At 70.3% G+C, this 57,671-nt stretch carries 36 protein-coding genes and 2 pseudogenes (2 of these 38 cut by a window edge); 27 read left to right on the top strand and 11 right to left on the bottom strand.

Translation table 11 applies throughout. From position 1 onward, the window contains the following. A pseudogene (locus DL991_RS04830) lies at nucleotides 1-800 on the top strand (endo-1,4-beta-xylanase) (it extends 205 nt beyond the left edge of the window). 36 nt (nucleotides 801-836) lie between these two features. Here DL991_RS04830 and bluB read toward each other — a convergent pair. Continuing rightward, nucleotides 837-1,490, bottom strand: a complete 654-nt coding sequence (gene bluB / locus DL991_RS04825) for a 5,6-dimethylbenzimidazole synthase (RefSeq protein WP_125781348.1) — start codon at nucleotides 1,488-1,490, stop codon at nucleotides 837-839. 104 nt (nucleotides 1,491-1,594) lie between these two features. Here bluB and DL991_RS04820 point away from each other — a divergent pair, with 104 nt between their 5' ends. The 11 genes from DL991_RS04820 (at nucleotide 1,595) to DL991_RS04770 (ending at nucleotide 13,180) form a co-directional block, all read left to right on the top strand. After that, nucleotides 1,595-4,600, top strand: a complete 3,006-nt coding sequence (locus DL991_RS04820; protein ID WP_158634387.1) for a tetratricopeptide repeat protein — start codon at nucleotides 1,595-1,597, stop codon at nucleotides 4,598-4,600. 127 nt (nucleotides 4,601-4,727) lie between these two features. Beyond that, complete coding sequence (locus DL991_RS04815; RefSeq protein ID WP_125781345.1) at nucleotides 4,728-5,174, top strand: hypothetical protein; 447 nt, start codon at nucleotides 4,728-4,730, stop codon at nucleotides 5,172-5,174. Between the two features lie 236 nt (nucleotides 5,175-5,410). After that, on the top strand, nucleotides 5,411-5,797 hold the full coding sequence (locus DL991_RS04810) for a hypothetical protein (protein ID WP_125781343.1): 387 nt from the start codon (nucleotides 5,411-5,413) through the stop codon (nucleotides 5,795-5,797). A 51-nt stretch (nucleotides 5,798-5,848) separates the two neighbouring features. Next, the gene (locus DL991_RS04805) at nucleotides 5,849-7,324 is read left to right on the top strand and encodes a putative T7SS-secreted protein (RefSeq protein WP_125781341.1); all 1,476 of its coding nucleotides are present in this window, start codon (nucleotides 5,849-5,851) and stop codon (nucleotides 7,322-7,324) included. Between the two features lie 45 nt (nucleotides 7,325-7,369). After that, entirely contained in the window at nucleotides 7,370-7,870 is a 501-nt protein-coding gene (locus DL991_RS04800) for a hypothetical protein (protein WP_125781339.1), read from the top strand. Then, nucleotides 7,867-8,349, top strand: coding sequence for a YbaB/EbfC family nucleoid-associated protein (locus DL991_RS04795; RefSeq protein WP_125781337.1), 483 nt, complete (start codon nucleotides 7,867-7,869; stop codon nucleotides 8,347-8,349). Before DL991_RS04800 ends, DL991_RS04795 begins: the two co-directional genes overlap by 4 nt. Nucleotides 8,350-8,412: 63 nt before the next feature. Further along, nucleotides 8,413-9,507: a sensor histidine kinase gene (locus tag DL991_RS04790; RefSeq protein ID WP_125781335.1), complete on the top strand. Its 1,095-nt coding sequence runs from the start codon at nucleotides 8,413-8,415 to the stop codon at nucleotides 9,505-9,507. Continuing rightward, the gene (locus DL991_RS04785) at nucleotides 9,495-10,610 is read left to right on the top strand and encodes a hypothetical protein (protein WP_125781333.1); all 1,116 of its coding nucleotides are present in this window, start codon (nucleotides 9,495-9,497) and stop codon (nucleotides 10,608-10,610) included. The genes DL991_RS04790 and DL991_RS04785 overlap by 13 nt, the downstream gene beginning before the upstream one ends. After that, complete coding sequence (locus tag DL991_RS04780; protein WP_125781331.1) at nucleotides 10,589-11,263, top strand: response regulator transcription factor; 675 nt, start codon at nucleotides 10,589-10,591, stop codon at nucleotides 11,261-11,263. Before DL991_RS04785 ends, DL991_RS04780 begins: the two co-directional genes overlap by 22 nt. A 153-nt stretch (nucleotides 11,264-11,416) precedes the next feature. Next, nucleotides 11,417-12,127: a hypothetical protein gene (locus DL991_RS04775; RefSeq protein ID WP_125781329.1), complete on the top strand. Its 711-nt coding sequence runs from the start codon at nucleotides 11,417-11,419 to the stop codon at nucleotides 12,125-12,127. Between the two features lie 279 nt (nucleotides 12,128-12,406). Continuing rightward, nucleotides 12,407-13,180, top strand: coding sequence for a trypsin-like serine protease (locus DL991_RS04770; protein WP_125781327.1), 774 nt, complete (start codon nucleotides 12,407-12,409; stop codon nucleotides 13,178-13,180). Nucleotides 13,181-13,386: 206 nt separating this feature from the next. On the opposite strand, the gene DL991_RS04765 is transcribed toward DL991_RS04770, so the two are convergent. Continuing rightward, nucleotides 13,387-14,364, bottom strand: coding sequence for a hypothetical protein (locus DL991_RS04765; protein ID WP_125781325.1), 978 nt, complete (start codon nucleotides 14,362-14,364; stop codon nucleotides 13,387-13,389). 1,071 nt (nucleotides 14,365-15,435) lie between these two features. Here DL991_RS04765 and DL991_RS04760 point away from each other — a divergent pair. The 9 genes from DL991_RS04760 to DL991_RS04715 all read left to right on the top strand — a co-directional run bounded on the left by DL991_RS04760 (nucleotide 15,436) and on the right by DL991_RS04715 (nucleotide 41,719). After that, nucleotides 15,436-18,864 (top strand): amino acid adenylation domain-containing protein, encoded by a 3,429-nt coding sequence (locus tag DL991_RS04760; protein WP_125781323.1) that lies wholly within the window; start codon nucleotides 15,436-15,438, stop codon nucleotides 18,862-18,864. Continuing rightward, nucleotides 18,861-22,316, top strand: a complete 3,456-nt coding sequence (locus tag DL991_RS04755; protein ID WP_125781321.1) for a non-ribosomal peptide synthetase — start codon at nucleotides 18,861-18,863, stop codon at nucleotides 22,314-22,316. Before DL991_RS04760 ends, DL991_RS04755 begins: the two co-directional genes overlap by 4 nt. Before the next feature lie 13 nt (nucleotides 22,317-22,329). Further along, on the top strand, nucleotides 22,330-27,654 hold the full coding sequence (locus DL991_RS04750) for a type I polyketide synthase (protein ID WP_125781319.1): 5,325 nt from the start codon (nucleotides 22,330-22,332) through the stop codon (nucleotides 27,652-27,654). A 110-nt stretch (nucleotides 27,655-27,764) separates the two neighbouring features. After that, nucleotides 27,765-30,797 (top strand): non-ribosomal peptide synthetase, encoded by a 3,033-nt coding sequence (locus tag DL991_RS04745; RefSeq protein WP_125781317.1) that lies wholly within the window; start codon nucleotides 27,765-27,767, stop codon nucleotides 30,795-30,797. Then, on the top strand, nucleotides 30,794-36,226 hold the full coding sequence (locus DL991_RS04740; protein ID WP_125781315.1) for a non-ribosomal peptide synthetase/MFS transporter: 5,433 nt from the start codon (nucleotides 30,794-30,796) through the stop codon (nucleotides 36,224-36,226). Before DL991_RS04745 ends, DL991_RS04740 begins: the two co-directional genes overlap by 4 nt. Next, nucleotides 36,223-37,494 (top strand): ATP-grasp domain-containing protein, encoded by a 1,272-nt coding sequence (locus tag DL991_RS04735; protein ID WP_125781314.1) that lies wholly within the window; start codon nucleotides 36,223-36,225, stop codon nucleotides 37,492-37,494. The genes DL991_RS04740 and DL991_RS04735 overlap by 4 nt, the downstream gene beginning before the upstream one ends. Beyond that, nucleotides 37,491-38,756 (top strand): ATP-grasp domain-containing protein, encoded by a 1,266-nt coding sequence (locus tag DL991_RS04730; RefSeq protein WP_125781312.1) that lies wholly within the window; start codon nucleotides 37,491-37,493, stop codon nucleotides 38,754-38,756. Before DL991_RS04735 ends, DL991_RS04730 begins: the two co-directional genes overlap by 4 nt. Continuing rightward, a complete protein-coding gene (locus DL991_RS04725) occupies nucleotides 38,753-39,688 on the top strand; it encodes a TauD/TfdA family dioxygenase (RefSeq protein WP_125781310.1) in 936 nt (311 codons plus the stop codon). Before DL991_RS04730 ends, DL991_RS04725 begins: the two co-directional genes overlap by 4 nt. Nucleotides 39,689-40,417: 729 nt before the next feature. Further along, on the top strand, nucleotides 40,418-41,719 hold the full coding sequence (locus tag DL991_RS04715) for a hypothetical protein (protein ID WP_125781306.1): 1,302 nt from the start codon (nucleotides 40,418-40,420) through the stop codon (nucleotides 41,717-41,719). A 354-nt stretch (nucleotides 41,720-42,073) separates the two neighbouring features. On the opposite strand, the pseudogene DL991_RS43210 reads toward DL991_RS04715, so the two are convergent. After that, a pseudogene (locus DL991_RS43210) lies at nucleotides 42,074-42,196 on the bottom strand (transcriptional regulator); the annotation flags it as partial. A gap of 333 nt (nucleotides 42,197-42,529) precedes the next feature. Here DL991_RS43210 and DL991_RS43205 point away from each other — a divergent pair. Beyond that, complete coding sequence (locus DL991_RS43205) at nucleotides 42,530-42,772, top strand: hypothetical protein (protein ID WP_233598666.1); 243 nt, start codon at nucleotides 42,530-42,532, stop codon at nucleotides 42,770-42,772. 114 nt (nucleotides 42,773-42,886) lie between these two features. After that, nucleotides 42,887-43,474 carry a suppressor of fused domain protein gene (locus DL991_RS04700; RefSeq protein ID WP_125781304.1) on the top strand — a complete coding sequence of 196 codons (588 nt, stop codon included), beginning with the start codon at nucleotides 42,887-42,889 and terminating at the stop codon, nucleotides 43,472-43,474. 158 nt (nucleotides 43,475-43,632) lie between these two features. Here the strand turns inward: DL991_RS04700 and DL991_RS04695 are convergent, their stop codons facing one another. After that, nucleotides 43,633-44,874, bottom strand: coding sequence for a GNAT family N-acetyltransferase (locus tag DL991_RS04695; RefSeq protein ID WP_199753831.1), 1,242 nt, complete (start codon nucleotides 44,872-44,874; stop codon nucleotides 43,633-43,635). A gap of 296 nt (nucleotides 44,875-45,170) precedes the next feature. On the opposite strand from DL991_RS04695, the gene DL991_RS04690 reads away from it, so the two are divergent. The 3 genes from DL991_RS04690 to DL991_RS04680 are packed head-to-tail and all read left to right on the top strand — an operon-like array spanning nucleotide 45,171 to nucleotide 46,379. Then, nucleotides 45,171-45,707 (top strand): hypothetical protein, encoded by a 537-nt coding sequence (locus DL991_RS04690; protein WP_125781302.1) that lies wholly within the window; start codon nucleotides 45,171-45,173, stop codon nucleotides 45,705-45,707. 5 nt (nucleotides 45,708-45,712) lie between these two features. Continuing rightward, nucleotides 45,713-46,018: a hypothetical protein gene (locus DL991_RS04685; protein ID WP_125781300.1), complete on the top strand. Its 306-nt coding sequence runs from the start codon at nucleotides 45,713-45,715 to the stop codon at nucleotides 46,016-46,018. A 55-nt stretch (nucleotides 46,019-46,073) separates the two neighbouring features. After that, nucleotides 46,074-46,379, top strand: coding sequence for a hypothetical protein (locus DL991_RS04680; protein ID WP_125781298.1), 306 nt, complete (start codon nucleotides 46,074-46,076; stop codon nucleotides 46,377-46,379). Between the two features lie 22 nt (nucleotides 46,380-46,401). On the opposite strand, the gene DL991_RS04675 is transcribed toward DL991_RS04680, so the two are convergent. Next, on the bottom strand, nucleotides 46,402-48,936 hold the full coding sequence (locus tag DL991_RS04675) for a tetratricopeptide repeat protein (RefSeq protein ID WP_125781296.1): 2,535 nt from the start codon (nucleotides 48,934-48,936) through the stop codon (nucleotides 46,402-46,404). 332 nt (nucleotides 48,937-49,268) lie between these two features. Here DL991_RS04675 and DL991_RS04670 point away from each other — a divergent pair, with 332 nt between their 5' ends. Beyond that, a complete protein-coding gene (locus DL991_RS04670) occupies nucleotides 49,269-51,755 on the top strand; it encodes a tetratricopeptide repeat protein (protein ID WP_158634386.1) in 2,487 nt (828 codons plus the stop codon). A gap of 91 nt (nucleotides 51,756-51,846) precedes the next feature. Here the strand turns inward: DL991_RS04670 and DL991_RS04665 are convergent, their stop codons facing one another. From DL991_RS04665 to DL991_RS04640, 6 genes are all read right to left on the bottom strand, one after another. Continuing rightward, entirely contained in the window at nucleotides 51,847-52,368 is a 522-nt protein-coding gene (locus DL991_RS04665) for a hypothetical protein (RefSeq protein ID WP_125781293.1), read from the bottom strand. A 250-nt stretch (nucleotides 52,369-52,618) separates the two neighbouring features. Next, complete coding sequence (locus tag DL991_RS04660) at nucleotides 52,619-53,665, bottom strand: ornithine cyclodeaminase family protein (RefSeq protein WP_125781291.1); 1,047 nt, start codon at nucleotides 53,663-53,665, stop codon at nucleotides 52,619-52,621. Continuing rightward, nucleotides 53,662-54,585 (bottom strand): ornithine carbamoyltransferase, encoded by a 924-nt coding sequence (locus tag DL991_RS04655; RefSeq protein WP_125781289.1) that lies wholly within the window; start codon nucleotides 54,583-54,585, stop codon nucleotides 53,662-53,664. Before DL991_RS04655 ends, DL991_RS04660 begins: the two co-directional genes overlap by 4 nt. Nucleotides 54,586-54,594: 9 nt before the next feature. Continuing rightward, entirely contained in the window at nucleotides 54,595-55,599 is a 1,005-nt protein-coding gene (gene sbnA, locus DL991_RS04650; RefSeq protein ID WP_233598665.1) for a 2,3-diaminopropionate biosynthesis protein SbnA, read from the bottom strand. Further along, entirely contained in the window at nucleotides 55,586-56,524 is a 939-nt protein-coding gene (locus DL991_RS04645; RefSeq protein WP_125781287.1) for a threonine/serine dehydratase, read from the bottom strand. Before DL991_RS04645 ends, sbnA begins: the two co-directional genes overlap by 14 nt. 5 nt (nucleotides 56,525-56,529) lie before the next feature. After that, nucleotides 56,530-57,671: the 3' end of a non-ribosomal peptide synthetase/MFS transporter gene (locus DL991_RS04640; protein WP_125781285.1), read on the bottom strand. Its footprint extends 5,773 nt past the window's final position; 1,142 of the gene's 6,915 nt are visible here — the last part of the coding sequence; the start codon falls outside the window, past its right edge; its stop codon occupies nucleotides 56,530-56,532.

Below are 57,671 nucleotides of genomic sequence, written 5' to 3'. Positions count from 1 at the left end.
AGATGAAATGGGGTGTGGTCGAGGCGAACCGCGGTCAGTACAACTGGTCGGGCGCGGACGCGATCGTCGACTACGCCTAGCGGAACGGCAAATCCGTCCGCGGGCACACGCTCGTCTGGCACAGCCAGCTGCCCGGCTGGGTGAACAACCTCGCCGCCGGCGAGCTGCGGTCGGTGACGCAACGGCACATAGCCGCGGAAATGGGCCGCTACCGGGGAAAGATCCGCGCTTGGGACGTCGTGAACGAGATGTTCAACGACGACGGTACCCGCCGTTCCTCGGTGTTCCAGCAGAAACTGGGCGACGGCTACGTCGCGGACGCGTTCCGGTGGGCACGGGCGGCGGATCCCTCGGCCAAGCTGTACATCAACGACTACAACACCGAAGGCCTCAACGCGAAGAGCGATGCCCTGTACAACCTGGTCCGGACGCTGAAGCAGCAAGGCGTGCCGATCGACGGCGTCGGTTTCCAGGCGCACCTCGCGACGCAGTACGGCTTCCCCGGCGGCTATCAGGCGAACCTCGCCCGCTTCGCCGCGCTGGGCGTCGACGTCGCCATCACCGAGGCCGACGTCCGCATCCCGATGCCCGCCGACACCACGAAGCTGAACACCCAGGCGAGCTACTTCAAGCAGCTCTGGGACGGTTGCCACGCCGTCGCGCGCTGCGTGGAGTTCACGACCTGGGGCTTCACCGATCGCCACTCGTGGGTGCCGGACACGTTCCCCGGACAGGGCGCGGCCTGCCTGTTCGACTCGAACCTGCGGCCGAAGCCGGCGTACGGCCGGATCAACCCCTGAGCCGGGTTTCGTGACCATGACCAGGGGACCACCTGCTCAGGCGAGCTCGGCGTTCGCGTACCGCTCGTAGTGGAGCACGGCACTGAGCGGGAGACGTTCCCGCCAGCCGTGCCGCTCCAGATCGGGAATCGACGGCAGGTCGCGCACCGGGCCGACGCACAACCACGCCACCGGGCGGATGTTCTCCGGCAGGCCGACGAGTTCGCCCAGGAACTCTTCCCGGTAGAAGCTGACCCAGCCGAGTCCGAGCCCTTCGGCGGTCGCGGCCAGCCAGAGGTTTTGGATGGCCAGGCACACCGAGTACAGGCCGGCGTCGGCGATGGCGTGCCTGCCCAGCACCGCGGGTGCCCCGCGTGACGGGTCGTACCCGACCACGATGCCGACGGCAGCCTCCACGATGCCCTCGATCTTGATCCGCGCGAAGGTACGGGCACGCTCGGCGTCCAGCTGGCCCGCGAACACCTCCCGTTCGGTTCGCACGTGCTCCCGGAACTTCTCTCGAACGTCCATATCGGACACGACGATGAAGTCCCACGGTTGTGACAGGCCGACACTCGGCGCCGCGTGAGCCGCGCTCAACACGCGATGCAGTACGTCGTCCGGAATCGGGGCTCCGGTGAACTCGGCCCTGGTGTCCCGCCGTTGGAAGATCGTCTCGTACAGCAAGTGCTCGCCCGTGTCCCGCGTCATGGGCTAGATCGTGCCTCGCCGGATCGGTGCCCCGTCGGCCAGGGCGCCAGGACAGGCCAAGGTGGACAAACCGCCCTCGGGCGGGTGCGACAGACTGGTGCCCGTTGGCTGACAGAGGGGCGGACGCGGTGGAGTTCCAGGTGCTGGGGCCGGTACGGGTTCGAGGGGCCGGGCGTGCGCACGCGTTGTCGGGACGGTTGCAGAGCATCCTGCTCGGCGTGCTGCTCGTGCGGGCCAACCAGCCGGTGCCGGTGGACACCCTGACCGGTGCGTTGTGGGGAGACAAGCCGGACCCGCGCTCCGAACAGCGGTTGCAGCTGCACGTCCACCGGTTGCGGGGTGTGCTCGCGGAGCCGGACCGGTTGTCGTTCGGCGCGGCGGGCTACCGGCTGCGGGTGCTGCCGGGAGAGCTGGATTCGGAGCGGTTCGCGTCGCTGTTCGAGGAGGCACGAACGATCGCGGACGAGGAGCCGCAGCGGGCGGTCGAGTTGCTGCGCGAGGCGCTGGGTCTGTGGCACGCCGATCCGTTCCGCGACGTGGAGGTCCCCCTCCTCGCCGACTGGGCACAGGGGCTCGTCGAGCTCCGGTCGGTCGCACTGGAGACGCTCTACCAGGCGGAGCTCGCCTGCGGGTTGAACGCGGCGATCATCGGCGAACTGACCGAGCTGGTGCGCCGGTATCCGGTGCGGGAGCGGCTGCACGGGCTGCTCATGAGCGCCCTGTATCGCGCGGGGCGGCGGGCCGACGCGCTGGATGCCTACCGCGCGGCACGGGACACCCTCGTCGAGGAACTCGGCGTGGAACCGGGGCCCGAGTTGCGTGAGCTGCATCGGCGGCTGCTCGCGGGGGAGAGGCTGGGGCCTGCCGAGAAGACGTCCTCCGCTCCCGCTCAGTTGCCGATGGACGTGCGCGAGTTCGTGGGCCGCGACGCCGAGCTCGCGGAGCTCGACGGCCTTCTTCTCGCCGGGGAGGCCGCGGTGATCTCGGTCGTCGCCGGAACCGCCGGGGTGGGGAAGACGGCGCTGGCCGTGCGGTGGGGGCACCGGACGCGGGAGCGGTTCCCCGACGGTCAGCTGTATGTCGACTTGCGCGGTTACGGCTCCGACCAGCCCGTCTCGCCGGAAGACGCGTTGGGAGGCTTCCTGCGCGCGCTGGATTTGGACGGCGCGGCGATTCCGCAGGACCTCGCCGAACGCGCCGCGCGGTTTCGCACCCTGGTCGCCCGGCGGCGGATGTTGATCGTGCTGGACAACGCCCGGACGGTGGAGCAGCTGCGGCCCTTGTTGCCCGGTAGCCCGTCGTGCTTCGTGGTGGTCACCAGCCGCGACGCGTTGGCGGGCCTCGTCGCTCGCGAGGGGGCCCGGCGGCTCGATCTCGACAGGCTGTCGAGCGAGGACGCGCGCGGGCTGCTGCGCGAGCTGCTCGGCGACCGGGTGGCCGCCGAACCTGCCGCCGCGAGGGAACTGGTGGAGCGGTGCGCCCGGCTGCCACTGGCGCTGCGGATCACCGCCGAGCTGATCCGGTCGCGGCCCGCCCGTGGTCTCGGCGAGTTCGTCGACGAGCTCGCTGGGCGGCAGAGCCCGCTCGATCTGCTGGACGTGGACGGTGATCCGCAGACCGCCGTCCGCGCGGTCTTCTCGTGGTCGTATCGGCGACTGGACGCGTCGGTGGCCCGGATGTTCCGGCTTCTCGGCCTGCACCCCGGGCACGACACGGACGACCGGGCGGCGGCGGCCCTCGCCGGGACCGGCGTGTGGGAGACGCGCCGGATGCTGGACGTGCTGCGGCGGGCACACCTCGTGGACCAACCTTCCGACGGCCGCTACCAGCCCCACGACCTGCTGCGGGCGTATGCCGCCGAACTCGCGGAAGCCACCGACAGTGCCGACGAACGCGAAGCCGCGTTGAGCAGGCTGCTCGACCATTACGTGTCCACGGCTTCGGCCGCGATGGACGTCGTCGCGCCGGACGACTACGCCCAGCGGCCGAAGGCGTCGGAGTTCCCCGGCGAAGCGCCGCTGTTCTCGACCTACGACCACGCCTGGCGCTGGCTCGACGCCGAGCGGGCCAACCTGCTCGAAGCCGGACGGCACGGCGGACCGGCGAGCGTGATCCATGTGTCGGAGACCGTGTGGCGTTACCTCGACACCGGCGGCTACTACGACGACGCCGCGGCTCTGCACGGTCGCGCGCTCGACGCCGCCCGCGACCTGGGGAGCGAACGCGCGGAAGCGAACGCGCGGCGCGTGCTCGGCGTCACGATGTCCCGCCTTGGCCGGGACCGCGAAGCGATCGACCATCTCGAGTGGGCGCTGGCCGCGTTCCAGCGCGTCGGGGATCAGGAGTTCCAGGCCGCGACACTGAGCTTTCTCGGCTGCGTGTACGGGAAGAGGGGCGAGCTGGAGGAGGCCCGGCGCAGATTCGAGCGGGCGCTCGTGCTGACCGAACGCGGCGGCAGCGGCTACCTGCACTGCGCGGTCCGGATCAATCACTCCCGGAACCTGTTGAGCCTCGGCCGGGCCGAGGAGGCCAGGCACCATCTCGACGCGGTGTTCGCCTTGCGTGAGGACGACCGCGACAAGTACATCGAATGCAACGCGGTCAACCTGCTGGCCAGGGTGTTCGTCCACCTCGGACAGAACGAGGCTGCCTTCGAGCACGCTCGCCGTTGCCTTGCCCTCGCCAGGGAAGCGGGTTTCCGCACGCAAGAAGCGGATTCCCTGGGGTTCCTCGGCGTGGTGTACCGGCGAAGGGGCGACCTCGAGCGGGCCTTGCGCCACCACGAAGAAGCGGTGGCGCTCGCTCGTGCCGTCGGCGACACGGAACTGATCGCCGAGGCACTCAACGCGCTGGGCACCACCCACGCGGCCGCCGGCCGCTCCGCCGAGGCCCTCCATCGGCACGGCGAAGCACTGGCCGTGGCCACCGAAGCGGGCCACGGCGAACAGTTGGCTCACGCCAACGCGGGCATCGGCGATGTCCACGCCGAACTGGGCGAACACGACCATGCCCGGCGGCACTGGCTTCAGGTGCTCGCCTTCTACCGCGACCTCGACGTCCCCCAAGCCGCCGAAACGAGGACGAAGCTCGGCAAACTCGGCCTCGGCTGACTTTCTTCGCCATGAAAGCGGGATGAAAGTCCTGCCCGCATCCTTCGAAGCACGCGAGTGGCCGACCCGGCACCACGGTCGACGAAGGGGAACATCGATGCAGCTAACGCGAAGAGGTCTCACGGGGTTGACAGCGACGATCGCTGTCGTTCTCGGGCTCGGCCTGGCGACCGCAGGGCCCGCCGCGGCCGCGGACGGCACTTGGAAGGCCTACGGGAACACGAATCCGATCACCGCCAGCGCCAGCGACTGGACGTGCGGAACCACGGTGACCGTCTCCACCTCCGTGCTCGCGCAGACCTGCATGGTGGTGTCGCCGAGCAGGGCCTCCATGCAGGGCGCGGTGATAGTGCGCAACAACCGATCCGGCGTCTTCGACACGAACGCGTCAGTGGCTCTGTTCAGGCCGTCCGGGCATCAGGTGATGGACACCTGGAAGTGCCGGGAGTCCGGAGTGGGACCGAAGTCGTGGTCGGTGTGCTTCGGGCAGACCATCACCAATCCCGGCCCGACCCGCGCCGAAGGGACCGTGGACTATCGGGAGATCCCGGGTTCGCCGATGAGCGGAAGCTGAAGTGACGCGTTTCCGAGTCACCACCGGTGTCCCGGCCTCAACGGCCGGGGCACCGGTTTCTCGGCGTAATCGCCGCACGCAGGTGGCCTTGTCGGGTGTTCACCTGACATTCCGAGGATTCTTTTCATTGTAAGGTCTCCGGTCGATCGGCCGAATAAAACAGATCACTTTCGAGGGAACCGGTCAGCGAATTCCGACATCGGAGTCGGTGAAATCATGAATATGGTGACGGGGGCGTGAACATGACTTACGGGTTCGGTGCGGTATTCGATGATCTGCACCAGACGGCAAGCAGGATCTCCGACGTCGTCACGGTCGTCGACGGCCTGCCGTGGAACGGTCCGAGCGGGGACTACGGGAATTCCGGCGTGCAGGCAGGCTGGGATCGATTCATCGAAAACGCGAAGGTGTATGTCGATGGACTGCGGGGCAAGGCAACCGAGCATGGCGACCTGGTGCGCACCGCGGCCGGCCGGTACCAGGTGTCGGAGCAGGAATCGGAACAGGCGTTGTCCCGGCTGGGCGGCCTGCTCGACGGTTTCGCCGGTGATCCGGCCGCGGCCATCGGACCGGGGATCGGTGGCGTGGCCGGTGGCGGAATCGCGGCGCGGCTCAACCCCTGAAGTATCCGGTGACAACGCGCGGTAAAAGAACTTCGAAGGGATGTACTGCTGATGGCGGTTCAGCTGGGGGAGACCACCGATCCGAGGGAACTGATTCCCGGTCAGCCGGAATCGATCGCCGATGACCTTCGCCGGTTGGTCGGCAATATCGAACTGGTCGGCGGGGCAGGGGACGGTCTACAGGGTATCGATCCAAGGGAGTGGACCGGTGAGGGTGCCAACTCCTTTCGTGACGCGTTCGGCGCCGCGATACCCGAATGGTTCCGGGCCGTGGATTTCCTCGGCCGGAATGGTGAGACACTCGCCGACTTCGGCGACACACTGACCTGGGCACAAGGTGAGGCGCAGCGCGCGATCGAAATGTTCACCGAGGCGCAGGCCGCGAGCAGGACTGCGCTGGAGCAGTTCACCGGGCTGGCGCGGCAGGCGGTGGAAGCGGGGCAGTCGATCGGGCTGTTCCAGGATCCGGGGGCGGGGCTCGCGCAGGAGGCCCGGTCGATCCTGGACGCCGCGCGGGAGGCGGTGGCCTCGACCGGCGGCTCGGTCGCGCAGGCGTTCGGGATGGGCGGCGACGGTGTCTCGCTCGCGACCACGGTGGGCAACTTCGCCGCGATGGCGTTCGGGATGGACTCCGACGGCGAGGGCGGCTATTCGACGGACCTCCCCGGAGGCGGCCCGTTCGGTGCCGACGACCGGCAGACGGAGCGGGTCTTCAACCCCGAGACCGGCGAGTACGAGGACGTGGACCCCGGCGGGTGGCAGCGGAACGGCCTCAACAGCAGCTACGCCAACGAATACGGCGACGCGGACGCCGATCTCGTGGATCTCCAGGCCATCGCCGAGGCCGCCGGCATCGATGTGACCGAGGTGGGCTGGGAACGTGAGGCGGCCGCGGCGCTGCGCGAGGGCAGCATCGATGGTGAATTCGACAACGGCTCGGTCTCCGGGAGCGGCACGCTTTCGGGGTCGGTGCTCAGCGCCAGTGCCGGTGCGAGCGGGACCGCGAGCTGGCTCGGAGCGAGCGGTGCCGCCCACGCGGAGGCCTATCTGGCCCAGGGTCATGCCGAAGGCGAGCTGAACTTCGGTGAGCACGCCGGCGTTTCGGGCAGTGCGGACGTCATGGTCGGCGCCGAGGCATCGGCCGAGGGGAACATCAGCTGGACGGGGGCGGAGGGCAGCGCCGAAGCCTTCGCCGGGATCAAGGCGGGCGGTGACGTCAGCGCCGAGGCGGCAGGCCTGGGAGCCGGTGCGAACGGCGAGGTATGGGTCGGTGTCGGCGCGGAGGCCAGCGGGCAGTTCGGCATGGGGGAGGACGGCAAGTTCCATGTCGGCGCGTCGCTCGGCGCCGCGCTCGGCGTCGGTGGCAGTGTCGGTTTCGACGTGTCCGTCGATCCCGCTGAGGTCGCCGACACCGTCGCCGACGTGTCCGATGACGTCGCCGATGTCGCGTCGGACGTCGCCGACGGGCTCTCCGACGCCGCCGGCGCCGCCGGCGACGCATGGGGCTCGGTCAATGACTGGCTCTAGGATCGAACGAATACCCGTCCGGGAAAACACAGAGACGGAGACAACATGGTAGCCACCCTTCCCGTGCCGATCGAGTTCTCGCTTCCCGCGGGCTGGCTGTCGGCGCCGCCGGACGAGGTCGGCGCGGGCGGCAGCGCCTTCGTCGCGCTGCATCCGCCTGCCAGCGCGGGATTCACCGCCAACATCACGATCGCCGGCGAGATCCGGGAGTCGTACATCCCGCTCGCGCACGTCGCCGACGAGGCGGTGGAAACGCTGCGGCGGACCGACCCCGATGTGCGGCTGGGCAAGCGAAAGGAGTCCGGATCGCCGGAGAACCCGGGGCTGACCCAGTCCGTCCGGCTGTCGACGGTGCTCGACGGCCGCCGCCTGGATGTCGTGCAACTGCAGGTCTTCCTCGGCATGTGGGACAAGCGCGACCCGCGTCGGCGGGCCGTTCTGCACGTCGTGCTCAGCGCGCTCCCGGAGCAGTTCGACCAGGTCGCCGAGGACTTCCAGAAGTTCGTGTCGACCATCCGCCCCGAGGAAGGCGAGCACACACGATGAGCGAATACGCCAGGCGATTGCTCAGCCGGATAGAAGCTATCGACAACGCGAACGCCGACAACCGCCGGCGCGCCGAGGCCTACCAGCGGATGGAAGGCGAGCTGCAGACCGTCGAGGGCACCGCCACTTCACCGGACGGACTGGTCACCGTGGTCGCGAGCGCGGCGGGGGAGGTCACCGGCCTCACCTTCGGCGATCGTGCGCGCACCATCGAGCCGCTGGCGCTGTCGGCCACGGTCATGCACACGATCGCCGCGGCGCGAGCGGACGCCGCGCGACGGCAGGCCGAGGTGGTCCGTCGTGGTCTCGGTGACACCAGCCTGCTGGACAAAGTGCTCGACGAGGACCGGAAGTTGTTCGGCGATCAGCGGCCACCCGAACCGGGAAAGCCGCCGCGAAGGCGGGACGACGACGAGTTCTTCGGGGAATTCCAGCTGTACCGGGGTGGCAGGCGTCATTCGAGAACCGGCACTGCCTGACCTTGGGGCCGGTAAGGTCACCCGGGCGAGGGATGTCGGGTTCGACGGTGGGCGAGGTAGCGGGTGACGGGGGAGGCCGGGCGGCTGCTGAACGGTTTCGGGCACCGTTACGCCGTCGCCGTACGTGTCGCGACTTTGCCGCCCATCGCGGCGATCGGTCTGCTGAGAAGCTCGTCCGCGGAGTTCGCGGGCACGGTGGCGGTGGTCGCCGCCGCGGTGGTCTGGACCTGTGCGCGGGGATGGTGGCTGCGGCGGGCCCCGATCGGCGTGGACGTGGCGGTCCTGCTGGGTCTGTGTCTCACCGTGTTCTGTACCGGCGCCGAGGCGGACGGCAACACCGGCTGGCTTCGGCTCCTGGTCATTTTCGCGTGTGTGACCTGGCAGTGGCACACCACGCCGCTGACCGGTGCCCTCGCGGCGCTGATCACCGGCGGCGGGATGCTCGTCATCTTCGCCGCCGCCGGGCTCAACCTGAGTGCGTCGCAGTTGTGGGTGCCGGTGATGGCCGCGATGTCCAGGGTGGCCTGGGTGCTGGTCACCCGCGCCGCCGAACGTGCCGATCGGATGGCGGCCGAGGCCGAACGGGCGCGGCGGGAGGCCGCCGTGGCGGCGGCCGTCCGCGCCGAGGAACGTGAACTCGCGAACTCACTGCACGACACCGCGGCCACCACCTTGTTGATGGTCGGCCTCGGTCAGGTTCCCCCGGACGCGAAGTGGCTGGCCCCACAGGCACACCGCGACCTGGCCCGGCTGAGTTTCGTCCACGACGGGCGGACAGCGCCGGAGACCGACCTCGTCGAGACGCTCGGCGCGGATCTCGGCACCGGCCACCTCACCGTCGAGCTGGACGTACCGCCGCGGCTGCCGCTGCCGTCCGACGTCGCCGGTGCGATCGCCGGAGCGGTCCGGGAGGCGCTCAACAATGTGCGCCGTCATGCGGGGACCGACCGGGCAAGGGTCAGGCTGCGCGGCGACACCCGGTCGGTACTCGCCGAAATCTCCGACGAGGGAAAGGGATTCGACGCCGGCGACAGCGTGCCGTCGCGGCGCGGCCTGCGGGAATCCGTGCACGGCCGGATGGACAGGGTCGGCGGCACGGCGACGATCACGTCGGCCGAAGGGGCGGGCACGATGGTTCGGCTGGAGTGGTCGTCATAAGCGACGACGAAGCGACCCAGGAACAGCTGAGGCACGGACTGCGGATCGCCGTGCTGGTCGTCGCGGTGCTGACGGTCGACGTGCTCGGGCTGACCAATCTGGTGCGGGGACTGAGATCCCACGACCTGCCGGCGGCCCAGTTCACCGCACTCGCCGCGCTGACCGCGGTGCTGGCCGTCGAGCTGGTGCTGGTCGTGCGGCGGCGGCCATGGGGAGTGTCGAGGTGGCCCGCCGTCGCCGTCGTGCTGGCCACGTCCACGCTGGCGTACCTGACGTTGCCTGACGGGAAGACGGCGACCACTGTGGACTGGTTGTTCGGAGCGGCCAACTGGGTCGGCATCGTCGTCCTGCTCGATCGTCCTTTCCGGACGATGCTGGCCTTCCTGCTGACGCACGAGTCGCTCGCGCTGGCGAACCTGCTGTTGTTCCACGACGTGAGCCGGTCGGTGCTGGCGCGGTTCGCCACGGGTTCCGTGACGGTGTTCGGCCTTCCGCTGTGCGTCGCCGTGGTCGCGGCCGTGCTGGGCCGGATCGGTGCACAGGCGGCCAAGGCAACCCGGGAACTGGAACGGGTGCGCACCGCGGAAGCCGTCGCGGCGGGCGCGCACAGTCGTCGCACACAGCGATTCGCCGAGCTCGCCGACACGACCATGCCGTTGCTCGCAGGACTGGCGGACGGCTCGTTCGCGCCTTCGGATCCCATGGTGCGGCGGGGATGCGCGATCGAAGCGGCCCGGATGCGCCGGCTGTTCGCCGAAACCGACACGGTGGAGAACCCGCTGCTGCATGAGCTGCGGCATTGCGCGGACATCGCCGATCGCAAAGGTGTCGAGGTCGAGTTGGACGTGCGCGGCCACTGGCCCGTGCCGCCGGTGGCCGTCCGGCGAGACCTCACCGACGCCGCTTTGACCGCACTGGCGACGGCAGGCTCCTGGGCGCGGGTCACCGTGGTCGGAAGCGCGGATCTGGTGTCGGTCAACGTGGTCGCGGACTGTGCCGAGCCGATCGTGTCCACAGCGAGAACCCCGGACGTGCGGATCGAGATCTTCGACGGTGACGGAACAGTGTGGATGGAGGCCCAATGGCAGCCGACGGAGAGCTGATCACGGCGGTGATCGTGGACGATCACGCGGCGATCGCGGCGGGCGTACGGTACTGGTGTGAGCAGGCGGATCCGCCGATCGGGCTCGTCGACGCCGGCGACCGGCTCGGCGATGTGTGGACCGGCCCCGGCGCCGCCGCCGACGTGGTGATCTTCGACCTCGAACTGGTGCCCCGCAAACCGGACTTCGGCGAACTCCGCCGTCTGGTCGAGAGCGGACGCCGCGTGGTCGTGTACTCGCAGCACGCGGACAACGCCACCGCGATCAAATGCATCGACCTCGGCGCGCTCGCGTACTTGACCAAACGTGAGGGCCCGGAGCATCTCGTGCCCGCTATCCGGGCGGTCGCCGACGGACAGGCCTACACGGGGCCGTCGCTCTCGGGCGCGCTCGCCGCGGACGACGCCCCGGGCAGGCCACGCCTGTCCCCACGGGAAGTCGAGGTACTGCGGGCATGGTTCGCCGCCTCCTCCAAGGAACTCGTCGCCGCGAAACTCCACATCACCGTCAAAACCGTCGACACGCACATCACCCGGGTGCGGGTGAAATACGCGGGCGTCGGACGCGACGCCCGCACCAAGAGCGAACTCGTCACCCGGGCACTCGACGACGGTGTCATCACGCTAGCCGAACTCAACGAGGCGTCGGTGTAAGGCGTTCACCCGACAGCACCGGGGCCGCGACCGGACTAACGTCGCCGGAGCAGGGGACGCCGCGGGCATTCGGTGTTGAGGGGCACTGAATGCCCGCGGCCCTTCGCCGCGACCAGGAGCGCGTCGCTCCGAGGAAGACGTTCGAGGAGTTCGATGAGTCAGCCCGGTCCGCCAGGGTCGTATCCGGGGCAGCAGTACCACCAGCCCTATCTTCAGCAGGGTGGGGGCTGGGGCCGGCAACCGCCGCCACGCAAGAAGAAGACCGGGCTGCTGATCACGATGCTGGCACTGGGCACCGTCATGGTGCTCGGGCTGGCTTTCGGCGGATACTGGTTCTTCATCAGGAAAAGCGACTCGGACGGGCCACCGCCGGTGGACGCCTCACAGGACCTGGCGAAGGCGCCGATCGGTTGTGCGCTCTTCGACAAGGGCGAGGTGGCTCCCTACATCCCCGGACGGACCGAGTTCAAGGCGCTTTCGGGCGACACCACGTCGGACTCCGTGGCGCAGGGGCAATGCCTCTGGGGGAACACCGACACCTTCCTCAAGGACAAGGTCCGGGCGGCGCACGTGATCGTCACCAGCTACGTCTATCGCGCCACCCGCACGAAGTCGGGCGTGGACGCCGCGACGGAACACCTGAAGCGCCGGGTCCGGAACGGGGCTTCGGTGAACGTGAAGGACGCCGATGAGGCCTTGGTCGTCGAGCAGGGAAAACGCGGCCACTCGGTGGCGGTCACGGCGCGGTACCGCAATGTCGTCTACCACGTCGACTACACCAACCAGACCGATGGCGCGCCGGTCAAGGACGGGGTGACCGCCTTGGCCACCGCCGCCATCGGGAAGGTGGCACCGAAGGGCTGAGGCCGGTGAGCTGATCCGTCGCCTCGCGTGCTCAGGTCGCGGAAGTCCAGCGCGTCACCGGCCTCGAACTGAGGTCCGCCTGGCTCAGCCAATGTCCACAGTGGACAAGCTGAGCATCCACGACACGCCTGCCCGCGCTCGCCCATCGTGGGGCGCGGTGTCACGCTGGGTCGGCCATTCGGCCGATGTACACCCGGCCGATAAGCCGATCCAGTCGTGATCATCACCCCATAGCGTGACGACTGTCAGCAATTGGTCATCTACGGGGAGTTGGCGATCATGCTTCGCAAAACAGGGATTCTGGCGGTCGGCTTGGCCGCGGTGGGAGCGGTGCTGGTGCCGGGGGGCGCCGCGGCGGCTGAAGGTCCGACGCCGTACGTCATCGGCGGGCACGACGCCACCGAGGACTATTCGTTCATGGTGTCGCTGCAGGAGGGCGGGAAGCATTTCTGCGGCGGCTCGCTGATCAGCGAGAACTGGGTGGTGACCGCGGCGCACTGCGTGCAGGGAGCGAAGCCGGGACAGGTCAGGGCCAGGATCGGGGCACGGCAGCACAACAGCGGGGGCACCGAGGCCGGCGTCAGCCGGATCATCGTGCATCCGGACTTCGCCAGGCAGAAGCCGCCGGGCGGGGACATCGCGCTGGTGCGGTTGGACAAAGCGGTGACCGAGCAGCCGATCAAGATCGCCGAGGCCGCGGGCGACGCGGGAACGGCGACCCGGATCCTCGGCTGGGGTGAGCACTGCGCCGAGCAGAACTGCGGGGCGCCGGAGATCCTCCAGGAGCTGGACACCAAGGTCATGCCGGCGGAGGAATGCCGCGATGTGGCCACGGGCAAGGAGATCTGCACCGGTTCCGACACGCCGGACGCGATGGGCTGCTACGGCGATTCGGGTGGGCCGCAGATCAAGGGCAGGCCGGGTGAGTGGGAACTGGTCGGTGCGACCAGCCGCGATGGTGACGCGGATCCGAAGTGCGCCAGCGGTCTGGGCATCTGGACCGATGTGACGGTGTACCGGGACTGGATCGCCGAGCAGCAGGCGAGCCAGTGAGGGGTAAGGCAAAGGTGGCATAGCGGTGCCGGGGTCGTGAGTGGCGTTTCGGGTTAGAACCCGAAACGCCACTCACGACCCTTCGCGAAACCGCACATAGGTCTCAAGTGGACATCCGGCCGCCAGGATTCGTCCTTAGTGGACACTTTGAGTGCGGCCGACACCCGTCGGCTGGTCAGTGTCACGCCGCGAGGTCGCGCACTACGTCACCGAGGCGCGAGCGACTCCAAAGACGACAGTGGTGCCTTGTGCAGGTTCGAGATGATGTTCCTCGGCTTGTCCGCGGCCTTGCTGTAGTAGTGCGCGCCGGACTCGAACGCCAGGTAGACGTTGCTGCCGTAGACCGTCAGTCCCTCGGACATGCTCGGCGCGCGGAAGCAGTGCTTCTTGGCCGTGTCCAGGTCTTTGTCGCCGGCGCCGCGCCGGACCACGTAGATGTTGCTGCGGTTGTTCCTGCCGTGCGACGTGCTGTAGATGAACACGTCCTTGGTGACGACGAGGCCCTGCGTCTTCGTCGGCACCTCCCACGACCCCGGCCGGTAGCCCAGCTTGCCGTCGGAGCCGACGGTGTACGAGTGCATCGATCCGCGCTTGGCGTCCTCGAACTTGCCCGCCCACAGGGTGTTGGTCGGGCCGTGGCTGGTGAGGAAAGAGGAGGCGTAGACGGTCTGCGCCTTCCCGTCCTGCTCGATGGGCAGCGACTTCTTGATCGCGTTCTTCAGCTTCGCCAGCGAGTACTTGCGGATCGTGTCGCCCTTGCCCGACACGAACGCCCAGCCCTGCTTCTCGAATACGGCGATCCCGCCGACGTGCGAGTACGCGAGCAGCGCCTGGCCGACCTGCTTGCCGGTCTTGGCGTCGATGCCGATGATGATGGCGCTGCGGTGGCCTGACTCGTACGAGGTGACCAGGATCAGGTCGTTCGACCCGTCCCAATTCGACCAGGTCGCCGTGCCCTGGGGGATGTTGGTTTCCAGCGCCGGGACGGGGTGGCTCTTGCTGAACCGGTCGTCGTAGGCGTAAGAAGCGGATTTCCCGCGGTAGAAGGGGCCGTCCTTGCCGCTGGACTTCGTGTCGCAGGTGATGGCCGCGGCCTCGGCGGAGGCGGTGCCCACCACGGTGAGGCCGAGCAGCAGCGTGCTCGCCGCGGCAGTGATCGTCGCTTTCTTGAGTAGGGTCTTCATTCGTTCCCTTGTAGTCGTTGTACGGCCGGTTCTCAACTGGGACTCGCCGGATGCGCGCGTGGTTCCGGCGAGCTGGCGACCGTGTGCACAGCCTCGAAAATGTTCGGTCACGTAGTGGGAGTCCATTGAGGACGATGAACGCACGCGTCCCGAAGCCACTTTCGGGACCGGAGAGCAGCTGCGGAAGGTCCGTGAAGGCCTCCTTGAGGGCGCCGCATTTGCTTACCCACTGCTCGGGGTTCGCGCTCTGAGGTCCCCCTTGGTCGTCGTGTGGCCTTAGGCGTGACACGCGTGATTGGAAGCGGATCTCGCGTGACTGGACGCGGAACTCACGTGATGGGACGCGGAACTCACGGCGGACCCGGTCACGGGCGAGTTCCGCCTTCAATCACGCGAGATCGGTGTCCAGTCACCGCGACGTCCATCGACCTGGTGGTGGCATCACCTCACGACCCACCCACCAACCCGCAGGTCAGACGTAGGTACACAAATGAAGGCCTCCTTGAGGGACCCAGGGTCCCTCAAGGAGGCCTTCACGGACCGGAGAGCGCCGTAGGCCGTACGCCACCTCGATAGTCTGCGACCCCTTCGCGAAACCGCGTAAAGCGGGCTAATCGGACACTTAGCCGTCTAGGTCGAGCGTAACTTTACGACGGACGTAAGTTCGTCTCGAATGTCGAGTTCCAAGAAGTCCGCGCGATCGGGAATCGTATTTCTGAATCGATTTCGAGAATTCACCTGTTGCCGTTGTGAACGTATTTCGTGGCACGGTGTCGGTTAATATCCGACGCATTACGAAGCGTAGTCGATCGAGTGTCGATGGTGGCCGGTGGCCGGTTGCGAAGCGTGGTCTTGGTGGCCGATCCGGTCACAAGACGGCGATAACTGCACCGTATGGTCCAAGATCAGTAGGCCATTCGAACCAAATCAACGAAATTCGTATTCCGTCGCGCGGCCGGTCGTCTTAACCTTGCGTAATTCTTCACCTGAATGTTCACTGGGGAGCAAGATGAAGTCCACGCCGTTGTTGTCGCGCGCCCGAAAAACCTCGGAGCGACTGCTCGACGCCCGATGACACAAGCCGGCTGTGTCAGCCGATTCGACGTGCACGCCCGGCAATCGCCCGACCGGATCGCGGTCTTCGAGCACGGCACAGGGCTCACCTACGCCCGGCTTGCCGGGCTCGCGGGCGGCCGAGCGCTGCGGTTGCGTGACGCCGGTGTCCGGCAGGGGGAGCGGGTCGGGCTGGTCACCGGGCACGGCAGCGCCGCGATCGCGGCGATCTTCGGCGCCCTCGCCGCGGGCTGCACCTACGTCCCGCTGGACCCGACCTTCCCCCGAGAGCGTCTCGAGTACCAGCTCACGGCCGCGCGGGTGACCGCCGTGCTCGCGGATCCGGAGTACGACGAGCTGGCGGAGTACTTGTGCCGTAACGGATCCGCTCGGCTCGTGCGCTCGGGCACGGAGACCGCGGCGCTCCCGGTGCCCCAAACCGATCCGGACAGCGTGGCGTACGTGCTGTTCACCTCCGGGTCCACCGGCCGTCCGAAGGCCGTCGCGCAGACCCACCGCAACCTCCTGCACGTCGTCGACAACCAGATCGCCGCGCTCGGCATCACCGCGGCCGACCGGCTCAGCCTGCTCGCGTCGTTCGGCTTCGACGCGGCGATCCCGGACCTGTATCCGGCACTGCTCACCGGCGCCGCGCTCGTACCCGTCGACCTGCGCGCGCACGGCCTCGCCCACGCCGCGCGCGAGCTGGCCAGGCACGAGGTGACCGTCTACCACTCGACGCCCACGGTCTACCGGCATCTGCTCGACGTCCTCGGCGAGACCGGCCTCCCGTCCGTGCGGACCGTGCTGCTCGGCGGCGAGCAGGCGACCCACGCCGACGTCCGCCGCGGCCGGTTCGCGCCGGACTGCGTGTTCGTCAACGGCTACGGCGCCACCGAGGTGACTTTCGCCGCGCACTACCGGACGACCGCCGCCGAGCTGGACCCGGACGCCGACGGGCCGCTGCCGATCGGGCGCCCGCTGCCCGGGTTCACGCTCACCGTGCTGGACAGCGGCGAACTCGAAGTGCGCGGGCGGCACCTCGTCGACGGCTACCTCGACCAGCCGAGCCCGGCGTTCGGGGTGACGTCCGACGGCGGCCGTCGTTACCGGACCGGTGACCTCGGCAGGCTGCTCCCGGACGGGAACCTCGTCTGCCTCGGACGGCTCGACCGGCAGGTCAAGGTGCGCGGGTTCCGGGTGGAGTTGACCGAGATCGAGGCCCGGCTCGCCGAACAGCCCGGCGTGGCCGAAGCCCGCGCGATCGTGCGCGACGGCGACCTGCTCGCCTACGTGACCGCGGCAGGCCCGCGTCCGGACGGCAGGGTGCTGAGGGCCGCGCTGGCGGACGTCCTGCCCGGCTACTCGGTTCCCGCGGCCGTCGCGGTGCTGGACGGGTTTCCGCTGACCGTCACCGGAAAACTCGACGAACTGGCGCTTCCGGACCCGCGGTCGGCCGCGACCGTCCCAGCCGAGCGGCTGACCCCTGCCGAGGAACGTGTGCACCGGATCTGGTGCGCGGTGCTGGGCCGTGGGCGGGTCGGGCGCACCGAGGCGTTCTTCGACGCCGGCGGCGACTCGCTGCGGCTCGGCCGCGTGCAGGCTGAGCTGGCCGACGAGTTCGGGGTGGACGTCCCGCTGCTCGCTTTGTTCGAGCGTACGACGATCGCCGGGCAGGCCGCCTGGCTCACGGAGTCCACTTCGGACACTTCGCAGCCGGTCACCGCGGAGGAGCAGACCGGGGATCTCATCGCCGTCGTCGGGCTGGCCTGCCGGTTCCCCGGCGCGCCGGACGCCGCCTCGTTCTGGTGGAACCTCTGCGCGGGCGTCGACTCGATCCACGACTACGCCGACGACGAGCTGGCGGCGCTGGGCATCGGGCCGCGCCTGCGTGCCGACCCGGCGTATGTGCGGGCGGGAGGCCGGATCGAGGGCGTCGAGGAGTTCGACGCCGGGTTCTTCGGGTTCACCGCCGACGAAGCCGCGCGGACCGACCCGCAGCACCGGCTGTTCCTCGAAACGGCCTGGCAGGCACTCGAAGACGCCGGACGCGACCCCGCCGCCGAGACCGGGCCGGTCGGGGTGTTCACGGCCGCCTCGGTGAATCGCTACTTCCTGTTCCACCTGTTCGGCAACCCGGCGGTGACCGGCGACGTCGACCCCGACGACTGGGAGGGGCGGCTGACCGGCCGCCAGCTCACCGACCACCTGCCCGGCCAGGTCGCCTACCGGCTGGGGCTGACCGGGCCCGCGGTAGCCGTGCAGAGCGCGTGCTCCAGCTCGCTCGCGGCGGTGGCGCTGGCCGCGCAGAGCCTCGCGGACTATCGGTGCGACGTCGCGCTGGCCGGCGGGGCGAGCGTGACGTGGCCGCGGTACCGCGGCGGCGGGCTCGCCTCACCGGACGGCCGGTGCCGCGCGTTCGACGTCGCCGCGGCGGGGGCCGGGTTCAGCTCCGGCGCCGGGGTGGTCGTGCTGCGGCGGCTGGCGGACGCACTCGCCGACCGCGACCACGTTTACGCCGTGCTGCCCGGCTGGGCGATCACCAACGACGGCCCGGACCGTGCGGGCTACGCCGTTCCGGGGCCGGCCGGGCAGGCTGCCGCGGTGGCCGAGGCGCTGGCCGTCGCGGAGGTCGCCCCGGACGAGGTCGCGCTGCTCGAAGCCCACGGCAGCGGCACCCCGCTCGGCGACGCGATCGAGGTGGCCGCGCTCAACCGCGTCTACGGGGACACACCACCCGAAACGTGTGCGCTGGGTTCGGTGAAGACGAACATCGGGCACCTCGACGCGGCGGCGGGCATCGCCGGGCTGATCAAGGCCGTGTTGTCCGTGCGGCACGGCGTCATCCCGCCGAACCTGCACTTCACCGCCCCGCACCCGGAGGTCGACCTGGCGGGCGGCCCCTGGTACGTCCCGGCGAAGGCCACCGACTGGCCTGCCCGCGAGCGGCGGGTGGCCGGGGTCAGCTCGTTCGGCATGGGCGGCACGAACGTGCACGTGATCGTGGAGGAGGCCCCTGCCGGCCCGCCACGGCAGGCGGCCGGCGGTCCGTTCGTGTTGCCGGTGTCCGCGCGTGACGCGAAGGCGTTGCGCGAGGCGGTGTCCCGGCTGCGCGACCGGCTCGCCACGGACGCTCCGGACCTCAGGGACGCGGCGTACACGCTTTCGGTGCGGCGGGCGTTCGCGTGCCGGGCCGCCGTGGTGGCGGACTCGGTCGCGTCGGCGGTCGCCGCGCTCGATGCGGTGCTGGCGAACGGAACCGACGTCGAGGGCCCGGCCGGGGCGGAGCGGGACATGGCCGCCCACTGGGCCGCGGGCGGCGAGATCGAAGGGGTAGCGGACGGCGATCCCGGCCGCGTCCCCTTGCCGGGCTACCCGTTCCAACGAGAGCGGCACTGGATCGACCCACTGCCTCACCACACAACCGACCAGGAGACCCCTCGGTGACCGACACCTTGCCCGTCGTGGGTGGCCACGGCCCGCCACTGTCCTATCCGGACACCACGCTCACCGGGCTGATCCTCGCCCAGGCCGCGCGCACCCCGCATGCCGTCGCCGTCCGGCAGGGTGACGTCCGGCTGACCTACCGCGAACTGGTCGCGTCGGCGACCGGCGTCGCCCGGCTGCTGCAGGCTCGGGGTGCCGGGCCCGGCACCCGCGTCGGCGTCTGCGCCGACCGGCGGCCGGAGCTGATCTCGACCGTCGTGGGCGTGCTGCTGTCCGGGGCCGCCTACGTGCCGCTCGAACCCGGCGGCCCGAAGACACGGCTGGCCGAAATCGCCGCGGACGCCGGGATCTCCCTTGTCGTCGGCGACTGCGCGCGGGCCGAATTCGGCGCCACTGAAGGCATCGAAACTCTCGACGTGCCCCCGCCCGCCGACGGGCCTGCCGACTGCCCCGCCGGGCCGGACGACCTCGTCCACCTCCTCTACACCTCCGGCTCCACCGGCCGCCCCAAGGGCGTGCTGACCAGTCACCGCAACGTGGTCGCGTTCGTCACCGGGTTCGCCGCCGCCCTCGGGGTCCGGCCCGGCGCCCGGTCGCTCGGCATCTCCTCACTCGCCTTCGACGCCTTCACCATGGACGTGTTCGTCCCACTGGCGCACGGCGGATCGGTCCAGCTCGCCGGCGCCGCCGACCGCGCCGACCCCGAACGGCTGCGGCGGTTCCTCGTCGAGCACGACGTCGAGTGGGGCTTCGTCACGCCGACGCTGCTGTCCATGCTGGACCCCGCGGCCGTTCCCGGCTGGCGCGTCATCGCCTGCGGTGGCGAGCCGGTGCCCGCGGAGCTCGCCGCGCGCTGGCTGCCGGGACGGCGGTTCTTCAACGCCTACGGCCCCACCGAAACCACCGTCGTGGTCGTCACCGACGAGGTCACCGGCATCCCAGCCGACCCACTGCCGCTCGGCCGCCCGACGCCGAACCACCGGGCGTACGTCGCGGACGCCGAGCTGCGGCCGGTCGCGCCCGGCGAGATCGGCGAGCTGCTCATCGGCGGCCCTGGCCTCGCGCTCGGCTACCTCGGCAGCCCGGAGCTGACCGCCGCGAAGTTCGTCGACGACCCGATGACGCCGGGGGAACGGCTCTACCGCACCGGCGACCTGGTCCGCGAGCTGCCCGACGGCCGTCTCGAGTTCGCCGGCCGCGCCGACCGCCAGGTGAAGGTCCGCGGCCAGCGGATCGAGCTGGGCGAGGTGGAGGCCGCGCTCACGACTCACCGGGACGTCGACGCCGCCGCCGTGGTGGCCGTCCCCGGGCAGGCGGGCACCCGGCTGGTGGCCTTCCTGGCACCGGCGTCCGCACCGTCCGATGTGGACACAATCGGCCGGGACCTGCTCACCGCGGCGATGCGCCCGGCCGCGGTCCGGGTGCTCGACCGCCTGCCGGTCAACCCGGTCACCGGCAAGATCGACCGGCCCGCGTTGCGCGACCTGGCCGAAGCTGTGCTGGCGGGACAACGGGAGGATCTCGGCCCGCTCGGCACCCCGGCCGAACGCGCGGTCGCGGCGATCTGGCGGCGGGTGCTCGGCGACGGCGCGGGGACGGATTTCCTGTCCTCGGGCGGGAATTCGATCGCCGCGATGCGCCTGGTCGCGGCGCTGCGGGCGGAGCTGGCCGCGGACGTCGCCACGGAGGACGTCCTCGCCGCCGGCACTCTCGACGGGCTCACCCGGCGGGTGGCGGCCGCACTGCCGCTGACCGGGCCGGGGCTGACCACCGGGCACGCGCCCGCGCTGTCCCCGCCGCAGCGGCGGCTGTGGTTCCTCGACCAGCTCGCGCCGGACGCCGCGCCGTACAACATCGCGATGGCGTTCCGGCTGACCGGCGCGCTGGACGTCGACGCGCTGCGCCACGCCTTGCGCGCGGTCGCCGAGCGGCACGACGTGCTCCGCTGGCGGATCCGCGCCGTCGACGGCGCGCCGCTGGCGGATCTCCTGCCACCGTCGGACGTTCCGCTGCCGGTGGCGCCGGTGACCGAGGACGGACTGCGCGCCCGGCTGGCCGCCGACGCCGCGACGCCGGTGCACCTCGACCGCGAGGCTCCCTGGCGCGTAAGGCTTTACCGGCTCGGCGAGGCGGAGCATGTGCTCGGCTTCACGCTGCATCACGCGGTGTTCGACGGCTGGTCGCAGGAGCTGCTGTGCGCCGACCTGTCGGCGGCCTACCGGGGCGAGCCGCTGCCGCCGCCGGTGGCGTCCTATGCGGACTACGCGGTGTGGCGGGCCGGACGCGACGAACGCCGGGAGGCCGTCGACGTCGCCTGGTGGACCGGGCATCTCGCCGGTGCACCGGCCACAGTGGACATTCCACGGGATCGGCCGCGCCCGGCCGTGCAGACCTACCGGGGCGCGAGCCTGCGTCAGTCCTTTCCGGACGGTGCCGCCGAGTCGGTCCGGGCGCTGGCCGCCCGCACCGGCACGACGCGCGCCGGGGTGCTGCTCGCCGCGTTCGGCCAGCTGCTGCGGCGGCTGACCGGCGCGACCGACCACCTGGTCGCCACGGTCGTCGCGGACCGGCAGCTCGCCGAGTGCCAGGAGGTCGCGGGGTTCTTCGTGGACATCGTGCCGGTGCGGCTGCGAGCCGACGACGCCGCGGACTTCGCCACGCACGTCCGCGACGGCGGCGCCGAACTCCTCGCCGCGACCGCGCATCCGGCCGCGCCGGTCGAGCGGCTCGTCGAGGCGCTCGGCGTGCCCCGCGATCCCGCGCACGCCCCGCTCGTGCAGGTGATGTTCAACGTCCTGAACTTCACCGAGCCGGGGCTGGACCTGCCCGGCGTGCGGTCGGCGTGGCTGCCGGTCGACAAGCCGGGGTCGCCGTTCGACCTCACGGTGTACGTCCACGACGACGGCGTCGAACTGCTGTACAACCCGGACCTGTTCGACCACGCCCGGATGGCCGGGCTCGCCGAGGACTACGTCGCGCTGCTCGGCGCGCTGGCCGCGGCGCCGGACGCGCCGGTCGGGACGAGCGTGCCGGAACTGCCGCGGGCGGGCGTCCGCACCGCCGCGCCCGCCGCGATGACCCGTGCTCGGACACGGCCGCCGTCGGTGGCCGCGGATCCGGCGGCGCTCGCCGTGACCGAGGCCGTGATCGCCCGTGCCTGGTGCGAAGTCCTCGGTGTCGCCGAAGTCGGGAACGCCGAAAACTTCTTCGACGTGGGCGGGAATTCGCTCGCCCTGGCACGGGTGCACGCCCAGGTCACCGCCCGGCTCGCCCGCCGGATCCCGTTGGTCGACCTGTTCACCCACCCCACCGTCCGCGCCCTCGCCGCGCACCTGCACTCCGGCGGCGCCGCCGTCCCGGAGCTGGCCCGCGCCGCCGAGCGCGTCGCCGCCCGCCGCAGCCGCACCCAGACCAGAAGACCCCGTCGCACCGCCGGCCCGGCCGGCACCTGATAGGAGCACCACCGTGAACCACCTCCCCGAAACCGGCACCGGCGATCCCGGAGCCGAACCGATCGCGATCGTCGGACTCGACATTCGCGTGCCCGGCGCGCGTGACGCGCGGCAGTTCTGGCGCAACCTCGTCGACGGCGTCGAGTCGATCGTGCCCGCCACCCGCGAGGAGATGATCGCCCGCGGCGCCGCACCGGACACTGTGGACGATCCGAGCTGGGTGAACGCCACCGCCGTGGTCGACGGCTTCGACGAGTTCGACGCCGAGCTGTTCGGCATGACCAGCCGTGAGGCCGAGATCACCGACCCGCAGCATCGGCTGTTCCTCCAGTCGTGCCACGCCGCGCTGACCGACGCGGGCTACGACCCGGCCCGGTTCGACGGCGCGATCGGCGTCTACGGCGGGTCCGGGGGCACCGGATACCTGACCGAGAACCTGATGCGCAACGAGCGGCTCCTCGCCTCGCAGCATGGCGGTATCGGCATCTCGACCGGCAACCAGCCGAGCTACCTGACGACCTCGGTGTCGTACAAGCTCAACCTGCGCGGCCCGAGCCTCGCGGTGTTCACCGCCTGCTCGACGTCCCTGGTCGCGGTGCACCTGGCCTGCGAGGCGCTGCGCAACGGCGAGTGCGACATGGCGCTGGCGGGCGGGGTCAACGTGGAGATGCCGCACGGCGTCGGCTACATGGGCGTCGACGGCTTCACCTCACCGGACGGCCACGTGCGCGCGTTCGACGCCGGCGCCAACGGCACGGTGTGGAGCAGTGGCGTCGGAGTCGTGCTGGTGAAGCGGCTGTCGCAGGCGATCGAGGACGGCGACCACATCCGGGCCGTCGTGCTGGGCAACGCGATCAACAACGACGGCGCCACCAAGGTCGGCTTCTCCGCGCCCAGCGTGTCCGGACAGACCGAGGCGGTCGCGCAGGCCGTCGGCATGGCCGGTGTCGACCCGCGCACCGTCGGCTACGTCGAGGCGCACGGCACCGGAACCGCGCTGGGCGACCCGATCGAGATCACCGCACTGTCCACTGTGTACGGAGACAGGGTCGCGGACACCGGCTGGTGCGCGATCGGCTCGGTGAAGTCCAACATCGGCCACCTGTCGCAGGCGGCGGGCGTGGTCTCGTTGATCAAGGCCGTGCTCGTCATGGAGCACGGGCTGATCCCGCCGACCATCAACTACCACGAACCCAACCCCGGTATCGACTTCCCGGCGAGCCCGTTCTACCCGGCGCGCGAGGTGACGAAGTGGGAGGCGGGCCAGGCACCGCGGCGGGCGGGCGTCAGCTCGTTCGGCGTCGGCGGCACCAACGCGCACGTCGTGCTGGAGGAGGCGCCGGTCCTCGAGCGGACCCGGACGCCGCATCCGGCGCACCTGCTGCGGGTGTCGGCCAATACCGCCGAAGCGCTCTCGGCCGCTGTCGACCGGCTGGCCGAGCGGCTGGCCGGAGACGTCGACCTCGACCTCGCCGACGTGGCCCACACCCTGGCCGCCGGGCGCACCGAGTACCCGCACCGCGCGGTCGTCGTCGCCCGTGACTCCGAGGACGCGGTCGACGGGCTGCGGGACTCCCGGCGGCTCGTGTCCGCACTGGCCGGGGAGACGAACGTGGCGTTCTTGTTCCCTGGCCAGGGTTCCCAGTACGCCGGGATGGGCGCAGAGCTGTACGAGGCCGAGCCGGTGTTCGCCGCGGCCGTCGACGAGTGCCTGCGGCTGCTCGAATCCGAGCTGCCGGAGTTGCGCGACCTGATCTTCGGGCGCGGTGGCGAGCAGGCGCTGCGGGAAACCCGCGTGACCCAGCCCGCGCTGTTCGTCGTCGAGTACGCGCTGGCGAAGCTGTGGCAGAGCTGGGGCGTGCGGCCCGCGGCGATGATCGGTCACTCGGTCGGCGAGTACGTCGCCGCCACCGTCGCCGGGGTCTTCACCCTGCCGGACGCGCTGAACCTGGTCGCCACGCGCGGCCGCCTGATGCAGTCGATGCCCGCCGGGGCGATGCTGGCCGTCCAGCTCGACGAGGAGAGCGTCAGCACGCGGCTGCCGGGCGCCCTCGCGGTCGCCGGGGTGAACGGTCCCGGCACGTGTGTCGTGGCCGGGCCGTCCGACGCGATCGCGGACTTCGCGGCGACACTCAAGGCCAGCGGCGTCCAGTGCCGCGAGCTGGTGACCTCGCATGCCTTCCACTCGCCGATGATGGACCCGATCCTCGCCGAGTTCACCGCCGCTGTCGCCGCCGTCGCCCGCACCGCGCCCGCGCTGCCGTTCCTGTCGAACGTCACCGGCGACTGGATCACCGACGCCCAGGCCACCGACCCCGCCTACTGGGCCTCCCACCTGCGTCAGGCCGTCCGGTTCGGCGACTGCGTCAAGAATCTGTTCGCGCGCGGCGGGCGCTGGGCGCTCGTCGAATGCGGCCCGGGTCATCAGCTGTCCGGGCTGGCCCGCGGCCAGGTTCCGAAGGGGATGCCCGCACCGCAGCCGAGCCTGCCGGGCCGCACCGAGCGCATCGGCGACGTCGAAACCCTGTATGGCGCGGCCGGTCTCTTGTGGACGAACGGGGTTTCCCTGGAGCCGCGGATGTTCGGCGCGCCCGGCCACCGGGTACCGCTGCCTGGCTACCCGTACGCGCGCAAGCGGTACTGGGTCGATCCGGACCCGGCCACGGCCACCCAGCCCGTGCGGCGAAGCGGTCCGCTGCCCCTGTCCGAGTGGTTCGCGGTCCCGGCGTGGCGGCAGGCGGAACCGGACCTGAGACGCGAGCCCTTCGCGAACGCGCTCGTCTTCGCCGCTGACGACGTCGTGCCCGGTCTGCTGCGCGACGAGGGTGTGACGGTCACCGAGGTGCGACCCGGCGACGGTTTCGCCGCGACGGAGACCGGTTTCACCGTCCGGCCCGGGGTGCGCGAGGACTACGACGCGCTCGTGGCCGCGCTGCCCGCCCGGCCCGAGCGGATCGTGCACGCCTGGACGCTGGCCGGGGACGAGCGCGGCATGGCCGCACAGGACCACGGGTTCTTCAGCCTGCTCAACCTCGTCCAGGCTTGGGGCGAGCCGGTGCGGATCGACGTGCTGGGCACCGGAACCGCCGACGTCACCGGCACCGACCTGACCCGCCCCGAGCACGCGACCCTCGCCGGCATCGCCCGGGTGGTGCCGCTGGAGGTCGCGGGCACGGTGGTGCGCCGGATCGACGTCATCGACGTGGCCGATGCCGTCGCCGAGCTGTTCCGCCCGGCCGACGCGGCGGCCGAGGTCGCGCTGCGTTCCGGCCGCCGCTGGGTCCTGGACTACACCCAGCTCGAACTGCCCGCGACCGCCGAGCCGGTGTTGCGGGACGGTGGCCGGTACCTGATCACGGGCGGGACCGGCGGCATCGGCATCACGCTCGCCGAGGACCTCGCCCGCCGGGTGCGGGCGAAGCTCGTGCTCCTCTCCCGCGCCGGGCTGCCGCCGCGGGCGGAGTGGGACGCGCACCTCGCCGCGCACGGCGGCTCCGACCGTGCCGGGCGCACGATGCTCGCCGTCCGGCGGATGGAGGCCGCGGGCGCGGTGGTGCACGTCGCCGCCGCGGACGTCACCGACGCGGCGCGCCTGCGCGAGGTCCGTGAGCTGGCCGAGCGCGAGTTCGGCGGCCTCGACGGGATCGTGCACGCCGCCGGGTTGCCCGGCGGCGGCGTCGCCGAGGTGAAGGAGCGAGCCGCGGCCGAGGCCGTGCTGTCCCCGAAGATCGCCGGGACGCTGGCTCTGGCCGAGGCGTTCGCCGACCTGCCGATGGACTTCGTCGCGCTGTGCTCGTCGATCACCGCGGTGGCGGGCGGCATCGGACAGGTCGATTACTGCGCCGCCAACAACTTCCTCGACGCCTACGCGCGGGGAAACCACGGCTGGCGCGCGCGGCTCGTGTCGCACGCCTGGGGTGGCTGGGACGAGGTCGGCATGGCCGCGGAAGTGGCCGCTCCGACCACGATCCGCACCGCCCGGTCGCGGTCGCTCGGCCCGGTCGAGCACCCCGTGCTCACCACGCGCACCGAGGACGGCGCGCACGGGCTCGTCTCGGCGGCCACGCACTGGCTGCTCGACGAGCACCGGATCGCCGGGGTGCCGGTGGTGCCGGGCACGGGACACCTGGAGACCGTCCGAGCGGCGGTGGCCGCGGCGCTGCCGAAGCCCGGTGACGGGCACGTCGTCGAGCTGCGAGATGTCGCGTTCCTGGAGCCGTTCGGCGTCCCGGACGGTGCCACCGCGGAGTACCGCGTGGAGTTCGACGGCGACGACTTCACTGTGACCAGCCACGTCGCCGGCGCGAGCCGGACCCACGTGCGCGGTTCCGCCGGATGGGTCGCGGCCGAGACGACGTCCACTGTGGACATCGAAGCGGTGACCGCGCGGACCGAGCCGATCGACGACGGGCACGGTTTCGGCACCGGCCGCACCAGCATGGTGACCTTCGGCCCGCGCTGGGCGGCGCTGCGCGAACACCGCATCGGCGCACAGGAGGAGCTGGCCACGATCACGGCTCCCGACGCGGCGGCGGGCGACACCGGCGCGTGGGGGCTGCACCCGGCGCTGCTCGACGTCGCGACCGCGTTCGGTCGAGGCCGGGGGAGCGGCACCTATCTGCCGATGAGCTACGGCCGGATCGTCGTGCACGACGCGCTCCCGGCGAGTTTCCGCAGCCACCTGCGCTACCGCGACTCCGGCGGCGACCAGGTGGTGGCGGCCGACCTCTCGCTGTGCGACGAGACCGGCCGCGTGCTCGTCACGATCGAGGACTTCGTGCTGCGGCAGGTGGATCAGGACGCCGTCGGCGGCGGCCTGACCGCGACGTCCGCAGAGCGCACAATGTCCACTGTGGACCAGGTGTCGACCGGGATCCGGCCGGTGGACGGCGCCGAGGCGTTCGTCCGGGCGCTGGCCCCCGGCCTCGGCGGGCAGGTGGTGATCACCACCCTGCCGGTGCGGGAGCTGATCGAGCGCCAGGTCAGCGTCGACGAGCTGGACGAGCCCGACGAAGCATCGGTGAAGGTGTCGGATGACGACTACGTCGCCCCGCGCACCGACCTGGAGGCCGAGATCGCTCGCCAGTGGACCGAGCTGCTCGGCGTGGAGAAGATCGGCGTCCACGACGACTTCTTCGCCCTCGGCGGCAACTCGCTGGTCGCCATCCAGCTCATCGCCCAGGTGCGCAAGGCCACCGGCACGCGGCTGGCGATGAAGACGCTGTTCGAAGCGTCCACAGTGGCCACTCTGGTCGAGCGGATCGAGGAGCTGCGCGCCGACAAGGCCGAGGCGCCGGCCGAATCCGCCCGGACCACCATCCCCAAGCTCGAGCGCTGAAGCGGTGAAGGGGTCGTGAGTGGCGTTTCGGGTTAGAACCCGAAACGCCACTCACGACCACCTGGACCCACGACGCCACTTTCGCTTGACCTCTCACTGAACAGGAAATCATGAGCGACACGAAGGAATGGACGTTCCCGGCCTCGTTCGGGCAGGAGCGGATCTGGCTGTCCGGCCAGCTCGACCCGGCGTCCCCGGTGTACAACCTGCACTGCCAGGCCCGGCTGGACCGCCCGCTGACCGCGGAGCAGTGGCGCGCCGCGCTCGGTGTCATCGTCGGGCGGCACGAGGCGCTGCGCACGTCGTTCCGGATGGACGGCGGCGCGCTCGTGCAGGTGGTGCACGCCGAGGTGCCGATCGAGCCCGAGGTGCACGACCTGCGGGACCTGCCCGCTGACGCCCGCGGTGTCCGGCTCGCCGAACTCGTCGGTGATGTTTCGCGCGAGGCCATCCCGCTCGACTCGCCGCCGCCGTGGCGGGCCCAGGTGTGCCGTACGGCCGACGACGAGTGGGTGCTCACGTTCGTCGTGCACCACACCGTGTTCGACGCCGCCTCGGTGCTGGTGCTGGGATCCGAGCTCGGCGAGGCGTGCGACGCCGTGTTCGAGGGCCGCGAGCCGAAGCTGCCCGAGCTGTCCATCCAGTACCCGGACTACTCGGCCTGGCAGCGCGGGCAGCTCGAAACCTCCAGCGAACAGCTGGACTACTGGCGGAGGCAGCTCGCCGGGCTGCCGCCGGTGCACGGCCTGCCCACCGACCGGCCGCGACCGGCGGAGCTGACGTTCGCCGGGGACCAGGTGTACTTCGACCTTCCGGACGGACTGATCGACCGGGTCGGCGAGCTGGGCCGGGAGCTCTCGGCGTCGCCGTTCATGGTGCTGCTGGCGGGGTACGCGGCACTCTTGTCGCGACTGTCCAGAGTGGACGACGTCGTCGTCGGCGTGCCGGTCGCCGGCCGCGACCTGCCCGAGCTGGCCGACCTGATCGGCATGTTCGTCAATCAGATGGCCGTGCGGGTGGACTGCTCGGGCGCGCCCGCGTTCACCGAGCTGGTCGGCCGGGTCCGGACCACGCTGCTGGAGGCGATCGACCACAGCCAGGTGCCGTTCCAGGCGGTCGCCGAGGCGGCCGTGGCCGAACGCGATCCCGGTGTGCAGCCGGTATATCAGCTCGGGTTCAACTTCCTGCCCGACTCGGGGCTGGAGCCGATCCGCTCGGCCACCGCGAAGGACGACATCGCGATCGACCTGACCTCCGTGGACGGCAGGCTCGTCTACCGCACCGACCTGTTCGACCGCGAGACCGCCGAAGCCGTGGCCGAGCGCTACGTGCGGCTGCTGACCGCGGCGGTCGCCGATCCGGCACAGTCGGTCGCGGATCTGCCGCTGCTGTCGGACGCCGAGCGTGAACTGGTCCTGAAAAGCTGGAACCCAGTGTCCACTTCAGACACCGAGACGGTGCACGCCAGGTTCGAGGACCAGGCCCGGCGGACCCCGGACGCGCCCGCCGTCGATTTCGGCGGAGTTCGCCTGACGTACTCTGAGCTGAACGTGCGAGCCAACCGCGTCGCACACCGGCTGCGTGAGCTGGGCGCCGGTCCCGGCACCGCCGTCGGCGTATGCGTGCCGAACTCGGCGGACCTGCTGACCGGCGTGCTCGGGGTACTGAAGAGCGGCGCGGCCTACGTCCCGCTCGACCCGGACAACCCGGCCCCGCGACAAGCACTGATCCTCGCCGACGCGGGTGTCCCGTTCGCGCTGGTCACCGGAGAGTCCACTTTGGACACCAAGACGCTGGCCCTCGACGACCCGGGCGAGTGGTCCGCCGCGGCCACCGAGGACCCGGAACCGGCGGCCGGGCCGGCCGACGTCGCCTATGTGATCTACACGTCGGGTTCGACCGGGCGGCCCAAGGGCGTCGAGGTCGAGCACCGGGCGGTGGAGACGTACCTGGCGTGGGCGCGTGAGGCATATCCCGGCCTGGCCGGACGGGCGTTGCTGCACACGTCGCCGTCGTTCGACCTCACCGTGACGACGCTGCTCGGCACGCTCACCGCCGGGGGTGCGGTGGTCGACGGCGGCCGCCCGACGTTCGTCAAGGCGACCCCGACGCACCTCGCCGTCCTCGCCGAGGAGCTGTTCCCCACTGGTGAACTGGTGCTCGGTGGCGAAGCGCTGACCGCCGAGACCGTCCAGCCGTGGCGGGACCGCCACCCCGGCACGCTCGTCGTCAACGAGTACGGCCCGACCGAGGCCACGGTCGGCTGCGTCGTGCACCGGATCGAACCCGGGGGCGCGCTGCCGTCCGGACCCGTCTCGATCGGCCGCCCGGTGCCCGGCACCCGGGTGTACGTCCTCGACGAGCGGCGGCAGCCGGTACCGCCGGGCGTCCCGGGAGAGCTGTACGTTGCCGGGCCGCAGCTCGCCCGCGGCTACCTCGGGCTACCGGAGCTGACCGCGGAGAAGTTCACCGACGGTCCGTCCGGCCGGATGTACGCGACCGGCGACCTCGCCCGCTGGCGCCGTGACGGCACGCTCGATTACCTCGGCCGCGTCGACGAGCAGGTGAAGCTGCGCGGCTACCGCATCGAGCCCGGCGAGGTCGAAGCGGCGCTGCGCGAGCTGCCGGAGGTGCGGGACGCGGCCGTGGCGGTCCGCGGCGACACGCTCGTCGGCTATGTCGTCGGCAGCACCGAGGGGGCGGCCGACGCCCTGCGGAAGACGTTGCCGGACTACCTGGTGCCGACCCGGTTCGTGACGCTCGACGCGCTGCCGATGGCGGCCAGCGGCAAGCTCGACCGGGCCGCGCTGCCGGATCCCGAACCCGGCGAGGCGCCGGCGTACGTCGCACCACGGACCGCGGCCGAAGAACTCGTCGCCGAGGTGCTCGGCGAGCTGCTCGGCGTCGACGACCTCGGCGCGCACGACGACTTCTTCGCCCGCGGCGGCAACTCGCTGCTGGCGATCCGCGCGATGTCCCGGATCCGCAAGCAGGTCGAAGTCGACATCCCGGTGCGGGGGCTGTTCACCCTCACCACCGTCGCCGGGCTCGCCGCCGAGATCGAGCGGCGCCTCGCCGAAGACCTCGACCAGCTCAGCGACGAAGAGGTCCAGCGTCAGCTGGCCGAAGGCGAGATCTCATGACCGCGATCGACGAAACCAGTAGCGCGGCCGCGCGCCGAGCCCTGCTCGAACAGCGGCTGCGACGGCGCACGGAGCGGGCCGCGACCATCACGCCGCGCCCCGCCGATGCCGTCGTCCCGCTGTCCTATCAGCAGGAACGTGTCTGGTTCATGGAGCAGTTCGCGCCGGGTACCGGGTCGTACCACATCCCGGTGCCGATCCGGCTGACCGGCAGGCTTGACGTCGCCGCGCTCCAGTCCGCTTTGGACACTCTGCCGACGCGGCACGAGGCGCTGCGGATGCGGTTCCCGGCAGGGGACGACGGGCAGCCGACCGTCCACATCGAACCAGCGGTCACCGTCACTTTGTCCATTGTGGACGCTGGAACCGAGGAAGCGGCCCGTGCCGCCGTCGATGCCGCCGCGGCCGAGACGTTCGACCTGGCCACGGGCCCGCTGCTGCGCGCGACCCTGGCCAAGGTGTCCGACGAGGAGCACCTGCTCGTCCTGTGCACGCACCACATCGTGGGCGACGGCTGGTCGGTCGACCTGCTGCTGCGTGACCTCGCCGCGCAGTACCACGCCCTGAGCACCGGCGGCGCGGCCGAGCTGCCCGCGCTGAGCATCGGGTACGGCGACTTCGCGCACTGGCAGCGCCGCACGCTCACCGGTGGCGAACTCGACCGGCAACTGGAGCACTGGAAGGCACAGCTCACCGGGGTCGAGCCCTTGGAGCTGCCCACCGACCGGCCCCGGCCAGCCAAGCAGAGCTTCGACGGCGCGATCCATGAGTTCTTCGTCGAGCGCGACCTCGCCCGTGCCCTCGGCGAGCTGAGCCGCGGGCACGGAGTCACGCTCTTCATGACTCTGCTGGCCGCCTACCAGGTGCTGCTGGCGCGGTACTCGGGCCAGGAGGACTTCGCGATCGGCTCGTCGTCGGCCGGGCGCGGCCTGCCCGAGCTGGAGGGCGTGGCGGGCATGTTCATCAACATGCTGCCCCTGCGTGCCCAGCTCGCGGACGACCCGACGTTCGCCGAGCTGCTCGAACGCACCCGGCGGCACGTGCTGGACGCGTTCGACCACGCCGACGTCCCGTTCGAGCGGCTGGTGAACGCGCTCGGCGTGCCCCGCGACGTCAGCCGCTCGCCGGTGTTCCAGGCGATGTTCGTACTGCAGAACTACGAGATGGGCCGGATGGGCGCGGCCGGGGAGTCCGCTGTGGACTTCCGCTGGTTGCCGATGGACCTGCCCGCGACCCGGTTCGACTTCGAGTTCCACGCGATCGAGGTCGAACGCGGGCTGATCGGCAAGTTCGTGCACAACACCGCGCTGTTCACCGCGGACACGGTCGCCGGGATGGCCGGGCGGCTGGTCACGCTGCTGCGCTCGATCGTCGCCGACCCGGACCGGCGACTGTCCGAACTGGACATCCTCGACGCCGGGCAGCGCGAACTCGTCCTGGAGCGCTGGAACGCCACGACGGCCGACTTCCCGCAGACCACGCTGCACACGCTCGTCGAGGAGCAGGCCGCCCGGACGCCGGACGCGCCCGCGGTGACCTTCCGCGGCGCGTCGCTGACCTACCGAGAGCTGGACGAGCGGGCCAACCGGCTCGCGCACCGGCTGCGTGGGCTCGGTGTCGGGCCGGGCGTGCTCACGGGTGTATTCGCGGAGCGGTCGTTCGAGCTGGTCGTCGCGCTCCTCGGCGTGCTGAAAGCCGGTGGCGCGTACGTCCCGCTCGACCCGGAGTATCCGGCCGAACGGCTGGCGTTCATGCTGCGGGACGCGGCCGCGCCCGTCGTGCTGACACAGGCGGCGTTGCGCGAAACGCTGCCGCCGGGTGACGCGACGGTCGTCGTCCTGGATGACCTTGCCGAGACGGCCGGGCAGCCGGGCATCCCGCCCGAGCCGCTCGCCGGACCGGAAGACCCGGCGTACGTCATCTACACCTCGGGCTCCACGGGGCAGCCGAAGGGCGTGCCCAACGGTCACCGCGGCATCGTCAACCGGCTCGACTGGATGCAGCGCGCGTACCGCCTCGACGGCACCGATTCGGTGCTGCAGAAGACCCCGGCCGGTTTCGACGTGTCGGTCTGGGAGTTCTTCTGGCCGCTGATCACCGGCGCGCGGCTCGTGCTCGCCGAACCCGGCGGCCACAAGGACGCCGCGTACCTGCGTGAGCTGCTCGCGTCCGAAGGCATCACCACCGCGCACTTCGTGCCGTCGATGCTCACGCTTTTCCTTGCCGAGCAAGGCGTCGAGACCTGCACGGCGCTGCGGCGGGTCGTGTGCAGCGGCGAGGAACTGCCGCTCGACGCCGCCCGCGAGTTCGTCCGGCGGCTGCCGGACTGCGAGCTGCACAACCTCTACGGCCCGACCGAAGCCGCCATCGACGTCACCGCCTGGCACTGCACGCCCGCCGCGCTCGCCGAGGTCGCGTCGGTGCCGATCGGGGCGCCGATCCAGAACATCCGGATCTACGTTCTCGATCCCGCCGGGCGGCCATGCCCGGTCGGAGTACCCGGCGAACTGCACATCGCCGGTGTCGGCCTCGCCCTCGGGTACCACAACCGCCCGGAACTGACGGCCGAGCGGTTCGTGCCCGATCCGTTCCACAGTGGACGGATGTACCGCACCGGCGACCTGGCCCATTGGCGCCCGGACGGGACGATCGCGTTCCTCGGCCGGATCGACCACCAGGTCAAACTGCGCGGCCTCCGCATCGAACTGGGGGAGATCGAGACGACCTTGCGCGCCCAGCCGGGTGTGCGCGACGCCGCCGTGATCGTCCGCGAGGACACGCCGGGGGACAAGCGGCTGGTCGGGTACGTCGTCGGCGACGCCGAGCCCGGCGAGTTGCGGACGGCGCTCAAGCAGAGCCTCCCGGACTACATGGTCCCGCCGTCGTTCGTCGCGCTCGACGAGCTGCCGCTCACCCCGAACGGCAAGCTCGACCGCAAGGCGCTGCCCGCTCCGGTCGCCTCCCGGGACGCGACCAAGGAACTGGTCGCGCCGTCGACCCCGGTCGAGATCCTGCTGGCCGAAATCTGGCGAGACGTGCTCAAGGTGGACGAACTGGGCGTCGACGACGACTTCTTCGACCTCGGCGGCCACTCGATGCTGGCCACCCAGGTGGTGGCGCGGATCGGCAAGGCGGGTGCCGGGCAGGTCGGCGTCATGGACCTGTTCCAGCACCGCACGATCCGCGAGCTGGCGTCCTTCATGGACGGTGACGCCACCGACCGGCCGCGGCACCTGCTGTACGAGCTGACCAAACCGACGACGCAGCGGACGCTGACCTACGTCTGCTTCCCTTACGGCGGCGGCAGCGCGATCGTCTACCAGCCACTGGCCGACGCGCTCCCGGAGGGCTACTCGCTCTACTCGGTCGCCATCCCCGGCCACGACGTCGGACTGTCCGAAGAGGCCCTGCCCTTCGACGACCTGGTCGAGCGGCTGGCCGACGAGATCCTCGACCGCGTCGACGGCCCGCTGGCCATCTACGGCCACTGCGGTGTCGGCAACGCACTCGCCGTCGCCGTCGCCCGGCTGCTCGAAGAGCGCGGCAGGGAGCTGGAAGTCGTCTACATCGGCGCGATCTTCCCGTTCGCCCGCATGAAGGGTCCGGTGGGCACGCTGCGCGCCAGGCTGGAGAAGCTGCGCAGCAACCGGTACTACTCGAACTGGCTCAAGGGCATGGGCGTCGACACCGACGACCTCGACCCGGCGCAGGCCGACCGGATCATCACGAACATGCGCGCCGACAGCCGTGCCGCCGAGGAGTACTTCAGCGGCCTGCTCGACGACCGTGTGGCCAAGCTGCGCGCGCCGATCGTGTCGGTGGTCGGCTCAGAGGACCCGGTCACCGACTACTACGCCGAGCGGTACCGGGAATGGGAGTTCCTCACCGACACCACCGGGCTCGTGGTGCTCGACCAGGCCGGGCACTTCTTCCTGCGCTATCGGGCCGAAGAACTCGCGGAGATCGTCACGCGCGTGCACCCGGCGCTGGACGATCCCGGCGAACTCGACGTCCGGGTCCGCGGCGAAGACGCGGCCTGGGCGGTGCACGAGACCCACCGGGCAGAAGTGGACGAGAAACCCGCGGTGCGGCCGAGCATGGCCCGGTTCGTCACGATCACGATCGGGCAATTGGTGTCCTCGACCGGCTCGGCGCTGACGTCGTTCGCGGTGCCGATCTGGCTCTACACCCGCACGGGCTCGGTCGCCGACCTCGGCCTGCTGTGGGCGCTCGCGCTGCTGTTCGGCGTGCTCGTCCTGCCGGTGGCGGGCGCACTGGTCGACCGCGGCGACCGGCGGCGGATCATGATCGCGGCCAGCAGCGTCGCCGGCGGGATCCAGCTGATACTGGCGTTGCTGTTGATCACCGGGCACGTCCAGCTGTGGTTGTTCTACGTGCTGATCCCGCTCGGGTCGGTGGCGGCTTCGTTCCAGCGCATCGCCTATCAGTCGTCGGTGGCGCAGCTGGTGCCGAAGCAGTACCTCGGGCACGCGATGGGTCTCGCGCAGCTGTCCACCGGTTTCGCCCAGCTGCTGATGCCGGTGCTCGCGGCCGGGTTGCTGGCGACGATCCAGCTGTCCGGCATCCTCATCCTGGACATGGCGAGTTACGTGTTCGCGATCGTGGGCCTGCTGCTGGTGCGGTTCCCGGACATGATGGGCTGGCGTCCGCGCGAACCGCTGCTGACGGCGATCGCGGGCGGGCTGCGGTATTCGTGGAACCACCGCGGCTTCCGCACGATGCTGCTGTACTTCGCGCTGGCGAACGTCTTCCTCGCACCCGCGCTGGTGCTGCTCTCGCCGCTCGTGCTGTCGTTCGGTTCGGTCACCGACGTCGCGCAGGTGGCGCTAGCCGAGGCCGTCGGCGCGGTCGTGGGCGGGATCGGGATGGCGCTGTGGGGCGGCCCGCGGCACCGGCGGATGGTCGGCGTGCTCGTCGGCAACGTCGGGATCGCGCTCGGCTGCCTGGTGATGGGCCTCCGGCCGTCGCTGATCGTCGTCGCGGCGGGCGTGTTCCTCCTGGCCGCCGCGATGTCCGTGTCACAGGGCATCTACGCGACGCTGGTGCAGGTCAAGGTGCCGCAGCGGTTCCACGGCCGGGTGTTCGCGATCAACCAGACGATCACGTGGTCGACGCTGCCGATCGGGTTCGCCGTGCTGGCGCCGCTGGCCGTCGGCTGGTTCTCGCCGCTGCTCGCGCCCGGCGGCGCGCTGACCGGATCGGTCGGCGCCGTGCTCGGCACCGGCGAGACCCGGGGCATCGGGCTCGCCTATGTCGTCTTCGCGCTGCTCCTGCTGCTGATCAACGTCGGCGGGTTCTCGATGCGGCGGCTGCGCCGGTTCGACACCGAAGTGCCCGATTCGCTTCCCGACGATCTGGTGGGGGCGCAGGAACGGGAGCGCAAGCTCGCGGGGAAGGAAGCCGAATGAGTACGGCAGTGCTGGTCAGGGAGGCCCGCGGGCACTGGGTCGGCGAAGTCGCGCCTGCCATCCGGGCGGCCGGGCACCGCGTGGTGCTGCTGGCCCCGCCGATGGACGCGGCCGAACGGGCGGCGCTGGACGGTGTGGTGGACGACGTCGTCGCGCTCGAAGACGTCCACGATCCGGAAGCCGTCTCGGCGAAGGTCCGGGAGATCGACGGCGGCGCGTTGGCCGGCATCTTCACCGGCTCGGACGGCGCCATCGCGAGCACTGCCCGCGCCGCGGAGCTGCTCGGGGTGGCACGCTGCCCGGCTTCGGTGTTCGCCTTGTGCGCGAACAAGTTCGCGGTCCGGGAGGCCCTCGCCGCGGCCGGGTTGCCCGGACCCGCGCACGCCCTGATCTCGTCGGCCGCCGAGGCGGAGTCGGTCGCTTCGGCGGTCGGGCTCCCGGCGATCGTCAAACCGGTCAACGGGGCGGGCAGTAATCTTGTCCGCGCTGTGTCCACTGTGGACGAACTGGCGGCCGCGTACGAGCTGCTGGCCGCGCGACTGCCCGAGTCGGCGGATCCGCGCTACCACCGTCCATTGGGGACACTGGACCCGTCGGCGACGTTCCTGGTCGAAGGGTTGCTGTCCGGCCCGGAGTACGCGGTGGACGTACTGATCCGCGACGGCGTGGCCGAGCCGGTCGAGATCCTCGACAAGCCGCTGATCGACGAGCGGAAGTTCGAGCTGGCGCTGTCGTGCCCGCCCGCCGGGCTCACCGCCGACCGGGCCGAGCTGGTCACCGCGGCGGCGGTCGCCGCCGTCCGCGCGCTGGGTCTCGACAACACCTGCGCTCACGTCGAGCTGATCGACGACGTCGACCGCGGCCCGACGATCGTCGAGGTCAACGCGGGCAGACCTGCCGGGTCGATCATGCCGCTGCTGGCGAAACTACGCACCGGCATCGACGTGTTCGCCGAGCTCGCGGCACTCGCGGTGGACGCTCCGCCGCCGGTGCGGGAACCGGCGAAACTGCCGATCCCGCTGGGCATGCTGATCCTCTACGCGGCCGGTTCGGGGCGGTTGACCGGCATCGGCGGGCTCGACGAGATCGCCGAGCTGCCCGAGGTGATCGACGTCGTCACCACCGTCTCGCCGGGGGAGGTGCTCACCGACGAACAGGAGACCTACGCGGTCAACCTCGTCGTGGCCGGGTTCGCCGATCACGACGACCTCGCCGCCCTGCACGCGGAGGCGAGCAAGCTCGTCCGGCTCGAACTGGAGGTAGTGTGAGCACCGCGTTCGTGGTCTGCGAGACCACAGGACAGTGGATCGCCGACTTCGTGGCCGCCGTGCGCGCGACCGGGCTGGGGGCCGAGCTGGTCACCCAGCCCCTGGAACCGGCCGAGCAGGCACAACTGGCGGAACTGGTGGACGGCTTCGTTTTCGTCGACGACGTTCGTGACGCCGAAGCCGTCGCCGAGGCGATCCGGGCGCGGACCGCGCATCCGGCCGGGGTGGTGACGGCCGCCGAGGGGATCATCGCGAGCGTCGCCCGCGCGGCCGAGCTGCTCGGCGTCGCGCGCTGCCCGGCATCGGTGTTCACCATGACGCACAACAAGTTCGCGGTCCGGCAGGTGCTGGCCGCGGCCGGATTGCCGGGGCCGCGCTGCGCGTTGATCTCGTCGGCTGCCGAGGCGGCGTCGGTGGCATCGGCGGTCGGGCTCCCGGCGATCATCAAGCCGGTGAACGGCGCCGCGAGCAATCTCGTGCGCACGGTGTCCACTGTGGACGAACTGGCCGCGGCGTATCGGCTGCTGGCCGAGCGGTTGCCGCTGTCGGAGGACGCCCGGTACCACCGGCTCGTCGGGTCCATCGACCCGCTGAAGGTGTTCCTCGTGGAAGGCCTGCTGCGCGGCCCGGAGTACGCGGTCGACGTCCTGGTGCGTGACGGCGTCGCGGAACCGGTGGCCGTGGTGGAGAAGCCGCTGATCGACGAGCGCAAGTTCGAGTTGGGCATGGTCTGCCCGCCACTCGAACTGTCCGAAGAGGACACCGAACGGCTGTTCGCGGCGGCGACGGCCGCCGCGCTCGCGCTGGGCCTGGACAACACCTGCGCTCACCTGGAGCTGATCGACGACGCCGAGCTGGGCCCGACGATCGTCGAGGTGAACGCGGGCCGCCCGGCAGGCGGCGCCCAGCCGGTGCTGCTGAAGCTCGCGACCGGCATCGACGTCATCGCCGAAGCCGTGTCGCTGGCACTCGGCACGCCACCGCCCGCGCGAGGTGCGGGCTTGCCAGTGCCGGTGGGCTACCTGATCTTCTACGCCGAGGGCACCGGACGGCTGGTCCGCGTCGAGGGCACCGACGAGGTCGCCGGCCTGCCCGAGGTCCTGGAGGTCGTCACGATCGTGCGCCCCGGCCAGCTGCTCACCGACGACCAGGAGATCTACGCGGTGAACGTGCTCGCCGCGGGATTCGCCGACACCGAAGACCTCGCCGCGCTGCATGCCGAGGCCGCCAAGCTGATCCGATTCGAACTGGAGGAGTCATGACCGCCGAACTCGCGGCGAACCTCGGTCACATCGAGGGCAACGAACACACGAAACTCACCGTGTACGCGGCCACGGGCCTGGACTGGGTGCGCGCGCATCGCGAAGCGCTGCAAGACCGGTTGCGCGAGCACGGCGCGATCCTGCTGCGCGGGATGCCCGCCGACCTGGCGGTGTTCAACCAGGTCACCGAGGAGATCGGTGGCTCGCTGCTGACGTACACGGAACGCTCGACGCCGCGGTCGGCGGTCTCGGGCAACATCTACACCTCGACCGAGTACCCGGCGGCCGAGTCGATCCCGATGCACAACGAGAACTCGTACTCGGCGCACTGGCCGGACCGCCTGTTCTTCCTGTGCGACACGGCGGCCGAAACCGGCGGCGCGACGCCGATCGCCGACAGCCGCGCGATGTACCGCCTGCTGCCGCCGGACCTGCGCGAGCGGTTCGCGGGCGGCGTCACCTACGCACGGGCGTTCCGCGAAGGCCTCGGGCTGACCTGGCAGGAGGCGTTCCAGACCGACGACCGCCAGGCGGTGGAGGACTACTGCGCCGGCAACGGGCAGACGTACGAGTGGACCGACGAGGGCCTGCGCACGCGGCACGTGCGTCCGTCCTTTGTCGAGGAACCGCACACCGGCGCGACGGTGTGGTTCAACCAGGCCAACCTGTTCCACGTCTCGAGCCTGGGGGAGGAGGTCAGCGAGGCGCTGCTGGAGCTGTACCCCGAAGAGGACCTGCCCCGCCACGCGTTCTTCGCCGACGGCTCGCCGATCCCGCAAGCGGACCTGGACACGATCAAGACGGCGTACGACGAGGTCAGCTACGCGTTCCCGTGGCGGCCGGGCGACATCATGGTGATCAACAACATGCTGATGGCGCACGGACGCGAGCCGTTCACGGGCAAGCGGCGGACCCTGGTCGCGATGACCTGACCCGGCTGTTCCGCGGACGCACCCCCGGACTGTCTGCAAGGGACGTTTCGGTCGGGGTCGTGAGTGGCGAATCGTGTTCTAACCCGAATCGCCACTCACGACCACCCCGTAGCGCGTGCGCCGGAAGCCGCGAGCCGGGAAAGCTCGCGAAGGCCTCCTTTCCTGCCCTGAGAACAGGAAAGGAGGCCTTCACGGACTCGCCACATTTGCCTCGCCTCTCAATAGCCGCCTTTGTCACTCCGTCGGTGTCCGTTGACCCCGAAGAAGGCGGCTCCGCCAACGACTACGACTACGTCGCCGGCGACCCCACCAACAGTGTCGACCTCGACGGCCACGGGTTTTGGGGCTCGCTCTGGAATGAGGTCAAGGCGGTTGCCCGGGTGGTGACTCCCGGTCGCCGAACGGGTCTCCTGGGTGCACGGTCCGATCGGGACTGTTGCCGTGTGGACCGATCGTGGCGACGGCAAGCGAACGTCCTGTCATGCCGATGTGGTACCGGATGTGGGGTGTTGGCACTGGTTGCGCGCCGAACGGGATAGTGGGATCGTGCCGAATCTCGGCTTCTGGCTGTTGGCGATGATTGGTCCGACTCGCCATGTCCCGTGTCTTCGTGTCCGACTCAGAGCCGGACCGCGCGCGAGTTCACGCGCCCACGGAGATCCCCGACGGTCGACTGGGAAGGCACCTGAGTTAGGTGGCAACGTGTTCTGACAAACGCTCGGGCAGGATGTGGATGTGGATGAGAGACTGAAGAAGGCACTGGAAGGCATAGGGCAGAACCCGGCGGCTCCACTGGAGGTTCTGCTTCGCCTGGTGCCCGTGGCGGCTCATGAGATCGTGTCGCGGCGGGGGGGCAAGTCGCCGGAGCTGGTCGAGAAGCTGCTCGCGACCGGCAACTCGCTCGGGTTGGACGACCCGGACGTACTGCTGAAGCACATCCAGCACTCGATCGACAGGCACATCCAGGTCTCAGCATCCGACCTCGCGATATACGCGGGAGACGATCTGCCCAGACTGGCCACGCATGCGGATCCGAAGATCCGCGCCGCTCTTGGCCGCGCCTGGGATTACGACATGCCGGAGGATATCCGCCGCGCGTTGCTCGCCGATCCGGATCCCGCGGTGCGCGAAAGCGTCGCAGGCTATCCGCACGGCGACGCACCCAAGGATCTCCATCAGAGGCTGCTGGCTGACGAGGCCACCAGAGCGAGCGTCGCATCGTACGCCACTTTGAGCAGGGAGATCGCCGAAGAACTCGTGGCCACCGACAACGAAGAGTTGCGCGCCGAAGTCGCCAAGAATCCGACCCTGCCCACCGACCTGCTGGATCGCCTGGCCGAGGACCCGAGCGGGTACGTGCAGGCGCACGTGATCCTCCGTCAGGACCTGCCCGAGGACCGGCGCCGCGAGCTGCACCGAGCCCTGTGCTCCGCCGCCAAGGGGCCGTGGAGCGCGGAATCGTTCGCGCTGACCGTGCTGAACGCGAACGACGTGCCGTGGGTTCGCAAGCTGCCATTGGCAGAACGGCTGGCCTATCTGGACTCCCCGATTCACTGTTTCCGTGCGGCAGTCGCGGCGAGCCCCGATCTGCCGCCGGAGGTTGTGGCCGCCCTGCACGACGACAAGGACGTCGGGATCCGCCGATTGGTCGCGCGCCGCCCGGACACCCCCGGCGAAGTCCTCGAGCGACTGGTAGCCCAGCACGGCGAGCACCCGAAGCACCGGCCGCTGATCGTCGAACACTCGAACTTCCCGCCGGAGGCCTTCATCCGCTTCGCCTCGCATTCCGACCCGCGACGGCGGTCGATCGCACTGAAAGGTCCCGACCTGCCGCTCGAGATCCTGGCCGAACTGGCCACCGACCCCGACGGCCATGTCCGCGAGGGCGTGGCCGGCCACCTCAAGACCCCTCCGGAGATCCTGCGGGCCCTGATCGAGGACAGCGACCTGGGCGTCTGCGCGGCCGCGGGCGCCAACCCCAGCCTGCCGCGGCAAGTCATGCTGGACTTGCTGGGCAAGGCCGGGTTGTGAGCGACCGACCGATAACAATAGGAGCATCTCACTCGTGGCCTTTCGACATCGCCTTCCACCGTGCAGCAGAAGACCACGAACGCGCGGTCATCACAGCGACGAGGCGCCTCTTCCGCTGCACCCGCGACGCCAAAAGTAGAAACCGCCGGATACACCGGATACAGCTGTCCTCTCCTGCCGAATAGCGGACGTGTCGCTCAAGCGGGCGGCGAGTTAGCCGGCTCCAGCCGCGTCGGCCTTCTCCGGGAGCATGTGGGGGCCACCCGAAGGCCAGAGCGTGGTTTCGATCGGGCTGCGCTGAGGCCGCAGACGTACATCTGGTTCCGGGTGGCTCTTTGAGGTCGTTTTCGCGAGTCAGGTGTCGACCGAACGCGCGTGGTGTGTGCCGGCGTGGAGGCTGCTCAGCAGTGCGAGGGCGTGGGCGCTGGGTGTGGCGGGTTCGGCGTGGTAGATGATCAGTTGTCGGCCGGGGGTGCTGGTCGGTATGACGAGCGATATCGACGTTGTCGGCATGTGGGTCATCGCGGACGGGCGACGTGGTCACGACGCTCCTCGAGATGGCTGACGTGGTCGCCGGCCGGGACCAGCCGGCGCGGCAACGACTTCGTCTCTTCCTCGCCCGCTTCGCTTCACGGTTGGACGTCAGCGGCGAAGCGATGTGCGCTGCGGCGGAACGGCTGTCCATGACGCTGACAGACAGCGCAGAGTACCGGACGGACGCGCTACTGCTCGCGGTCAGCGCCCTGCCCCGCCGCGGCGACCTGCTGCCGGCTCTCCGCCCTCGCCGATCGTCCCGCACAGGCTTGGCAAGTGGCGGAGCGGCTCGCGGCTTGGCCGGCCAGCCACGATCCGGGCCGCCCCGAGCTGTTCGGCGCTGCCCGAGCGCTTACGGCAAACCCGATGGAGGCGTTGCTCGCAGCGAGTATCGCGAGCCAGGCCGGCCCGCAAGCCGGATGGTCACGTCCGTGGCGTGAGCTGGTAACGGCGTTGCGCGACCACGCCGACGCCGACGTCCGCGAACGTGCGTCGCACATCGTCTTTTCTCCTGAGTGATGAGTGAGGCGCGGAAGCAGTGAGCGAAGCGCGAGCCGGCCCTTCCAACCCGCATCCACTGACGTTCCCGCTCGCATCGCAGCGACAGAATGTCGTCTTCCCTAGGATCAGGCGATGAGCTTTCCGCACGCCGACCCGAAGCGATACGAAGGGTTGCGCTCCCACGTCGAACGCCATCTTGGCCCGGTGACTCACGGGCAGAGCCCGCAGAGGCCAGACGGGCGCAACCGGGGATTCGCCCTCGGCTTTCACGCGCACCCGCGGCAGCGGATGGTCTCCGCGGTGACCACCGGGGTGCGGTTCCAGCAGATCGATGCCTCGTTGCCTCAAGAGTTCGTCGTATCTGCCGTGCCCGAGCACGAGGACGAAGCCGGATATCTCGCGCACGTCATCGCCAGCGAAGCGATCGAGCGCCAACGCGGCTACGCCTACGGCGGCGGCTACGTCAACGCCGAACCCCTCATCCCTGGCACCGGCATCGCGTTCCTGCTCGCCGCCCCACACCCGTTCGCCGACGAGGAGTTCGACCTCTACCACGACGATCGAAGCGAGCCCGCGCTGCGCTTCGTAACCCTGCTCCCGTGCACCCTCGGCGAGTTCGAGTTCGTGCGCGAACACGATGACGAACCCGCAGCGCTCTACGACGTCTGGGAGTCCCGCGAGACCGACATCCTCGACCTATACCGGGCATCGGCCGTTTGACACTGGTCAGACCCGCAAGGCGTGTCACTGTGCGTCAACGCACTCTCATGCCGATGTGCGTGTGTTTTCGATGTCATCGGGCCATCCCGAGGGTGAGATCGGGATGGGCGTCAGGAGCGGATCGCACGTTCGGTTCACCGACGGCAACGCTCCCCACGTCAGCTGCTCAACCGCCGGCACCCCACTTCCGTCCCTCGGTACCAGCGCCAGCGCATCATGTAGGTAGGTCCGTTAGCGTCGTGGCGCGCATCGCGTTCGTCGAAACGCCATTGCGCGAACATCGTTCGTGCACTGGCGGGCGGCGTGGTACGGCGAGCCTCCAGCAGCGATTCGAGCTCAGTGAGGCGCGCGGGTTTATGGTCCCCCGCATCCCACGCTTTCACGTAGAGACGCCAGGCTTCCTGTTCGAGGGCGAGACTCTCGTCGTCGATCGGCCAGACGGAGAACTCGTCGCCGTCCTCGAACAAGCTGTTCAGCCTGACGAAGTAGTGGGGAACGCCGGAGATGTCGGCGACACCGGTTTGCGGGCCGTCGTAGCGATCGTTTTCCACGTGGACGTGTTCGAAGCCGACGGAGATCAGCTGCTCCCGTGTGGTGTAGCCGCGGTCTTCCAACGGGACAATCGGGACGGGGTACTCAGTGAACCAGCCATCGGCACGGAAACCGAGCCTGCGGTACACCGGCTCGGTCTCGGTGGACGCTCGGATCGCCACGGTGTCGTATCCGGCGGCACGAGCACTGTCCACCGCGGCCAAGATCATGACGCCGCCGAATCCCCGGCGCTGGAAGGCGGCCAGAGTGGAGATGTTGTAGATACCGGCGACCTCGGCGTGCAGAAAGATCTCGCCTGTGCTCACCGGCTCGCCATGGTGGTAACCGATCAGATACTGCGCCGGACAGTCCTCGGCGAGGGCGGACGGGGCCACACGATCGTAGAACTCCACAACGGTGGCGACTGGTGGATTCCAGTCGGAGGCCAGGATTCCGGCGTAGTCGGCGAGTTCCTCGGGGGTGCGGACGCGGCGGATTTCCAAATCCGGGTGCGGGTCTGCGGCGGGGATGTCCGCGGTGTGGGCCCACATCGAGGCTTTTCTCTTCCCTGCCCTCAGTTGGACGGAGTCGAACGGCAGGTCCGCGGAATTCGGACCGGCCCACCAGGAGAAGGCGCGGCCGGTCAAACGCAGCGTGAACGCTGTGAGGGAGAGACGGTTCTTCACCTCATCCGGCGCGAAACGAGCGTTCGCGACGATGTTGAAGGTGCCGGCATCGCCTTCGATACCACTGTCGGCGATCACCAGATCGCCGGTTTCCGTAACAGTCATCCCGTCGGTACGGCGATGTAGATGACAGGCATGTTCGGCGACGTTCGCCTCGATGCGCTCCGTGAGCCCGGCATACATGGGCTCACCGTACGGTCGTGATCGGCCCCTGACCACACAATTCGTCAGTGGCAGTGTCGTTTCCAGACTCCTGCTTCGTGCACCAGATCGGAACAACGACGATGAGGGGCAAGCGAGCCGACGGCCACGCTGTCGAAGATTGCGGTCGGCACGCACCCGGCACTCCGTAGTGTCGTGCCGCGCTGTCGAACCTTCGTACGTCCGCTCATGCCGCTGGTCGCGCTCTGCCAGGCCGAGGGTCGCGTCCTGTCGTGCCGATGAGCGTGCTCCGGCCAGGCGGCGCGGTAGCATCTGGTGTGTCTCCGGTATTCGATGTCTATGTGTGGGTGGAGCCCGGCGACCGGGACGGCTCGTTGTCGCGCTTCATCGATCGCTACGTCGACGTCGAGCGGCCGGGTGACCCGAGATTCCCGGCGTTCGTTCGGACTTTTGTCTCGTATGACCCCGCTCATGGTGACGCTGACGCGCTGGCGGAGCTACGTCGGGATGACGCAGCCGAACGTGCCTTCTCTCTGTACCTACGAGCAATCGGGTATTACGGTGCCATCGTCACCGTTACGGAAGAAGGGGCCTTCGTACTCGGCCTCAGTCTCGATGGTCCCTTGAACGCGTCCGAGACGACGCGGGAGGCAGCTGATCTGATGGCCGCCCTCATGGTGGAGTTCGCTGCGACCGGCGGGATAGCCGGAGTCGAACTCGCGCCACCACAATCCGCAGCCGAGTGGAGAGACGCATACGTCCTCCTGCGTACGGTGCGGGCTGGAAAGCTCGACCCGGTCTCGTACGATGCGATCATCGATGGCGCTGCCCCCATCGGGGCATCCGAGGAGTGATCACGATGACCTGGCCGAAGAAGGACACTCGTCGAGTCTCGCTTCGCAACGGCCAGTCGTTCCTCTGGCACCTCGATGCCGACTGGGAAAGAACAACGCGCGTGATCCGTGTCAAGGAGGACGGCACCGACGGCCAGGTTCTGGTTCTCGACCCCTACCATCACGCTTTCCTGCCTACGCAGACGCAGGTCCGCCGCGCCATTCGTGACGCCTTTCGCGCCGGCTGGCGGCCCGCCACGCGATGTCCGCCACTCGAGATGGTCTTCGACGGCGAGCGCTTCGTTCCCGGGTGTCGCCACCCCGAGGGCTGAGCGGCCGGCCAGCCGCAATCGGCTTTACCGGGCGGCCCCTGATATCTTGCGGGCCATGTCGGAGTCCAACGCCACTGACCACGGCCGACAGGCCGATCCGCCGCGCCGTAGCGCCGGGCGCGTCATCCGCGGAATCATCCTGATCCTTGGCGCGGCGGCTCTGTTCGTCACCGGGATCGATGCGATCGCCGATCCAGATTCTGTCATCGCCGGTTCCTCGAACTCGGCGCGCAGCCCGGACACGGACACCGAGGCGAAGATCGGCGGCCTGCTGCTCTGCTTCTTCGGGATCACGGTGCTGGGCTTCGGCATCGGGCTGATCGTTTCGAAGGGCCCCCTCTTCGCGAAGAAGGCCGAGTGATCCTCGGATACCCGCCACGGTCCTACGATGCCTTCGTCGCGCCCGACACGAGACGCTCGTGGACCTCGAAGGCCTCCGGCACATCCATCTCGGTGTACGCGGCGTGCGCGGTCTGCCAGTGTTTCCGCGCGGTGACCGGATCACCGGCGGCGAACAGTGCGTCGCCGAGTCCACTTTGGGCTCTGGCCAGTTCGTAGCGGCTGTCCGCCGCGGTCGCCGACTCGATCGACTCCCGCAGGCAACGCACGGCGTCGGCCGCCCGCCCGGTGGCGAGCAGGGTCGCCGCCATGTCGTTGCTCGCGGCCAGGAGTCCTTCTCTGCTGCCGATCTCCTTGGCCAGATCGATGGCCTGCCGGTGATGCGCCAACGCCTCGTCGAACCGTCCTGCCGCGACGAGCAGGACACCGAGATGGTTGAGTACCTTGCCCTCGTCGGCCCGGTTGTGTGTCTGCCTCGCCACGGCGAGCGCCTGCTCGTACCAGGCCCCTGCGTCGGTGTCCTTTCCCATCCGCCAGAACGTGGTGCCGAGACCGTCGAGCGTCCGGCATTCGCAGAGGTGGTCACCACTCGCCCTGGTCACGTCGAGGGCCTGGGACAAAGCTTCGACGGCGGCGGGATAATTCCCCAGCCGCATCTCGGCGAGGCCGATATTGCACAACTGCCGTGCCCGGAACGACTCGTTGTTCCTCGCGACGGCGAACTCCATGGCCTGCCGGAAACAAGGCAACGCGGCGCGATAGTCACCGAGGCTGGTCAGCAACAGGCCTACGTTCCCCGACAGGTTGACGACGTAATCGGATTCACCGGCGGCGGAGAACTCTCTGATCGCATCCTCCAGGACGACGAGTGCCTCGGCGGTGTTCCCCCGCTGCCAATGGGTCATGGCCAGCCCGTTCAGAACGTGCCCTCGGGTGACACCGGACGCGACCCGGACGGCGTTGCCGAACAAGGCGAGTGCGTCACTCACGTGAACACGAGCCTCGAAGTAGCTCGTCATCACGCACGCGAGCCGAGTCACGTGCTCGTCACGCCCTTCGCTCAGCGCCCAGCCGGATGCGACGACGAGGTTGACCCGCTCGGCGTCCAGCCATGCCATCGCCTCGTCCGCCCCGTCGAACCCGAGAGCCCGCGCCGCGGGGGTAGGCAGGTCCTCCCACCGTTCAGCCTCATGGGGGAAGCAGGTGACGAGCGCTGCACGGGCCGTGGCCAGCTGGAAGTCGAGCAGCCGGACCGCCGCGGCCCGGCGCACCCGGGCTTGGACGTTCTCCCGGACGCGTTTCTCGGCGAACACCCGGACCAGGTCGTGCAGTTCGAACCGGGACGCGCGGGACGTGACCATATTGGCCGCCACCAGATCGTCGAGTTGTCGACGCACGACGTCGATCTCGACGCCCGCCAACGCCGCGGCCGCGTGGTCGTCGACATCTCGACCTGGATAGGCGGCGAGCAAGCCGAGCACTACCCGGTCCGGTTCGGCCAGCTCGTCGTACGACGTGCGCAACGCGACTTCGACCCCGTCGTCCAGCCGCAGCATGGTCCGCAGATCGGCGAGGCGGTCCCGGTGGTCGGCCATCGTCCACTCGTCCGAGGCGGCCAACCGGCGGGTCACCAGTGCGAGGGCCAGCGGTAACCGGCCGACCAGTTCGATGATGTCGGCCGCTTCGCCCTGCTCCGCGTCGACGCGTTCGTCGCCGATCCCGTCGCGGAGCAACTCGACCGACTCTTCCGGCGTGAACACGTCGAGCGCCACATGCCGCGCCTCCTCCAGCCCGACGAGGCGGCGCCTGCTGGTGACCAGCACCAGGCAGGTCGGAACGGCGGGCAGCAACGGCAGTACCTGGTCGACGGACGCCGCGTTGTCCAGCAGGATCAGCGCGCGCCGTCCGTCCAGCAGCCGGCGGAACAGCGCGCTCCGGTCGGCGAGGGTGAGGCAGCCGATCTCGCTACCGGACGCCCCGAGCCGCCGCAGAAAACCTTCGAGCACCGCGGCCGGGTCCGCGGCGGGCCGATCCGCGTCGAAGCCGCGGAGATTCACCACCAGCCGCACGTCGGCGAACCGGCCCCGCTCGGCCAGCAGCCGCGCGACCTCGCTCGCGAACCGGGTCTTGCCGACCCCGGCCATTCCGGAGATCGCCCACACACCGGCGTCGTCCGGCTCGACCTCCAGCACCTGGCGCAGGTGCGCCTGCCTGCCGACGAACCCGCCGACCCCGGCGGGCAGGTGATCGGCCACGCTGATCACGGCCGCCTCGGTGGCGTGTCCGGTGATCACCCGGTGCGCCTGCCGCCATTCCGCCGCGACGTCCATGCCGAGCAGCACGGCCGCGATGTCGACGACCAGTTCGACGTCCAGTCGCTTGCGTCCCGGCAGCAGGCAGCGGTACACGGTGTTGTAGGCGGGCAGGTCGACCGTCCCCCGAGCCGTGCGCAAGCGCCGCACCCGCCGGTGCAGTTCCCGGTGGGTCAACCCCGCCCAGGCCAACGCCTGCCGCAGCCGCTGGGAGAGCTCGTCGTACGACCGAGCTCCGACCGGGCTCGGCGGCTGTTCCTCCGTCACGGGAACCCCCTGGACACGTCGAACCGATCCGCCCGGCGGTGACTCCCGGACCGAATGCTGACCGACCTTAGACGAGATCCGGCGACCGGTGGGCCGAAGGGGCTCTTGCCCTGCCTGGGGACATGAAGGCCCCCTTCCTGTACCTAGGCGCGGTGAAGGGGTCCTTCATGTACCTCGGTGGGGGATCAACCGCGGCGAAGTCACGTGATCGAACGGACGACACGCGTGATCCGGCGGACGACACGCGTGACTGGATGGACGACACGACCGTGGCCGGGGATTTCTCCTGTTCGGACCTTTTCGATCGGCCGAACGGACTACTCTTTTCGATCATGGATCCCGACCGGACGCCGGAGCCGCTGGGCGCCGGTTCGTTCGACGAACTGGCGGCCCGGCTGAACACGCTGCGCGGCTGGAGCGGCGTGTCCTACCGGGAGCTGCACCGGCGGGTCGTGCGGGGGCGGCGGACGGCGGGGAACCCCGATCTGCCGGTGTTCAACACGGTCTACCGCTGCCTGCAGCCGGGCAGACGGCGAATGGACGCGGATCTCGTCGCGGACATCGTGCGTGCGCTCACCGCCGACGAAGCGGTGGTGGTGCGGTGGCGGCAGGTGTGCCAGGTGATCGCCGGGCTCACCGCCGACTCGTCGTGGGTGACCGTGGCGGGTGAGCTGCCCGCCGACAGCACGGAGTTCGTCGGCAGGCACGCCGAGCTGGCCGCGATCACCGAGGACGGCGAGCGGTGGTCGCCGGTGGTGGTGATCGACGGTATGGCCGGTGTCGGCAAGACCAGTCTCGCTGTCCGTGCCGCGCACCGGCTGGCGCACCGGGACGGCGCCGCGGTCCGGTTGTGGGCGGACCTGCGTGGCTACGACGCCGACCGCGCGCCCGCCGACCCACTCGCGGTGCTGGACGAGTTCCTCCGGCGGCTCGGGGTGCCGGGCGGGGAGATCCACCGCCTCGGTCCCGCGGGCAGGCTGACGACGTACCGGCAGCTGCTCGCGGACCGGCGTCCGGTCGTGGTGCTGGACAACGCGGCGGACGCCGACCAGGTGCGCCCGCTGCTGCCGGACTCGCCGGGCGGCGTCGTGCTGATCACCAGCAGACGGCGCCTGACCGGCTTGGCCGGTGCGCGGATCGTGCACCTGGAGGCGTTTCAGGGGACCGAGTCACTCGATGTGCTGCGCAGGCTGGTCGGCGCGGCCGAGATCGCCGAGGACACCGAGGCCGCTACGAGGATCGCCGAGCTGGTCGGTCATCTGCCGCTCGCGTTGACGGTGGTGGCCGGCCGCATCCGGAACCGGCGCGACTGGACGTTGCGCGACCACGCCGCCCGGCTCGCGGAACGCCGGGGCAGCCTGCGGGTCGAGGACGAGCTGGAGAACGCCATCGGCCTCTCCTATGCGGACCTGCCTGCCGAGGCCGCGCTGCTGCTGCGCCTCCTCGCGATCCATCCCGGCCGCGACGTCGACACGCGCGCGGCGGCCGCGCTCGCCGGGGTGGACCTGCGCACGGCGGAGGCACTTCTGGGTGAACTGGTCGCCGGGAGCCTGGTGCAGCGGTCCGTCCGGGATCGATTCGGCCTGCACGACGTGGTCCGCCTCTACGCGGCGGGGCTGGCGCGGGACGTGGACGCCGCCTCCGCGCGGCAGACCGCACTCGGCCGGTTGTTCGACTACTACCGGCACACCGCCTCCCGCGCCATGGACCGCTACGCCCCGCACGAACGCGACCGCCGGCCCGAAGTGTCCACTTCGGACGTTCCGCCGCCGGACTTCGGCGACGTCGCGGCGGCGACGGAGTGGCTCGATGCCGAGCGGCACAACCTGGTAGGCATCACCGCGCTGGCCGAAGAGCAGGGCAGACGCGAGGACGCGGCCACGATGTCGCCGATCCTGAACCGGTATCTGTACAACGCGCTGCACTTCGCCGACGCGGAGATCGTGCACGGCATCGCGGTCCTCGCCGCCGACCCGCTGGTCCAGGCGAGTGCGCGGATGAGCCTCGGTGCGGTCTATCTGCGTTCCAACCGCTATCAGGAGAGCATCGACCAGTTCAAGCAGGCGCTCACGCGGTACGACGCCGGTGGTGACCGGGCGAGCTGGGCGCGGGCACTGAACAACCTCGGCAACGCGTTCGACCGGCTCAGCGACTTCGCGGCGGCCGAGGACTGTTACCGGCAGGCGTTGCTCGTGCACCGGGCGACCGGCAACCGCACCAGCGAGAGCCGCGCGCTGGGCAACCTCGGGAACAGCGCGATGCGCGTCGGCGACTGGGACAAGGCGGCGACGTATCTGGACGAGGCACTGGCGATCATGCTGGAGGTCGGGGACCGGGTCGGGGAATGCCTGACCTACGGCAACCTCGGCACGGTGCACGAGCAGCAGGGGCACTTCGCCGAGGCACTCGACCACTTCCGGCGGGCGCTCGTCACCGCACGCGAGTTCGGTTACCCGTTCCCGGAGACCGAGGCGTTGCTCCACATCGGAGTGCTGCTCGCGCGGCTGGGTGAGCACGACGACGCTCTGGCGCACCTGACCGAGGCACTGGACCTCGCGCGCCGGAACAGCTTGGGCGAGTTCGAGATCAAAGCGCTCAACGGCATCGGGGTCGCACTCGGCGACCGGGGTGACGCCGACGGCTCGATCGCCAGGCACCGGGACGCGCTTGTGGTGGCCGAAAAACTGGGCGACCGCTACGAACAAGCGCGGGCGCACAAGGGGATCGAACGCGGCGCGGCCGTCACCGGCGACACCGGAACGGCCGACGATCACGGCCGGAAGGCGCGGGCCCTGCTCACCGAGATCGGCCTGCGCTAGGCCGCCGCACCACGGATCCGGGGCGCCATCGAGGGGGAGTGGCGGTGTCCCGGATCCGTGGTGTTCGCCGGTCAGGCCGGCGCGAGCCGGCTCACTTCCAGCTGTACGCGGCGCCGCCGAAGCCCGGCTGGATCTTCGCCCGCACCCTGGGGGTCGAAGCGAGGCCGAGGTAGCCGCCGCCCTTCTTAGGCGGGCCCGACCAGCGCACGACAACGGTGCCGCCGGTTCCGCAGCCTGCCGTCTTCCAGGTCTTGACGCTCTTGTTCTTCTTGGTGCTCCAGTAGTGGCCCTCCGCCTGAACACAGATCCTGCTGTTGCTGCCAGGCGGGAGCTTCCACGTGTAGCGGCGGTGCTGCGGGTTCTTCTTCGAAGCCGGGCTGATGTAGCCGCAGCCCGCCTTGTCCACCTTCCAGCCGCCGTAGCCGGCCAAACCGCCCCGCCATCCGCCGCAGTCGGCGGAAGCGTCGATGCCCTCCGTGGTCACGTCGGTCAGTGCGACCTCGGTCGTGGTGGAGTCCGCCTCTTCCTCGGCCATCGCCGGCGCGCTCTGCACGGCGAGTGCCATTCCCGCGACCAGCAGGCCGGTCGTGACCCGTGTCGTCCATTTCTTCACTGGTGATCTCTTCTCGTCGTTCGGCTCGAACGCCGCGGCGAATCGCGCCGGGCCTTCTTTCGAGTTCGATAGGGCAGCCGGCCTTCTGGGTTACTTCCGCGCCAGAAGAGCACGACCTTGCCCCGCGTGAGTGATTTTCCGTCAGCCAATCAACTGGCCACGGCAAACATTATCGGCAAGGCGCGGAGCCGCCTAGTGATCTTGTGCGGTGATCTTGATCGAGGTTGTTCGAAAACGCCGGACCGGGGCATCAGCCGAGATCGACGAGCGATCCGAAGCCCAAGTGACGGGCTTGCGAGGCGATAGCGCCGTAGAGCGCCACGTCCAGCACGCCCATGCCGAACGGGTTGAGCACGACGTGCGGCCGGGCGGTGCCACGGCTGGGGTACCGGCCGGTGAGCAGCCCGCCCAAGGTGGCGTCGATGGGTTTCGCCGTGCCGTCCGACGGGCGGGTGACCAGTCCGTCGCGCATCAGGCGGCCGAGGGGGCGGCGGGGGTTGTCCGCCACCAGGTCGAGGTCGTCCACGTACAGCGCCGCGGCGTCGAGGAACGTCTCGTCCGCGAGATCGCCCAGTGACACGTTGACCAGCAGCGCGCCGGGGCGCGCCCAGTCGGGGGTCACGTAACCCTCGTCGGCGGTGGTGGTGAAGACCGCGATCTCGCCGGCGGCGACCGCGTCGCGGGCCTTGTCGTACACGGTCACTTCGAGGCCGTCGCGGGAGAGCAGGTCCGCGAGGCGGTGTGCGACGGCCGGATCGCGGTCGTGCAGCGACACGGCGCGCAGGGAAGGCAACCTGCGGGTCAACAGCGCCGCGTGCATCCGCCCCTGCGCTCCGCACCCCACGATCGCGAGCGAACCGGCGTCGGCGAAACCCGTGACGTCGACACCGACCGCGCTCACCGCCGCCGTGCGCACGGCGCTCAGCAGGCCCGCTTCCATGATCGACGTGACCCGGGCGGTCTCGGCGTCGAAGCACAGGCCCAGCCCGCCCGCGCGCTCCAGGCCCGCCGCCGGATTGGACACGCTGGCGTTGATGATCTTCATCCCGTGGTGCGGCCCCACCGCGCCGGGCATGCCGATCGACCGGGTGTACGCGCCCTGCGAGTTCTCCCACCGCAGGTACGCCTCCGCGGGAAGCAGGCTCTCACCGCGGTCGTGGTCGGCCAGCGTCCGCCGCACGATCTCGACCGGGTCGATGGTCGCGAGGCATCGCCGGACGTCCGCGCGCGACAGCACGGTCACCCGGCCCGCGCCCGCCAGTCCCGTGTCCGCCTGGTCGTACCACTGCTCGCTCATGCCGATTCCTTGCCGCGGCACCATTCCAGTGCCGCCATCGCGCTGTACATCTTGTTCTCCGCCTGGGCGAACGCGATGCTGTCCCGGCCGTCCAGCACTTCCGCGGTGACCTCCTCGCCGCGGTGCGCGGGCAGGTCGTGCATGAACACCGCGTCCGGGCTGCCCCGCCACAACGCCCGGGTCACCTGGAACGGCGCGAAAACCTCGCGCCAGTCAGGGTCCGGTTTGGTCGTCCCCGTCGTCTCCCACCGCGTGGTGTACACGACGTCGGACACGGGCAGGTCGTCCATGTCGTGACGCTCCACAATGGACGACCGGTGGCGCGCGGCGTGTGACCGCGCACGCGCCAGCACTTCGGGATCGAGGCCGTAGCCGGGCGGGGTGCGCAGCTGCAGTTCGGTGCCGGGGAACCGGGTGAGCGCCAACGCGAGCGCGGCCGCGGAGTTGTTGCCCTCGCCGAGGTACAGCACCCGCAGCCCGTCGACGCGCCCGAACCGGCGGGCCATCGTGGTGAGATCCGCGAGCGCCTGGGTGGGGTGTTCGTCCGCGGTCATGGCGTTGACCACCGACATCCGCTTCTGGTCGGCCATGGCCCGCAGTTCCGCCGGATCGCCCGCGGTGCGCACCACGAGCGCGTCGAGCATGGTGGACAGCACCCGGCCCGTGTCCGCGATGGTCTCCCCGGTGTTGATCTGCAGATCGCCCGGCCCGTAGGAGACGATGCGCGCGCCGAGCCGCAGCGCGCCCGACGAGAACGCCGTGCGGGTGCGCGTGGAGGTCTTGCTGAAGTAGATGCCGACGACTTCACCGGACAGCGGCGCGCCCGCTTGCCGCGGGTCGCCGGCCAGGGTCGTCGCCCGCGCGACGATGGAACGCAGTTCCTCGTCGGTGAGATCGTCGAGGGAAATGAGGTGGCGCAAGGTTTCTCCTTACCGGGCGGCGGTCAACGGCCGGGTCGTGACCTCGGGAACTTCGCCGAAGTGCTCGAGCACCCAGGAATCCGAGTAGATGGTGTCGAGGTAGCGGTTGCCGTCGTCGGGGAAGACGAGCACACACCGCGAACCGGCCGGGATGCGGTGGCGCAGCTTGCCGAGCGCGGCCACGGTCGCGCCGGACGACCCGCCGGCCAGGATCGCTTCACGCGCCACCAGCAGACGGCAGGCACGTACGCATTCCAGGTCGGTCACGTGGACGATTTCGCTGATCGCACCGGCGGCCTCGACCGAGCCGACCAGGGGCGGCCGCCACCCGGCACCGTGCCCAGGGATCAGCCGATCCTCGGTCGGGGTGTGGAAGATGGCGCTGCCCGCCGCGTCGACCGCGACCAGTTTCGTGGCCAGGCCGTGGTCGCGGATGTGGTCGGCGCAGCCGCGCAGCGTGCCGCCGGTGCCGACCGAGCAGAACAGGTAGTCGACTCGCCCGTCCAGCGCGGTGACGATCTCGGCCATCGTCTGCTCGTGCGCTGCCGCGTTGAGCGGGTTCTCGTATTGGTTGGGCCAGAACGCGTCCGGCAGCTCCGCCACCAGTTCCCGCACCCGCGCGATCCGCGCACCGAGCAGGTCGCCGCCCGGCGCGGACACGACTTCCACCGCCGCGCCGTAGGCCCGCAACAGCGCGACGGACTGCGTGGTCGTACGGGTGTCGACCACGCAGATCAGCTCGAGCCCGAAGTAGGCGCACAGCTGGGCGAGGCCGACACCGAGGTTGCCGGAGGTCGACTCCACCACCACCGACCGGCCGGGTACCAGCTCCCCGGCCTGGATCTTGCCGCGCAGCATGTGCAGCGCGGTGCGGTCCTTGACACTGCCGCCCGGATTGAACTTCTCCATCTTCGCGAACACCTGGACGTCCGCGATCGGCACGACCCGCTCCAGCGCGACCAGCGGGGTGTCGCCGATCGTCGCGAGCACTCCGCTCAAGTCACCCGTGCTCAACGGACACCCGCTCTCCCCGGGCCACCGGAGCCGGTGCCGCGACATTGCCGCCGGACACGATCGCCACGGTCGTGCCCTGCCACTGCCCGGTCAGGTGGGCGGCGGTCGCCACCGCACCGCTCGGCTCGGCGAGCACACCGAACCGGCCGGACAGGTACTCCTGCGCGGCGACGATGGTGTCCTCGTCGACGGTGACGATGTCGTCCACGAGCACCCTGATGTGGCGCCACGCGAGCTCGCCGAGCACCGGTGCGCGCAGCCCGTCCGCGATCGTGCGGTAGGTCCGCTCCACCGGCCACCGCACCAGTTTCCGCAGCCGCAGCGACTCCGCCGCGTCCCCGGCCAGCGCCGGCTCGACGCCGACGACCCGGGTGCCGGGGGAGACCGCCTTCACCGCCGCGGCGACCCCGGCGAGCAGGCCGCCGTTGCACACCGGCACCAGGACGGTGCGCACCTCGGGCAGATCCGCCACGATCTCGGCGCCGACCGTGCCGTGCCCGGCGATCACGTCGAAGTCGGCGGAACCGACGACGGTGGCGCCGGTCCGCGCCGCCAGCTCGGCCGTGGCCCGCTCGCGCAGCGCGGGCGGCACGATCACGACATGCGCGCCGAGCGCGCGGACCGCGTCCACCTTCAACGCGGGCGCGGTGGCGGGCAGGACGACCGTGGCCCGCAGCCCGTGCCGTGCCGCCGCGTAGGCCACGGCCCGCCCGTGGTTGCCGGACGACTGGGCGAGGACGTGGCTCGTGGTGAGCCGGGCGACCGCGTTGAGCGCGCCGCGTACCTTGAACGAACCGGTCCGCTGCAGGTGCTCCGGCTTGAGCCACAGGTCGCCGAACGGGCCGAGCAAGGGCGTGCGGTGCACGGAGTGCCGGATCCGCTTGGCGGCGGAGTGCAGGTCTGCGGGGGTGACGAGGGAGGACATCGGCGTCACCGCGCCAGGTTCCGGTCGGCGACCGCCTGCACGCGGTCGAGGTCGGCGTCGATCTCCGCCGGTGGCGCCGCGTCCGGCAGCAGGTCCTCGATGTCGCGCAGCGGCCGGTATCGCAGGCCGAGCACACCCCACACCACCAGCACGGCACCGGAGACCACCATCAGCGTGGCGAAGCCGCCGAGCCGGTCGGCGAGCGGTCCCGCGGTCAGGAATCCGAGGGGTTGCATGGCCGTCGCCAGCATGACGTTGATCGCCAGCACCCGGCCCTGCAGCTGCTGGCCGACCTTCGTCTGGATGATCGACAGCCAATGCGCGTTGCCGATGCTCATGCACGCCAGCCGCACGAACAGGCCTGCCGCGACCACGAACACCGACGGCCACGCCCCCATCAGCGCCACTCCGAGCCCGGAGCCGATGACGAACGCGATCATGCCGGTGGCACGGCGTGTGGTGCCGCCCCAGGTGACCACGACGAGTGCGCCGACCGCGGCGCCGATCCCGCCGACGGCACTGACCACGCCCAGTTCACCCGTCGAGCCGATCGACAGGACCAGCGGGGTGAGCCCCACCCACATCACGGCGGTGAAGTAGTTGACCACCGCGAAGTAGCCGATCATCACCAGCAGCGGTTTGCGGCGCAGCACGAACTTCCACCCACCGGTGACCGCCTTCGCGAACGGTTCGGCCCGGGTGAAGAACATCCGGTTCGGGAACCGCACCAGCACCAGGGTGAGCACCCCGATCGCGAACGTGGCGACGTCGACCACGACGACCGCGGTCAGCCCGGACAGTCCCATGAGGACACCGCCGAGGACGGGCCCGAGCACGGTGCCGAGACCGGCGCCCATGTCGGCGAGCGCGTTGGCCTGCGGCAGGTACGGCTTCGGCACCAGCTGGGCGATCGCCGCCAGGTAGGCGGGCCGGTGGAACGCCGACGCCACCGACATGACCCCGACGATCGCGCACACCGCCACGAGATCCAGCCGTCCCAAGGCGAACAGCACGGCGAGCACGGCCATCGCCGCGCCGCTCGTCAGGTCGCAGCACAGCATGATCCGCCTGCGGTCGACCCGGTCGGCGAGCGCGCCGCCGATCGGTGTCAGCAGCATGCTCGGCACGCGGGCGAGCAACATGACCA

Origin of the sequence: Amycolatopsis sp. WAC 01375 (assembly GCF_003947325.1) — a bacterium.
In the GTDB taxonomy this organism is placed as follows: domain Bacteria; phylum Actinomycetota; class Actinomycetes; order Mycobacteriales; family Pseudonocardiaceae; genus Amycolatopsis.
The sequence above is the reverse complement of the archived record's forward strand: the minus strand, read 5'-3'. Positions and strand labels throughout refer to the sequence as shown.

What these genes read in the sequence shown, in the direction of transcription:
- bluB (WP_125781348.1), bottom strand. Translation starts at nt 1,490, where the DNA reads ATGACGCGGGACACGGGCGAGCACTTGCTGTACGAGACGATCTTCCAA.
- DL991_RS04805 (WP_125781341.1), top strand. Translation starts at nt 5,849, where the DNA reads ATGGCGGTTCAGCTGGGGGAGACCACCGATCCGAGGGAACTGATTCCC.
- DL991_RS04800 (WP_125781339.1), top strand. Translation starts at nt 7,370, where the DNA reads ATGGTAGCCACCCTTCCCGTGCCGATCGAGTTCTCGCTTCCCGCGGGC.
- DL991_RS04795 (WP_125781337.1), top strand. Translation starts at nt 7,867, where the DNA reads ATGAGCGAATACGCCAGGCGATTGCTCAGCCGGATAGAAGCTATCGAC.
- DL991_RS04780 (WP_125781331.1), top strand. Translation starts at nt 10,589, where the DNA reads ATGGCAGCCGACGGAGAGCTGATCACGGCGGTGATCGTGGACGATCAC.
- DL991_RS04775 (WP_125781329.1), top strand. Translation starts at nt 11,417, where the DNA reads ATGAGTCAGCCCGGTCCGCCAGGGTCGTATCCGGGGCAGCAGTACCAC.
- DL991_RS04770 (WP_125781327.1), top strand. Translation starts at nt 12,407, where the DNA reads ATGCTTCGCAAAACAGGGATTCTGGCGGTCGGCTTGGCCGCGGTGGGA.
- DL991_RS04765 (WP_125781325.1), bottom strand. Translation starts at nt 14,364, where the DNA reads ATGAAGACCCTACTCAAGAAAGCGACGATCACTGCCGCGGCGAGCACG.
- DL991_RS04760 (WP_125781323.1), top strand. Translation starts at nt 15,436, where the DNA reads ATGACACAAGCCGGCTGTGTCAGCCGATTCGACGTGCACGCCCGGCAA.
- DL991_RS04745 (WP_125781317.1), top strand. Translation starts at nt 27,765, where the DNA reads ATGAGCGACACGAAGGAATGGACGTTCCCGGCCTCGTTCGGGCAGGAG.
- DL991_RS04740 (WP_125781315.1), top strand. Translation starts at nt 30,794, where the DNA reads ATGACCGCGATCGACGAAACCAGTAGCGCGGCCGCGCGCCGAGCCCTG.
- DL991_RS04735 (WP_125781314.1), top strand. Translation starts at nt 36,223, where the DNA reads ATGAGTACGGCAGTGCTGGTCAGGGAGGCCCGCGGGCACTGGGTCGGC.
- DL991_RS04725 (WP_125781310.1), top strand. Translation starts at nt 38,753, where the DNA reads ATGACCGCCGAACTCGCGGCGAACCTCGGTCACATCGAGGGCAACGAA.
- DL991_RS04700 (WP_125781304.1), top strand. Translation starts at nt 42,887, where the DNA reads ATGAGCTTTCCGCACGCCGACCCGAAGCGATACGAAGGGTTGCGCTCC.
- DL991_RS04695 (WP_199753831.1), bottom strand. Translation starts at nt 44,874, where the DNA reads ATGTATGCCGGGCTCACGGAGCGCATCGAGGCGAACGTCGCCGAACAT.
- DL991_RS04685 (WP_125781300.1), top strand. Translation starts at nt 45,713, where the DNA reads ATGACCTGGCCGAAGAAGGACACTCGTCGAGTCTCGCTTCGCAACGGC.
- DL991_RS04680 (WP_125781298.1), top strand. Translation starts at nt 46,074, where the DNA reads ATGTCGGAGTCCAACGCCACTGACCACGGCCGACAGGCCGATCCGCCG.
- DL991_RS04670 (WP_158634386.1), top strand. Translation starts at nt 49,269, where the DNA reads ATGGATCCCGACCGGACGCCGGAGCCGCTGGGCGCCGGTTCGTTCGAC.
- DL991_RS04660 (WP_125781291.1), bottom strand. Translation starts at nt 53,665, where the DNA reads ATGAGCGAGCAGTGGTACGACCAGGCGGACACGGGACTGGCGGGCGCG.
- DL991_RS04645 (WP_125781287.1), bottom strand. Translation starts at nt 56,524, where the DNA reads ATGTCCTCCCTCGTCACCCCCGCAGACCTGCACTCCGCCGCCAAGCGG.